The organism is Streptomyces sp. NPDC058195, from assembly GCF_042883525.1.
GTDB lineage: Bacteria > Actinomycetota > Actinomycetes > Streptomycetales > Streptomycetaceae > Streptomyces.
On record NZ_JBHVVM010000029.1, the window covers coordinates 56,080 to 112,454 of the forward strand.

Annotated in this window: 51 protein-coding genes, 2 tRNA genes and 1 riboswitch (2 of these 54 only partly in view); of the genes, 34 read left to right on the plus strand and 19 right to left on the minus strand. The window is 71.1% G+C overall.

Annotated features, from left to right (window positions below):
• From ACFVWY_RS28815 to nudC, 4 genes are all read left to right on the plus strand, one after another.
• On the plus strand, window positions 1–936 hold the 3' end of the coding sequence (locus ACFVWY_RS28815) for a UvrD-helicase domain-containing protein (RefSeq protein ID WP_389877548.1). The gene continues 2,739 nt to the left of window position 1, outside the view; 936 of the gene's 3,675 nt are visible here — the last part of the coding sequence; its start codon lies off the left edge, out of view; it ends in the stop codon at window positions 934–936.
• Between the two features lie 56 nt (window positions 937–992).
• The gene (locus ACFVWY_RS28820) at window positions 993–4,529 is read left to right on the plus strand and encodes a UvrD-helicase domain-containing protein (RefSeq protein WP_389877549.1); all 3,537 of its coding nucleotides are present in this window, start codon (window positions 993–995) and stop codon (window positions 4,527–4,529) included.
• Window positions 4,530–4,695: 166 nt separating this feature from the next.
• A complete protein-coding gene (locus tag ACFVWY_RS28825; RefSeq protein ID WP_389877550.1) occupies window positions 4,696–6,090 on the plus strand; it encodes a dipeptidase in 1,395 nt (464 codons plus the stop codon).
• 43 nt (window positions 6,091–6,133) lie between these two features.
• A complete protein-coding gene (gene nudC, locus ACFVWY_RS28830; RefSeq protein ID WP_389877552.1) occupies window positions 6,134–7,081 on the plus strand; it encodes an NAD(+) diphosphatase in 948 nt (315 codons plus the stop codon).
• Between the two features lie 84 nt (window positions 7,082–7,165).
• Here nudC and ACFVWY_RS28835 read toward each other — a convergent pair whose 3' ends face one another.
• Window positions 7,166–7,420, minus strand: coding sequence for a mycoredoxin (locus ACFVWY_RS28835; RefSeq protein WP_327369739.1), 255 nt, complete (start codon window positions 7,418–7,420; stop codon window positions 7,166–7,168).
• Between the two features lie 306 nt (window positions 7,421–7,726).
• Between ACFVWY_RS28835 and ACFVWY_RS28840 the strand changes: the two genes are divergently transcribed.
• The 5 genes from ACFVWY_RS28840 to ACFVWY_RS28860 all read left to right on the plus strand — a co-directional run bounded on the left by ACFVWY_RS28840 (window position 7,727) and on the right by ACFVWY_RS28860 (window position 11,716).
• Window positions 7,727–9,931, plus strand: coding sequence for an ATP-dependent DNA helicase UvrD2 (locus ACFVWY_RS28840; RefSeq protein WP_389877554.1), 2,205 nt, complete (start codon window positions 7,727–7,729; stop codon window positions 9,929–9,931).
• A 165-nt stretch (window positions 9,932–10,096) separates the two neighbouring features.
• On the plus strand, window positions 10,097–10,432 hold the full coding sequence (locus ACFVWY_RS28845) for a hypothetical protein (protein ID WP_389877556.1): 336 nt from the start codon (window positions 10,097–10,099) through the stop codon (window positions 10,430–10,432).
• Window positions 10,433–10,605: 173 nt separating this feature from the next.
• Window positions 10,606–10,974, plus strand: a complete 369-nt coding sequence (locus ACFVWY_RS28850) for a WhiB family transcriptional regulator (RefSeq protein WP_389877557.1) — start codon at window positions 10,606–10,608, stop codon at window positions 10,972–10,974.
• Complete coding sequence (locus ACFVWY_RS28855; RefSeq protein WP_389877559.1) at window positions 10,971–11,321, plus strand: hypothetical protein; 351 nt, start codon at window positions 10,971–10,973, stop codon at window positions 11,319–11,321. Before ACFVWY_RS28850 ends, ACFVWY_RS28855 begins: the two co-directional genes overlap by 4 nt.
• A 179-nt stretch (window positions 11,322–11,500) precedes the next feature.
• Window positions 11,501–11,716 carry a hypothetical protein gene (locus ACFVWY_RS28860; protein WP_389877561.1) on the plus strand — a complete coding sequence of 72 codons (216 nt, stop codon included), beginning with the start codon at window positions 11,501–11,503 and terminating at the stop codon, window positions 11,714–11,716.
• 41 nt (window positions 11,717–11,757) lie between these two features.
• Here the strand turns inward: ACFVWY_RS28860 and ACFVWY_RS28865 are convergent, their stop codons facing one another.
• Both ACFVWY_RS28865 and ACFVWY_RS28870 read right to left on the minus strand, forming a co-directional pair.
• On the minus strand, window positions 11,758–13,263 hold the full coding sequence (locus tag ACFVWY_RS28865; protein WP_389877562.1) for an ABC1 kinase family protein: 1,506 nt from the start codon (window positions 13,261–13,263) through the stop codon (window positions 11,758–11,760).
• 41 nt (window positions 13,264–13,304) lie between these two features.
• A complete protein-coding gene (locus tag ACFVWY_RS28870; protein ID WP_389877628.1) occupies window positions 13,305–14,450 on the minus strand; it encodes a ThiF family adenylyltransferase in 1,146 nt (381 codons plus the stop codon).
• 252 nt (window positions 14,451–14,702) lie between these two features.
• Here ACFVWY_RS28870 and ACFVWY_RS28875 point away from each other — a divergent pair, with 252 nt between their 5' ends.
• The 4 genes from ACFVWY_RS28875 to ACFVWY_RS28890 all read left to right on the plus strand — a co-directional run bounded on the left by ACFVWY_RS28875 (window position 14,703) and on the right by ACFVWY_RS28890 (window position 18,565).
• Window positions 14,703–15,326: a M48 family metallopeptidase gene (locus ACFVWY_RS28875; RefSeq protein WP_389877564.1), complete on the plus strand. Its 624-nt coding sequence runs from the start codon at window positions 14,703–14,705 to the stop codon at window positions 15,324–15,326.
• A gap of 107 nt (window positions 15,327–15,433) precedes the next feature.
• Window positions 15,434–17,098 (plus strand): TerD family protein, encoded by a 1,665-nt coding sequence (locus tag ACFVWY_RS28880; protein ID WP_389877566.1) that lies wholly within the window; start codon window positions 15,434–15,436, stop codon window positions 17,096–17,098.
• Between the two features lie 11 nt (window positions 17,099–17,109).
• Window positions 17,110–17,790: an AIM24 family protein gene (locus ACFVWY_RS28885; protein ID WP_389877567.1), complete on the plus strand. Its 681-nt coding sequence runs from the start codon at window positions 17,110–17,112 to the stop codon at window positions 17,788–17,790.
• 19 nt (window positions 17,791–17,809) lie between these two features.
• The gene (locus ACFVWY_RS28890) at window positions 17,810–18,565 is read left to right on the plus strand and encodes an AIM24 family protein (protein WP_389877569.1); all 756 of its coding nucleotides are present in this window, start codon (window positions 17,810–17,812) and stop codon (window positions 18,563–18,565) included.
• An 86-nt stretch (window positions 18,566–18,651) separates the two neighbouring features.
• On the opposite strand, the gene ACFVWY_RS28895 is transcribed toward ACFVWY_RS28890, so the two are convergent.
• Window positions 18,652–19,200: an NUDIX hydrolase gene (locus tag ACFVWY_RS28895; protein ID WP_389877571.1), complete on the minus strand. Its 549-nt coding sequence runs from the start codon at window positions 19,198–19,200 to the stop codon at window positions 18,652–18,654.
• Complete coding sequence (locus ACFVWY_RS28900) at window positions 19,197–20,648, minus strand: zinc-dependent metalloprotease (protein WP_389877572.1); 1,452 nt, start codon at window positions 20,646–20,648, stop codon at window positions 19,197–19,199. Before ACFVWY_RS28900 ends, ACFVWY_RS28895 begins: the two co-directional genes overlap by 4 nt.
• A gap of 193 nt (window positions 20,649–20,841) precedes the next feature.
• Here ACFVWY_RS28900 and ACFVWY_RS28905 point away from each other — a divergent pair, with 193 nt between their 5' ends.
• The 4 genes from ACFVWY_RS28905 (at window position 20,842) to ACFVWY_RS28920 (ending at window position 24,105) form a co-directional block, all read left to right on the plus strand.
• Entirely contained in the window at window positions 20,842–21,984 is a 1,143-nt protein-coding gene (locus ACFVWY_RS28905) for an SDR family oxidoreductase (RefSeq protein ID WP_389877574.1), read from the plus strand.
• A 116-nt stretch (window positions 21,985–22,100) separates the two neighbouring features.
• The gene (locus ACFVWY_RS28910) at window positions 22,101–22,559 is read left to right on the plus strand and encodes a molybdenum cofactor biosynthesis protein MoaE (protein ID WP_389877575.1); all 459 of its coding nucleotides are present in this window, start codon (window positions 22,101–22,103) and stop codon (window positions 22,557–22,559) included.
• 128 nt (window positions 22,560–22,687) lie between these two features.
• On the plus strand, window positions 22,688–22,858 hold the full coding sequence (locus ACFVWY_RS28915; protein WP_389877577.1) for a hypothetical protein: 171 nt from the start codon (window positions 22,688–22,690) through the stop codon (window positions 22,856–22,858).
• Window positions 22,859–23,016: 158 nt separating this feature from the next.
• On the plus strand, window positions 23,017–24,105 hold the full coding sequence (locus tag ACFVWY_RS28920; RefSeq protein ID WP_389877578.1) for a PDZ domain-containing protein: 1,089 nt from the start codon (window positions 23,017–23,019) through the stop codon (window positions 24,103–24,105).
• A gap of 27 nt (window positions 24,106–24,132) precedes the next feature.
• Here the strand turns inward: ACFVWY_RS28920 and ACFVWY_RS28925 are convergent, their stop codons facing one another.
• Complete coding sequence (locus tag ACFVWY_RS28925; RefSeq protein WP_389877579.1) at window positions 24,133–24,693, minus strand: PPA1309 family protein; 561 nt, start codon at window positions 24,691–24,693, stop codon at window positions 24,133–24,135.
• A gap of 137 nt (window positions 24,694–24,830) precedes the next feature.
• Between ACFVWY_RS28925 and ACFVWY_RS28930 the strand changes: the two genes are divergently transcribed.
• The 4 genes from ACFVWY_RS28930 to ACFVWY_RS28945 all read left to right on the plus strand — a co-directional run bounded on the left by ACFVWY_RS28930 (window position 24,831) and on the right by ACFVWY_RS28945 (window position 30,363).
• Entirely contained in the window at window positions 24,831–27,785 is a 2,955-nt protein-coding gene (locus ACFVWY_RS28930) for a UPF0182 family protein (RefSeq protein WP_389877629.1), read from the plus strand.
• A gap of 52 nt (window positions 27,786–27,837) precedes the next feature.
• Window positions 27,838–27,911, plus strand: a tRNA-Met gene (locus ACFVWY_RS28935).
• Between the two features lie 213 nt (window positions 27,912–28,124).
• Window positions 28,125–30,179, plus strand: coding sequence for a tetratricopeptide repeat protein (locus tag ACFVWY_RS28940; RefSeq protein ID WP_389877580.1), 2,055 nt, complete (start codon window positions 28,125–28,127; stop codon window positions 30,177–30,179).
• A gap of 110 nt (window positions 30,180–30,289) precedes the next feature.
• Window positions 30,290–30,363 (plus strand) — tRNA-Met (locus ACFVWY_RS28945).
• A 135-nt stretch (window positions 30,364–30,498) separates the two neighbouring features.
• On the opposite strand, the gene ACFVWY_RS28950 is transcribed toward ACFVWY_RS28945, so the two are convergent.
• A complete protein-coding gene (locus ACFVWY_RS28950) occupies window positions 30,499–30,921 on the minus strand; it encodes a Fur family transcriptional regulator (protein WP_389877581.1) in 423 nt (140 codons plus the stop codon).
• Between the two features lie 161 nt (window positions 30,922–31,082).
• On the opposite strand from ACFVWY_RS28950, the gene ACFVWY_RS28955 reads away from it, so the two are divergent.
• Entirely contained in the window at window positions 31,083–32,534 is a 1,452-nt protein-coding gene (locus tag ACFVWY_RS28955; RefSeq protein ID WP_389877582.1) for a catalase, read from the plus strand.
• Window positions 32,535–32,630: 96 nt separating this feature from the next.
• On the opposite strand, the gene ACFVWY_RS28960 is transcribed toward ACFVWY_RS28955, so the two are convergent.
• The 6 genes from ACFVWY_RS28960 to ACFVWY_RS28985 all read right to left on the minus strand — a co-directional run bounded on the left by ACFVWY_RS28960 (window position 32,631) and on the right by ACFVWY_RS28985 (window position 37,619).
• Window positions 32,631–33,044 (minus strand): cyclic nucleotide-binding/CBS domain-containing protein, encoded by a 414-nt coding sequence (locus tag ACFVWY_RS28960; RefSeq protein ID WP_389877584.1) that lies wholly within the window; start codon window positions 33,042–33,044, stop codon window positions 32,631–32,633.
• A 122-nt stretch (window positions 33,045–33,166) separates the two neighbouring features.
• Window positions 33,167–33,967 carry a histidinol-phosphatase gene (gene hisN, locus ACFVWY_RS28965; protein ID WP_389877586.1) on the minus strand — a complete coding sequence of 267 codons (801 nt, stop codon included), beginning with the start codon at window positions 33,965–33,967 and terminating at the stop codon, window positions 33,167–33,169.
• A 54-nt stretch (window positions 33,968–34,021) separates the two neighbouring features.
• A complete protein-coding gene (locus tag ACFVWY_RS28970) occupies window positions 34,022–34,345 on the minus strand; it encodes a DMT family transporter (RefSeq protein ID WP_389877588.1) in 324 nt (107 codons plus the stop codon).
• Window positions 34,346–34,462: 117 nt separating this feature from the next.
• Complete coding sequence (gene rsgA, locus ACFVWY_RS28975; protein ID WP_389877590.1) at window positions 34,463–35,479, minus strand: ribosome small subunit-dependent GTPase A; 1,017 nt, start codon at window positions 35,477–35,479, stop codon at window positions 34,463–34,465.
• Between the two features lie 3 nt (window positions 35,480–35,482).
• Entirely contained in the window at window positions 35,483–36,799 is a 1,317-nt protein-coding gene (gene aroA, locus ACFVWY_RS28980; RefSeq protein WP_389877591.1) for a 3-phosphoshikimate 1-carboxyvinyltransferase, read from the minus strand.
• A gap of 106 nt (window positions 36,800–36,905) precedes the next feature.
• Complete coding sequence (locus ACFVWY_RS28985; protein ID WP_389877592.1) at window positions 36,906–37,619, minus strand: M50 family metallopeptidase; 714 nt, start codon at window positions 37,617–37,619, stop codon at window positions 36,906–36,908.
• A gap of 77 nt (window positions 37,620–37,696) precedes the next feature.
• Here ACFVWY_RS28985 and ACFVWY_RS28990 point away from each other — a divergent pair, with 77 nt between their 5' ends.
• The 9 genes from ACFVWY_RS28990 to ACFVWY_RS29030 all read left to right on the plus strand — a co-directional run bounded on the left by ACFVWY_RS28990 (window position 37,697) and on the right by ACFVWY_RS29030 (window position 46,057).
• Complete coding sequence (locus ACFVWY_RS28990) at window positions 37,697–38,512, plus strand: SOS response-associated peptidase (protein ID WP_389877593.1); 816 nt, start codon at window positions 37,697–37,699, stop codon at window positions 38,510–38,512.
• A gap of 16 nt (window positions 38,513–38,528) precedes the next feature.
• On the plus strand, window positions 38,529–39,200 hold the full coding sequence (locus tag ACFVWY_RS28995; protein ID WP_389877595.1) for an alpha/beta family hydrolase: 672 nt from the start codon (window positions 38,529–38,531) through the stop codon (window positions 39,198–39,200).
• 316 nt (window positions 39,201–39,516) lie between these two features.
• The gene (locus tag ACFVWY_RS29000; RefSeq protein ID WP_366293385.1) at window positions 39,517–40,173 is read left to right on the plus strand and encodes a sigma-70 family RNA polymerase sigma factor; all 657 of its coding nucleotides are present in this window, start codon (window positions 39,517–39,519) and stop codon (window positions 40,171–40,173) included.
• On the plus strand, window positions 40,170–40,490 hold the full coding sequence (gene rsrA, locus ACFVWY_RS29005; protein WP_389877597.1) for a mycothiol system anti-sigma-R factor: 321 nt from the start codon (window positions 40,170–40,172) through the stop codon (window positions 40,488–40,490). The genes ACFVWY_RS29000 and rsrA overlap by 4 nt, the downstream gene beginning before the upstream one ends.
• A 137-nt stretch (window positions 40,491–40,627) precedes the next feature.
• Window positions 40,628–42,058 carry an HD-GYP domain-containing protein gene (locus ACFVWY_RS29010; RefSeq protein WP_389877599.1) on the plus strand — a complete coding sequence of 477 codons (1,431 nt, stop codon included), beginning with the start codon at window positions 40,628–40,630 and terminating at the stop codon, window positions 42,056–42,058.
• Window positions 42,055–43,311 carry an HD-GYP domain-containing protein gene (locus tag ACFVWY_RS29015; RefSeq protein WP_389877600.1) on the plus strand — a complete coding sequence of 419 codons (1,257 nt, stop codon included), beginning with the start codon at window positions 42,055–42,057 and terminating at the stop codon, window positions 43,309–43,311. The genes ACFVWY_RS29010 and ACFVWY_RS29015 overlap by 4 nt, the downstream gene beginning before the upstream one ends.
• Before the next feature lie 91 nt (window positions 43,312–43,402).
• Entirely contained in the window at window positions 43,403–44,395 is a 993-nt protein-coding gene (locus ACFVWY_RS29020; protein WP_389877602.1) for a tetratricopeptide repeat protein, read from the plus strand.
• Between the two features lie 107 nt (window positions 44,396–44,502).
• Window positions 44,503–45,141, plus strand: a complete 639-nt coding sequence (gene def / locus ACFVWY_RS29025; protein ID WP_389877604.1) for a peptide deformylase — start codon at window positions 44,503–44,505, stop codon at window positions 45,139–45,141.
• Window positions 45,142–45,319: 178 nt separating this feature from the next.
• Window positions 45,320–46,057 (plus strand): D-Ala-D-Ala carboxypeptidase family metallohydrolase, encoded by a 738-nt coding sequence (locus ACFVWY_RS29030; protein WP_389877606.1) that lies wholly within the window; start codon window positions 45,320–45,322, stop codon window positions 46,055–46,057.
• Window positions 46,058–46,115: 58 nt separating this feature from the next.
• Here ACFVWY_RS29030 and ACFVWY_RS29035 read toward each other — a convergent pair whose 3' ends face one another.
• Complete coding sequence (locus tag ACFVWY_RS29035) at window positions 46,116–47,090, minus strand: helix-turn-helix domain-containing protein (RefSeq protein WP_389877607.1); 975 nt, start codon at window positions 47,088–47,090, stop codon at window positions 46,116–46,118.
• An 81-nt stretch (window positions 47,091–47,171) separates the two neighbouring features.
• Here ACFVWY_RS29035 and ACFVWY_RS29040 point away from each other — a divergent pair, with 81 nt between their 5' ends.
• The gene (locus ACFVWY_RS29040; protein ID WP_389877609.1) at window positions 47,172–47,345 is read left to right on the plus strand and encodes a hypothetical protein; all 174 of its coding nucleotides are present in this window, start codon (window positions 47,172–47,174) and stop codon (window positions 47,343–47,345) included.
• Between the two features lie 94 nt (window positions 47,346–47,439).
• Here the strand turns inward: ACFVWY_RS29040 and ACFVWY_RS29045 are convergent, their stop codons facing one another.
• The 5 genes from ACFVWY_RS29045 to ACFVWY_RS29065 form a co-directional block, all read right to left on the minus strand.
• The gene (locus tag ACFVWY_RS29045) at window positions 47,440–48,459 is read right to left on the minus strand and encodes a ribonucleotide-diphosphate reductase subunit beta (protein ID WP_389877610.1); all 1,020 of its coding nucleotides are present in this window, start codon (window positions 48,457–48,459) and stop codon (window positions 47,440–47,442) included.
• Complete coding sequence (locus tag ACFVWY_RS29050; RefSeq protein WP_389877611.1) at window positions 48,459–50,870, minus strand: ribonucleoside-diphosphate reductase subunit alpha; 2,412 nt, start codon at window positions 50,868–50,870, stop codon at window positions 48,459–48,461. Before ACFVWY_RS29050 ends, ACFVWY_RS29045 begins: the two co-directional genes overlap by 1 nt.
• A 140-nt stretch (window positions 50,871–51,010) precedes the next feature.
• A riboswitch (cobalamin riboswitch) is annotated at window positions 51,011–51,156 on the minus strand.
• Window positions 51,157–51,306: 150 nt separating this feature from the next.
• The gene (mctP, locus tag ACFVWY_RS29055; RefSeq protein ID WP_389877613.1) at window positions 51,307–52,944 is read right to left on the minus strand and encodes a monocarboxylate uptake permease MctP; all 1,638 of its coding nucleotides are present in this window, start codon (window positions 52,942–52,944) and stop codon (window positions 51,307–51,309) included.
• Complete coding sequence (locus tag ACFVWY_RS29060; protein WP_389877614.1) at window positions 52,941–53,195, minus strand: DUF3311 domain-containing protein; 255 nt, start codon at window positions 53,193–53,195, stop codon at window positions 52,941–52,943. The genes mctP and ACFVWY_RS29060 overlap by 4 nt, the downstream gene beginning before the upstream one ends.
• Window positions 53,196–53,486: 291 nt before the next feature.
• Window positions 53,487–54,251, minus strand: a complete 765-nt coding sequence (locus ACFVWY_RS29065) for a GntR family transcriptional regulator (RefSeq protein ID WP_389877616.1) — start codon at window positions 54,249–54,251, stop codon at window positions 53,487–53,489.
• A 279-nt stretch (window positions 54,252–54,530) separates the two neighbouring features.
• On the opposite strand from ACFVWY_RS29065, the gene ACFVWY_RS29070 reads away from it, so the two are divergent.
• Both ACFVWY_RS29070 and ACFVWY_RS29075 read left to right on the plus strand, forming a co-directional pair.
• On the plus strand, window positions 54,531–55,814 hold the full coding sequence (locus ACFVWY_RS29070) for an extracellular solute-binding protein (RefSeq protein ID WP_389877618.1): 1,284 nt from the start codon (window positions 54,531–54,533) through the stop codon (window positions 55,812–55,814).
• 101 nt (window positions 55,815–55,915) lie between these two features.
• Window positions 55,916–56,375: the beginning of a carbohydrate ABC transporter permease gene (locus tag ACFVWY_RS29075; protein WP_389877620.1), read on the plus strand. The gene runs 533 nt beyond the window's last position; 460 of the gene's 993 nt are visible here — the first part of the coding sequence; it begins with the start codon at window positions 55,916–55,918; its stop codon lies beyond the right edge, outside the window.

The following is a 56,375-nucleotide window of genomic DNA, read 5'->3' on the forward strand; positions in this document are numbered from 1 at the left end:
CGCCGCCTCGCCCGGCTCGCCGCGCTCACCGACGACGACGGCCAGCCGCTCGTCCCGGCCGCCCACCCCTACCGCTGGTGGGGGCTGTACGAACCGACCCGCTCCGCCGTCCCGCTCCGCGACCGGGACCGGCCCGTGGCCCTTTCCGGCAGCGCGCTCGACCAGCTCGCCCACACCTGCGCGCTCCAGTGGTTCCTCGGCCGCGAGGTCAAGGCGGACGCCCCGGCGACGGCCGCCCAGGGCTTCGGCAACGTCGTCCACGTACTGGCCGACGAGGTGGCCTCCGGGCGCACCCCGGCCGACCTCGCCGTCCTGATGGAGCGGCTGGACTCGGTCTGGGACGGGCTCGTCTTCGACGCCCCCTGGAAGTCCGGGCAGGAGAAGGAGCAGGCGCGGGCCGCCCTCGAACGCTTCCTGCGCTGGCACGTCATGGACCGCGCCGGGCGCACCCCCGTCGCCAGCGAGCACGACTTCGACGTGACGCTGGAGGCGGGGGAGTACGAGGTGCGCATCCGGGGCTCCATGGACCGCGTCGAACGGGACGCCGAGGGCCGGGCCTACGTCGTCGACTTCAAGACCGGCAAACAGTCCCCGACCCGGGACGAGGTCGCCCGCCACCCCCAGCTCGCCGTCTACCAGCTGGCCGTCCGGGAGGGCGCGGTCGACGAGGTCTTCGACGGCCGCCGTCCCGAGCCGGGCGGCGCCGAACTCGTACAGCTGCGCCAGCCCGCCCCGAAGAAGGAGGGCGGCGAGACCCTGCCCAAGGTGCAGGCGCAGGAATCCCTCGCCGGGGAGTGGGTACCCGAACTGCTGGCCACCGCCGCGGGCCGGGTCCTGGACGAGCGGTTCACCCCCACGACCGGCCAGCACTGCACGCACTGCGCCTTCCGGGCGTCGTGCAGCGCACAGCCGGAGGGCCGCCACATCCTGGAGTGAGCGCGGGGCGGGACGGAGCGCCCCGGTTGTCGGTGCGTCCGGTTAGCCTTTCTGAGGTGTCCCCGCGTATCACCGATCCCGAGCAGCTCAAGGAGCTTCTGGGGATCCCGTTCACCCCGGAGCAGACGGCCTGCATCACCGCGCCGCCCGCCCCGCAGGTGATCGTGGCCGGAGCCGGTTCGGGGAAGACCACGGTCATGGCGGCCCGTGTGGTGTGGCTGGTGGGCACCGGCCAGGTCGCTCCCGAGCAGGTGCTCGGGCTCACGTTCACCAACAAGGCGGCCGCCGAGCTCGCCGAGCGCGTCCGCAAGGCCCTGGTCGCCGCCGGGGTCACCGACCCGGACGCCATCGACCCGGACAACCCCCCCGGCGAGCCCAGCATCTCCACGTACCACGCCTTCGCCGGACGGCTCCTCACCGAGCACGGGCTGCGCATCGGGCTCGAACCCACCACCCGCCTCCTGGCCGACGCCACCCGCTACCAGCTCGCCGCCCGCGTGCTGCGCGAGGCCCCCGGCCCGTATCCCGCCCTGACCAGGTCGTTCCCCACACTCGTCAGCGACCTGCTGGCCCTCGACGCCGAGCTCGCCGAACACCTCGTACGCCCCGAACAGCTCGCCGCGTACGACACCGGGCTCCTGGACACGCTCGCGTCGGCCCGGCTCAGCAACGCCGAGCTGCGCAGGATCCCCGAGACCGCCGAGGCCCGCCGCGAGCTGCTCCAGCTGACCCGGCGCTACCGCGACGCCAAGAAGAGCCGCGACCTCCTCGACTTCGGCGACCAGATCGCGCTCTCCGCCGAGCTGGCACTCACCCGCCCCGAGGTCGGCACGATCCTGCGCGACGAATTCCGTGTCGTGCTGCTCGACGAGTACCAGGACACCTCCGTCGCCCAGCGCCTGCTGCTCTCCGCCCTCTTCGGCAGCGGCCCCGCGGGCCGGACCGGGCACGCCGTCACCGCCGTCGGCGACCCCTGCCAGGCGATCTACGGCTGGCGCGGTGCCTCCGTCGCCAACCTCGACGACTTCCCGCACCACTTCCCGCACGCCGACGGCACACCCGCCACCCGCCACTCCCTCAGCGAGAACCGCCGCAGCGGCGGCCGCCTCCTGCACCTCGCCAACGGCCTCGCCGCACCGCTGCGCGCCATGCACGAGGGCGTCGAGGCGCTGCGCCCCGCCCCCGGCGCCGAACGCGACGGCACCGTCCGCTGCGCCCTGCTGCCCACCCACGCCGAGGAGATCGACTGGCTCGCCGACTCGATCGCCCACCTCGTACGGACCGGCAAGGCGCCCGGCGAGATCGCCGTCCTGTGCCGCACCGCGGGAGACTTCCCCCAGATCCAGGCCGCCCTGGTGGCCCGCGACATCCCGGTCGAGGTCGTCGGGCTGTCCGGGCTGCTGCACCTGCCCGAGGTCGCCGACCTCGTCGCGGTCTGCGAGGTCCTCCAGGACCCCGGCGCCAACGCCGCTCTGGTCCGCCTGCTCACCGGTCCCCGCTGGCGGATCGGCCCCCGCGACCTGGCACTGCTCGGGCGCCGCGCCCGGCTCCTCGTGCACCGCGCGTCCCACGCCGACGACGAGGACTTCGACCCCGACCGCCGCCTCGCCGAGGCCGTCGAGGGCGTCGACCCGGCCGAGGTGATCTCGCTCGCCGACGCGCTGGACACCTTCCTCGAAGCGGGCGGCGAGGCGGACGACGGCCTTCCGTTCTCCGCCGAGGCGCGGGTCCGGTTCGCCCGGCTCGCCGCCGAGCTGCGCGAGCTGCGCCGCTCGCTGGCCGATCCGCTGATGGACGTGCTGCACCGGGTGCTCGCCGCCACCGGCCTGGAGGTCGAGCTGTCCGCGTCCCCGCAGGCGCTGGCCGCCCGCCGCCGGGAGACCCTCGCCAATTTCCTCGACGTCGCGGCGCGCTTCTCCGCCGTCGAGGGCGACGCCACCCTCCTCGCCTTCCTCGGCTTCCTGCGCACCGCCGTCCAGTACGAGAAGGGCCTGGACAACGCCCTGCCCGGCGGCGAGAACACCGTCAAGGTGCTCACCGCCCACAAGTCCAAGGGCCTGGAATGGGACGTCGTTGCCGTGCCCGGCCTGGTCGGCGGCCAGTTCCCCAGCGGCCAGTCCCGCGACGCCTGGACCGCCCAGGCCCAGGTCCTCCCGCACGCCCTGCGCGGCGACCGGGCGACCCTCCCCGACGTCCGCGCCTGGGACGCCAAGGGCCTCAAGGCGTTCAAGGAGGCGATGAAGGAGCACCAGCACACCGAGGAGCTCCGCCTGGGATACGTCACCTTCACCCGGCCCCGCAGCCTGCTCCTCGGCTCGGGCCACTGGTGGGGTCCGTCCCAGAAGAAACCGCGCGGCCCGTCCGCCTTCCTGCACGCGCTGTACGAGCACTGCGCGGCCGGACACGGCGAGATCGAGGTATGGGCCGACGAACCGGCCGACGAAGCGGAGAACCCCGCGCTCGGCACGGAGACCGCCGACCTGGCGTGGCCGCTGCCCCTGGACGCCGCCGCGCTGACCCGCCGCAGAGCCGCCGCGGACGCGGTGATGGACCATCTGGAGGCCCTGTCCGGGGCGGCGGGTGGGCCGGAGCCGTACGGCGAGGGCCGCGCCCCGGTCCCGTCCCCGGCCGAGGACCGGCCGTACGGCGAGGGTCACGCCCCGCCCCCGGTCCCGGACGCCGAGGCCCCCTTCCCCGACGACGAGGCTCCTTACCCGGACGACGAGGCTCCTTACCCGGACGACGAGCGGTACGCCGACGACTGGGACGCCCTGCCGAAGCGGCCCCCGCCCGCCGCCCGCACCCCGCACGTCCCCGCGGCCCGAACACCCGAGCCCGAGCCCGCACTCGATTCCACGCCCGGTTCCGTGCCCGGTTCCGCCGGGGAGCACCGGCTCACCCCCGAGGAGGTCCGCACCCTCGACTCCTGGGACCGCGACCTCGACGCCCTCGCCGGGGAGCTGCGCCGCGCCCGCGCCACCGTGCGTGACGTGCTCGTACCGGCCTCGCTCTCCGCCACCCAGCTGCTGCGCCTGGCCGACGACCCCGACGGCTTCGCCCAGGAGCTGGCCCGCCCCATGCCGAGGCCGCCCCAGCCGGCCGCCCGCCGGGGCACCCGTTTCCACGCCTGGGTGGAGTCCCGCTTCGAGGAGCTGCCGCTGCCCATGCTCGGCCCCGACGAGCTGCCCGGCGGGGACGGGACCGACGCCGAGATCGCCGACGAACGCGACCTCGCCGCGCTCAAGGAGGCCTTCGAGCGCACCCCGTACGCCCGCCGCACCCCGTACCGCGTCGAGACGCCGTTCCAGATCGCCCTGGCCGGCCGGGTGGTCCGGGGCCGCATCGACGCCGTCTACCGCACCGGGGACACGTACGAGATCGTCGACTGGAAGACCACCCGCGCCCGTACCGCCGACCCCCTCCAGCTCGCCGTCTACCGGCTGGCCTGGGCCGAGCTGCACGGACTGCCGCTCACCGACGTCACCGCCACGTTCCTCTACGTACGCACCGGGGAGATCGCCCGCCCCGACCGCCTCCCGGGCCGGGCCGAGCTGGAACGCATCCTGCTCGACGAGCCGCCCCCGCGCACCTGAACCGGGACCGGCCGACGAGCGTCGGCCCGGCCCGGCCGCCCCGGCCGTCACCGCTCTCCGGCCACCGGGGACGCGGCAGGACGGCAGCCGTGCGGCCCCGCGCGTGCCGGGCCCCGGCCCCGCGCACGGCACGGACCCCACCGGGGGAGGCACTAGGCTCAAGGCCATGAGCGACACCCCGGACAGCGCCGTCCGTACGTACACCGAGCAGCACCGCACAGCCTTCCTCGACGACCTCGCCGCCTGGCTGCGCATCCCGTCCGTATCCGCCCAGCCGGTCCACGACGGGGACGTACGACGCAGTGCCGAGTGGCTGTCCGCCAAGCTCAGGGAGACCGGCTTCCCGGTCGTGGAGATCTGGGAGACGCCCGGCGCCCCCGCGGTCTTCGCCGAGTGGCCCTCCGAGGAACCGGACGCCCCGTCCGTCCTGGTCTACGGCCACCACGACGTACAGCCCGCCGCCCGCGAGGACGGCTGGGACACCGAGCCGTTCGAGCCGGTGATCCGCGACGGCCGGATGTACGGGCGGGGCGCGGCCGACGACAAGGGGCAGGTGTTCTTCCACACCCTCGGTGTCCGGGCCCATCTCGCGGCCACCGGCCGCACCACCCCCGCCGTCAGCCTCAAGCTCCTGATCGAGGGCGAGGAGGAGTCCGGCTCGCCGCACTTCCGCGCCCTGGTCGAGGAACAGGCCGCCCGCCTCGCCGCCGACGCCGTGATCGTCTCCGACACGGGCATGTGGAACGAGACGACCCCCACGGTCTGCACCGGCATGCGCGGCCTCGCCGAGTGCGAGATCGAGCTGTACGGCCCCGGGCAGGACATCCACTCCGGCTCGTTCGGCGGCGCGGTCCCCAACCCGGCGACCGCCGTCGCCCGGCTCGTCGCCGCACTGCACGACACGGACGGCCGGGTCACGATCCCCGGCTTCTACGACGGAGTGGCCGAACTCACCGACACCGAGCGCGCGCTCTTCGCCGAGCTGCCCTTCGACGAAGCGGCCTGGCTGCACACCGCCAAGTCCCGCGCCGCGTCCGGCGAGACCGGTTACTCCACGCTGGAACGCGTCTGGGCCCGCCCCACCGCCGAGGTCAACGGCATCGGCGGCGGCTACCAGGGCGACGGCAGCAAGACGATCATCCCGTCCTCCGCCCTGGTGAAGATCAGCTTCCGGCTGGTCGCGGGCCAGGACCCCGACCACGTCCAGCAGCGGGTCCGGGCCTGGGCCGAGGCCCTGATCCCGGCCGGTGTCGGGCACCGGATCACCTTCGCCCCCGCCACCCGCCCCTGCCTGACCCCGCTGGACCACCCCGCCCTCCAGGCCGTGGCCCGCGCCATGGGACGGGCCTTCGGCCAGAAGATCCTCTTCACCCGCGAAGGAGGCTCGGGGCCCGCCGCCGACCTCCAGGACGTGCTCGGCGCCCCCGTCCTCTTCCTGGGAATCTCCGTACCGTCCGACGGCTGGCACGCCCCCAACGAGAAGGTCGAGATCGACCTCCTCCTCAAGGGCGTGGAGACGGCCGCGTACCTGTGGGGCGAGCTGGCCACCGCACTCCGCTGAATCCTGAACACCCGATTCCATCCCGGGGGAGTAGGAAGCACCTGTGAGCACCTTCGACAACGACGCCGCGGTCCGGCCCATCGGCCTGACCGCGCCCGGCGGCATCGACCGCGCCGCGCACCACCGCCTCGACGAGGCCTGGCTGTCCGCCGCGTGGAGCCACCCGACCACCCGCGTGTTCGTCGTCTCCGGCGGCCAGGTACTGATCGATGACACGGCCGACGGCGGCACGGAAATCGTCATGACCCCGGCCTTCGAGGCCCCGCTCACCGAGACCCACCGCTACTTCCTCGGCACCGACGAGGACGGCGTCAGCTACTTCGCGCTCCAGAAGGACTCCCTGCCCGGCCGCATGGACCAGCCGGCCCGCCCGGCCGGTCTGCGCGAGGCGGGCCTGCTGCTCGGCCCGCGCGACGCCAGCCTGATGGTGCACGCGGTGGCCCTGGAGAACTGGCAGCGCCTGCACCGCTTCTGCTCCCGCTGCGGTGAGCGCACGGTCATCGCGGCGGCCGGCCACATCCGCCGCTGCCCGGCCTGCGGCGCCGAGCACTACCCGCGCACCGACCCCGCGGTGATCATGCTCGTGACGGACGAGCGGGACCGCGCCCTGCTCGGCCGCCAGGTGCACTGGCCCGAGGGCCGTTTCTCGACGCTCGCGGGCTTCGTCGAGCCAGGCGAGTCGATTGAGCAGTCCGTGGCGCGCGAGGTCTTCGAGGAGGCCGGGGTCACGGTCGGCGAGGTCGAGTACATCGCCAGCCAGCCCTGGCCCTTCCCGTCCAGCCTGATGCTCGGCTTCATGGCCCGTGCCACCCACTCCGAGATCAACGTCGACGGCGAGGAGATCGAGGAGGCCCGCTGGTTCTCCCGCGAGGACCTGACCGCCGCCTTCGAGTCCGGTGAGATCGTGCCCCCGTACGGCATCTCCATCGCGGCGCGACTGATCGAGCTCTGGTACGGCAAGCCGCTCCCGAAGCCCGGCAGCCTCGGCTGACCCGCCCACGGGCGGGTACGCCGACGCCCCCTCCGGCCGAGCACGGGCACCGGAAGGGGCGTGGGTACGCCACGGCGGCGCGGATCAGGCGGCGAGCGCCTGCTTCACCTGCGCCAGCGACGGGTTGGTCATGACGGCCTCGGCGCCGGTCGAGCCGACCACCAGGACGGTCGGCACGGTCTGGTTGCCGCCGTTGGCCTTCTCGACGAAGGCCGCGGAGTCCGGGTCCTGCTCGATGTTGATCTCGTTGTACGCGATGCCCTCGCGGTCCATCTGGCTCTTCAGCCGACGGCAGTAGCCGCACCACGTGGTGCTGTACATCGTCACAGTGCCCGGCATGTCTTCGCGCTCCTCTGTCTCTGCGGTCTTCCCGGACCCGCCCGAGGTCTCCCCGGGGCTGTCCGTCCTGTCGTCATCCGTTCTCTCCGTCACATCCGTCACATCCGTCGCGCGGAGAAGAGCGGAGAAGAGCGGACCGTGCGTCACCGCACGGAAGGGGAACGTACACGGGGCGACCACCATTCCCGCGGCCCGTACCGGTACCCCGTGCCTTTCCCCGCACCTGTCCGGAACCAGTACGACGAATACGGTCCGCCTGTGGACAGACCTCCGCGTCCGTCTCTCCCGACCTGGCAGCATGGCGGGGTGACAGCAGCAACGCATTCCTCCCTCTTCCCCCAGGTTCCCGAGTCGGCCGACGCCGTGCTCGACGGCCTGGACCCCGAGCAGCGCGAGGTCGCCACGGCCCTGCACGGCCCGGTGTGTGTGCTGGCCGGAGCCGGTACGGGCAAGACGCGCGCGATCACCCATCGCATCGCGTACGGGGTGCGTGCCGGGATCATCCAGCCGGCCAGCGTGCTGGCCGTCACCTTCACCAACCGGGCCGCCGGCGAGATGCGCGGACGGCTGCGCCAGCTGGGTGCGGGCGGCGTCCAGGCGCGCACGTTCCACTCCGCGGCCCTGCGCCAGCTCCAGTACTTCTGGCCGAAGGCGGTCGGGGGCGAGCTGCCCCGGCTGCTGGAGCGCAAGGTCCAGCTGGTCGCCGAGGCCGCGGCCCGTTGCCGCGTCCGGCTCGACCGCAATGAGCTGCGGGACGTCACCAGCGAGATCGAGTGGGCCAAGGTCACCCAGACCGTTCCCGCCGACTATCCGGCGGTCGTCGTCAAGACCCAGCGTGACGCCCCCCGTGACCCGGCCGAGACCGCCCAGATCTACGCCACGTACGAGGAGCTGAAGCGCGACCGCTCGGTGATCGACTTCGAGGACGTGCTGCTTCTCACGGTCGCCATCCTCCAGGACCGCCACGACATCGCCGACCACGTCCGCCGCCAGTACCAGCACTTCGTCGTCGACGAGTACCAGGACGTCAGCCCGCTCCAGCAGCGACTGCTCGACCTGTGGCTCGGCGACCGCGACAGCCTGTGCGTCGTCGGCGACGCCAGCCAGACGATCTACTCCTTCACCGGCGCCACCCCCGAGCACCTGCTGAACTTCCGGACCCGCCACCCCCACGCGACGGTGGTCAAGCTGGTCCGCGACTACCGCTCCACCCCCCAGGTCGTCCACCTGGCCAACGGACTGCTCGGCCAGGCCCGCGGACGCGCCGCCGAGCACCGGCTCGAACTGGTCTCGCAGCGCGAACCCGGCCCCGAGCCCGCGTACACGGAGTACGCGGACGAGCCCTCGGAGGCCGAGGGCACCGCCCGCCGTATCCGCGACCTGATCGCTTCGGGCGTCCCGGCCGGTGAGATCGCCGTGCTCTACCGGGTCAACTCCCAGTCCGAGGTCTACGAGCAGGCCCTGGCCGACGTGGGCGTGCCCTACCAGCTGAGGGGCGCGGAGCGCTTCTTCGAGCGGGCGGAGGTGCGGGAGGCGGGCGTCGCCCTGCGCGGCGCCGCCCGCGCCGGAGGCAACGACTCCCTGCTCGACGACGCGGAGGGGCTGCCCGCGGAAGTGCGCGCGGTGCTCTCCACGAAGGGCTGGACGTCGGAGCCCCCCGCGGGCTCCGGCGCGGTGCGCGACCGCTGGGAATCCCTGGCCGCCCTGGTCCGCCTCGCCGAGGACTTCGAACGGGCCAGGCCGGGCGCGACCCTCTCCGACCTGGTGGCGGAGCTTGACGAGCGGGCCGCCGCCCAGCACGCCCCCACGGTCCAGGGCGTCACCCTCGCCTCGCTCCACTCGGCGAAGGGCCTGGAGTGGGATGCGGTGTTCCTGGTCGGGCTGACCGAGGGCATGATGCCGATCGCGTACGCCAAGACCGACGAGCAGATCGAGGAGGAGCGCCGCCTGCTCTACGTCGGCGTCACCCGGGCCCGTGTCCACCTGTCGCTGTCCTGGTCGCTCGCCCGCTCGCCCGGCGGCCGCGCCGGACGGCGCCCGAGCCGCTTCCTCAGCGGCCTGCGCCCAGGTTCCGCGCCCCTCGGCACACGCGGCACGCGCGGCACGGGCGGTGGCGGTGGGATCGAGCGGGGCCCGGGGCAGGTCACCGCCAAGCGGGGCCGCCGCGGCCCCGCCCGGTGCCGGGTCTGCGGCAGGACCCTCACCGACGCCGGTGAGATGAAGCTGATGCGCTGCGAGGACTGCCCCTCCGACATGGACGAGGCACTGTACGAGCGGCTGCGCGACTGGCGTGCGGTCAGGGCCCGGGAGATCGGCCAGCCCGCGTACTGCGTGTTCACGGACAAGACACTGATGGCGATCGCGGAGACCGTGCCGGACAGCGCGGGCGAACTGGCGGTGATCGCCGGGGTCGGCGCGCGGAAGCTGGGCCGGTTCGGAACCGCTGTTCTGGCTATTTGCGCAGGTGGGACAGTGGATGAAGCACTCGGGGAGGGCGCCGGCGAGAAGTGAGGAAAACTCGTCGAAAAAATAGTTTGCGCGCGCGCCAGTCATCACCATAGGTTCTTAACCACGGAAACAACGGCTTCTCCGAAGCCTTGGATCTGTGCTGTACTTATCCGAATACGTAGGACCGGCTCGCCGGTCCGCCCGAGACGCCGAGAGGAGGCGATTGAAGTGATCAGCATCGTCAAGACCAACAAAATGACCGATCTTTCGGTCGTCTCCGCCTGCTCGCTCGGCCTCGCCTGCTCTTCCGAGTCCTCGCTCCGTGGCACCGGTCTGTCCGGCATTCCTGCCGTCCGTCCGCTGTCCCCCGCGAGCCTCCCGGTGCAGGAGCGCAATGAGCGACCGGCTCTGGCACCGGCAGCAGCAGTAGCGAAGGGACAGGCCCAGGCCTATGCCTTTGCAGCCGTCGGTGCGGGAGCTGAAGCCGGCGCTAAGACGCAGATGAAGCAGCACCACACGATGTGGGCCTTCCGTGGGCCTGAACCCTGGAGTCATCCAGCCTGATCCACCATCAGGCCGGCGCCTTCAGGGCCGCGGAACCCCACTCGGGATCCGCGGCCCTTTTGTTTTGTCCCAACGGACGAGACAACACGAAGGGGCCTCGGGACACGTACCACCCGGTACCAGCCGCCACCCGGCCAACAGGCCGGAACGACCAGACGAGGACACCACCCACCGTGCAACTCGAAGCGCACGCCCCGTCCGTACCGCCTTCCGACCTGATCCCGCCGCCTGGCCTCACGGAGGACTCCACCTTGATCCCCCTCACCGCGCTCACCGCACTCGACGACGCCATCGAGAACCTCGGCGTGCCCGTCCCGTGCCGCTCCTACGACCCGGAGGTCTTCTTCGCGGAGTCGCCCGCCGACGTCGAGTACGCGAAGTCCCTCTGCCGCACCTGTCCGCTCGTCGAGGCGTGCCTCGCGGGCGCCAAGGAGCGTCGCGAGCCGTGGGGCGTCTGGGGTGGTGAGCTCTTCATCCAGGGTGTTGTCGTCGCCCGGAAGCGGCCGCGTGGCCGTCCGCGCAAGAACCCGGTCGCGGCGTGATCGCCGGACTGGGGGTCACGGCCCCCAAACGCATCGGCACCATTGACCGTCCCCACACCCACGATCCCCGAAATCAGGCAGAAATGTCCGTCCCCGTCCACGAGCCCGTCGGCTCCGCAACACCGAACGTCACGATCATCGGCGCGAACGACTCGCGTCAGAACAGGACCCGCGAAATGCAACTCATCCCAGAAGCCCTGGCCCGTGCTCATATGCATGAGCGCCTGCAGGAGGCCGACTCGCAGCGACAGGCAGTGCGCCTGGTCAACGCGCGCCGGATGCAGCGCCGGGCCGAGCGCGCCTCGATGCGCGCCCGCCGGGCGCTGGCCATGGCGGTCATGCACTGAGCAGGACCACCTGCCGTACCCGCTGCCGGGCAGCCGCTCTCTGCCCGGCAGTGCTCGAACCCGAAAAATCAGTACCCCTTCCGCGGGGCCGGTCCGGACGGACCGGCCCCACGGTCGTGCTGGGCGGCGAGGCCGGACGACGCCGTGCGACATGACGGGGACGGCGTTATCGTCACGAGATGGACGAGGAGCCGCAGCACCGCACTCAGCAGCCCACCCCGGGCGACGCCGTTCTCGTCGTCTGTGCCCTGTGCGGCACCTCCGCCGAGGGCGAGGCCGCACCACCGACCTGGCTGTGCTCCGTGGAGAACGGCAAGCGCCAGTACTTCTGCGAAACGTGCGCCCGCACCCACATCAGGTCGATCGAGGGCCGCCTCGACTCCGCCTGGTGGTGACGGCCGACGGTGCCGCACCCCAACCGCCGTCGGCGCGCCGGTTACGCCCCCAAGGGTGCGTCGCCCGCCAGCTCCCGCGCCCCGGGTTCCTTCCTCTCCAGCTCCGCCCCACCGTCTGCGGTCGGCTCGTCCTCGTCCGCCGCGTCCGCCACCTCCGTCTCCGGCTCGTCCGTGTCCGCCTCGTCCAGCGGCAGGAAGCCCGGCAGCCAGGCATCGAGTTCCTCACGCAGCCGCACCGTCGCGTTCAGCTGGCACAGCACCCCGATCGTGCTCAGCGTCACCCGGTGTATCAGCAGATAGGCGGGCGGCAGGTTCAGCTGCTTGCCCAGCTGGTGGGCGGGGGAGCGGGGATCAGCGATCCGCGCGGCCTGATTGCGCATCCAGCTCCGGGAGAACCTGAACTCCTCCACCTGCGCCGGCTCGATGATCGGCAGGAGGTAGTCCAGGACCGCGTCGGGGTCGAGGTCGATCGTGTCCTTGACGAAGCCCTCCCCACGCAACAGCTCGTACACCGCGTCCGCCTCGCCCTCCAGCGTCAGCCGCAGGGAGTCCCCGATGATGGGGGGCAGCCCGCCCGGAAGCCGGTCCACCGTCCCGAAGTCCAGCACCCCGAGCCGCCACTGCCCGGCCTCACCGGTCGCCTCCGTCCCCTCTCCCTCTTCTCTTTCCTCCGGCGGCAGCAGCCGGAAGTTGCCCGGGTGCGGGTCCGCGTGCAGCAGACCCGTGCGCGCGGGCCCGGAGAAGAGGAACCGAGCCAGCAGCTGACCTGCCCGGTCCCGCTGCTCCGGCGTGCCGTCCGTGATGACGTCGGCGAGCGGAACACCCTCCATCCACTCCGTCACCAACACCTGGTCCGACCGGTGAACCACACCGGGGATCACCACATCGGGGTCGTCCGCGAACTCCTCGGCGTGATCCCGCTGCGAACGGGCCTCCTGCTCGTAGTCCAGTTCCTCCGAGACCCGGTCGCGCAACTCCGTGATCAGCGGCTTGATGTCCATTCCGGGGATCAGCGGGCCGAGCAGACGGGCGAACCTGCTGAGCTGGGTCAGGTCCGAGAGCAGAGCCTCCCCGGCGCCCGGATACTGCACCTTCACCGCGACGTTCCGTCCGTCGTGCCACACCGCCCGGTGCACCTGGCCGATCGAGGCGGCGGCCGACGGCCTGTCGTCGAATTCGAGGAACAACTCCTGCCAGTCCTCCCCGAGCCGCTCCGCCAGTACCGCGTGCACGGTGTCACTGGGCATCGGCGGCGCGGCTTCCTGCAACTTGGTGAGAGCTGCCCGGTACGGCCCGGCGACCTCCTCCGGCAGGGCCGACTCGAAGACGGACAGGGCCTGGCCGAGTTTCATGGCCCCTCCCTTCAGCTCTCCCAGAACGCGGAACAACTGGTCCGCGGTGCGCTGCTGCACCTCCCGGGCGACCAGCTCCGCTGATCTCCCGCCGATCCGCTTGCCCAGGCCCCACGTCGCCCGGCCCGCGAAGCCCAGGGGCAGAGCGGCCAACTTGGCGGTACGGGTGACCGCTTTCCGGGGTAGATCAGACACGAGCCCCTCCAAATCCCAGACCGCCGTACCGCGCGCGGCGGCTACCCGGCCATTGTGTCCTGCCGTGCCTCGCTACCGGAGGAGCGATCCCCCGCAATGTGCCCGGCCGCCCCGCAGGAACATTCGAGGCGCGGTGACCACCGCTCGGGCCGCCAGTCCAGCAGCGGCATCGCCGCTTCCCAGCGGGTTCCCGTACTCGCGGGCAGATCACCGTCCAGGAAGGACAGCGCGTGCGCGGCGGCCAGCCCCGCCACCGCCGTTGCCAGGCTCAGATCACATGCCTGCACCGCCGTTCGCCGTCCGGACCGCCACTGCGACAGCATCCTGGTCCAGTCGGGATCCCGGGCCGCGCGCTCCAGCGCCATGCACTGCGCGCAGGCCGTGCCCCCGGGCAGTACCAACGGCCCGACGATCCCCGTCGACTCCATGACTCCGGCATAGAGATGAGGAGTACCCGACGAGATCCACGGCTCGGCCGACTGCGGATCGGGGACGTACACCGAGAAGCCGTCGCGCGGGGCCACCACGACCAGCGAGAGTCCCGGCTCACCACCACCCGGCGGCCCCGCCGCCTCCGTGGCCCGGGGTGCCGTGCCCGGCGCGGATCTGCGTACCAGCTGCCGGGCGGCGGTGTCCCGGCGCTCCCCGACGGCCGTCGCCGGAAGCCCGCCTGGCGAGACGTCCGACGGCTCGGCGTGCCCTCCGTCCAGCACCTCCACCCGGCCCACCCCGGACCCGGACAGCACCGCCGCGATCGCGGCCCCCACCCGGCCTGCTCCCCGGACCTGCACCCGCATCGCCCGACGGGCCGCCAGCCGCCGCATCCCGCCTCCCGGTTCGGGATGGACGACGGAGAGCGAGGCCAGATCGGGGCGGTGCCTCTCCAGCGCACCGGGCCGACTGCGCAGGACATCGGCCTCCACGCCAGCGGCCCGTACGTCGTCGATCAGGCCCGCGTTCACCAGCCTGCCCACCAGCGTGTCCACCTGAGTGCCGGACAGACCCAACGCGCGGGCCTCCTCGTACAGCAGCGGCAGCCCGCGTGTGCCGTCGAGCAGTTCCATGAAGCTGCCGGTGGTGATGTCCAGCGGGCCGAACTTCACCGCATGGGCATGAGTCACCCCGAGCTGCACGGTGCCCCGGCTGCGCCACGCACGGCGCAGCGCGGGCTTCAGCATCGGATACATCGGATACGTCGGATTCACGGCTGCCCCCGGTCTGCGTGCCTCGATTGTGATCTCTGTGTGGTCCTCGCGTGCGGGCCGAGCTTCGGACCCTGGCGGAACCCGTTGTCAGAATGCAGCCCCGGGCCGAAACGTGCGGAAAGTTATCCACAGGTATGAGGTATTAGTCATTCAAATGGTGCGGGGAGGGAGTGGATCTAGCCCGAACCGTCCGGAGCCAGGACTTCTCCCGCCGGCACCGGGTAACGTCGTGGCGTGCCCGCCGACCCGTCACCCGGAATCGCCGGGGAGACCCCCGCGCACCCTGCCGGAACCCAGCAGCGGGGCGCGGTGGACCGTCCACCCCGCGCCTCGGTGGCGAGCGCGGTCGAGGTCCGCCGGAGCGACCGCCGCCGCAGAACGGTCTCCGCGTACCGGGAGGGCGACCGCACCATCGTGCTCATCCCGGCCCGGATGTCGGAGGCCGAGGAGCGGCGCTGGGTGGGCGTGATGCTCGACAAGCTCGCGGCGCAGGAGAGCAAACGGATCTTCGGCGACAGCGAACTGACCGAGCGCGCCGAGCGGCTGTCCGCCCAGTACTTTCACGGCCGGGCCAGGCCTGTGTCGGTGCGGTGGGTGACCAACCAGAACACCCGGTGGGGCTCCTGCACCCCGGCGGAGGGCAGTATCCGCCTCTCGCACCGATTGCAGGGCATGCCCGAATACGTCGTCGACTACGTACTGCTCCACGAGCTGGCCCACCTGCTCGTTCCCGGGCACGGTCCCAGCTTCTGGCGGCTGCTGGAGGCGTACCCCCGCACCGAGCGGGCACGCGGTTACCTGGAGGGCGTGGTCGCCGCCGACCGGCTGCCGCACCTGCCCGCCGCACGCGATGAGTGACACCTGCCGATTCTGTACCGGGTCTGTACCGGCTTGGCTCGATGTCAGAGTTTGCGGTTAGCCTGGCGCGACGCATTCACCTTCGGGATGGGGGACGGTCGTTACGCATGGCCAGGGAATTCCAACGCGGCCACAAGGCCAGGATCAGCGATCTCACATCAGGGACGGATCTGTACGTAGGTGTGCAGATCGCCGGCCAGGGACTGACCTTCGACATCAGCTGCTTCGGTCTCGACGCCCATGAGCAGCTCTCCGACGACCGCTACTTCATCTTCTTCAATCAGCCCAAATCGCCCGAGGAGTCCATTCAGCTCCTCGGCTCCCAGGCCGGTGACACCGAGTCGTTCCGCGTCACCCTGGACCGCATCCCGGCCAGCATCCACAAGCTGTCGTTCACCGCGACGATCGACGGGGCCGGGCAGATGTCCCAGATCGGCCCCGGCTACATCCGGATCGTCGCGGGCGGCGAAGAGGTCGTCAGGTACGCCTTCACCGGCACGGAGTTCAGTACCGAGCGCGCGGTGATGCTGGGCGACTTCTATCTGAAGGACGTCTGGCGCTTCGCCGCGGTCGGCCAGGGCTTCGACGGCGGTCTCGAAGCGCTGCTGAAGAACTTCGGCGGTGAGGTCGCTGAGGAGGAGCCCGCGGCGCCGCAGCCGCAGGCGGCCCCGTCGTTCGCCCCGCCCGCCCAGGCGTCCGCACCGGCACCGGCCCCGTCCTTCGGTGCTCCCGCCGCCCCTGCTCCGGCGCCTGCTCCGGCCCCCGCCTTCGGTGCTCCGGCCGCCCAGCTTCCCACCGCCCCGCCCCCGGCTCCCGTGGCACCGCAGCAGATGCACGCGGCGCCGACGATGGCGGCGCCGCTGGCACCGCCCGGCGGTCCGGTGCCGCCTCCTGCCCCCGCGCCCTACGGGCAGCCGGGACAGCCGCCCCAGCAGCCGCAGTTCGGGCAGGTCCCCGGCCAGGCACCGCCCGCCGCCCCGTTCGGGCAGCAGCCCCCCGGTCCCTACGGTCAGCCGCCCGCGGCCCCCTACGGCCAGCCGCCTGCCGCCCCGTTCGGGCAGCAGCCTCCCGGCATGCCCCAGGGCGTTCCCCAGGGGGTGCCGCAGGCCGGCGCCGGTCTCCAGGCGGCCCTCCAGCTCTACAAGGAGACGGACAACGGCCAGCGCTGGACCCCGCAGAACCAGCAGCTCATGCGGGTCGACCTCGGCATGGGCGGCACGCCCGTGCTCGCCCGCCAGGGCAGCATGGTGATGTACCAGGGCAAGGTCGACTTCGGCTACAAGGGCGCAGGCTTCGTCGGCCGTATCGTCGGCAACGCCACCGGCCAGGAGATGCAGCTGATGCGCTGCACCGGCCGTGGACAGGTCTTCCTCGCCGAGGAAGGCTCCCACCTGCACCCCATCGAGCTCCAGGGCGACGGGATCTGCATCTCGGCGGAGAACGTCCTCGCCTTCGACGAGAGTCTTCAGTACGAAGTCCGCAGGGTCGAGGGTCACGGCATCCCCGGCGGCGCTCTGTTCACCATGCAGTTCCAGGGCACCGGCACGGTCGTCGTCAAGACCCGCGGCGTCCCCGTCGTGCTGCCCGTCACACCGACCACCTTCGCCGACTGCAACGCCGTCGTGGCCTGGTCCTCCGCGTCCCAGGTGATCATCTCCAGCCAGGTCCGGCTGCGCCGCAACGCGTATCCCGGTCACAGCGGGGAGACCGTGAACCTCCAGTTCCGGGGCGCTCCCGGGAATTTCATCGTTGTCCAGCCCTACGAGGTCTGAGGGAGCCCGTCATGAACCAGCAGCTCGCGGGCTACGCCCCGACCCCCGTGACCGCCCGGATGGAGAACCACGGCCACACGATGCTCAAGGTCGCCATGGCCTCCGGCCAGGACCTCTACGCACGGACCGGCTCGATGGTCGCCTACGAGGGCTTCATCCAGTACGAACCCAACCCGCCCGCTGTCCGGCAGGTCGCCTCCCAGTGGATCACTGGCGAGGGTGCGCCGATCATGAAGTGCTCCGGTGACGGCCTGCTCTACCTCGCCGACTACGGCGCCGATGTGGTCGTCATCAACCTCAACAACGACTCCCTCTCGGTCAACGGAACCAACATCCTCGCCTTCGACGCCCACCTCACCTGGGGCGTCGAGCGGGTCAAGGGCCTCGCCAAGTTCGCCGGACAGGGCCTGTGGAACGTCTGTATCTCCGGCACGGGCTGGGTCGCCATCACATCGCGCGGCACCCCCATCGTCGTCGACTGCGGACGTGGCGAGGACGAGACCTATGTCGACCCGGACGCGCTGGTGGCCTGGTCCCCGAACCTCAAGGTGAAGGGCAAGCGCAGCTTCAAGGCGTCCTCGCTCATCGGGCGGGGCAGCGGCGAGGCGTACCAGATGGCGTTCTCCGGCCAGGGCACCGTCGTCGTCCAGCCGAGCGAGGACAGCACCGACCGTCTGCAGATCCGGAACTGACGGGGGAGGGGAACACACCATGCAGAGTCCGCTTTTCAGCTACACCGAACAGCAGTCCCAGGATCGGTACACGATCCAGAACCCGCAGCTCCTGCGGGTCTCGCTGACCGGCCACGACGACATCCTCGCCCGTAAGGGCGCCATGGTCGCGTACCAGGGCCTGATGGAGTTCGACGGCGAGTACCAGTCGCAGGGGCAGCGCCGCGCCCGCGCGCACACCGGCGAGGGGCTCGAACTGATGCGGTGCTCCGGCCAGGGCACCATCTACTTCGCCAACCTGGCGCAGTACATCCACATCGTGGACGTCGACCACGATGGCATCACCGTGGACAGCGCCTACGTCCTGGCGCTGGACTCCGCGCTGCACACCGAGGTCATCGCGGTGGACAGCCAGTACGGCATCTCGGGCACCGGGAAGTACCAGCTCAGCATCACCGGCACCGGCAAGGTCGCGCTGATGACCTCGGGCCAGCCGCTGATGATGCAGGTCACACCCGACAAGTACGTCAACGCCGACGCCGACGCGATCGTCGCCTGGTCCAGCTCGCTGCGGGTGCAGATGCAGGCCCAGACCCATTCCTCGGGCGTCTGGCGGCGCCGTGGCAACACCGGCGAGGGCTGGGAGCTCAGTTTCCTCGGGCAGGGTTTCGCCCTGGTCCAGCCGAGCGAGGTGCTGCCCCCGCAGAGCCACGACACCGGCCAGGGCATCCGGGCCCAGTACGGCATGGGACAGCAGGGCGCCCACGGCCAGAACCAGAACAACGCCTGGAACTGAGCCACCGGACACCGGCACGCACACCACGGCTGAGGGGCGGTCTTCGCCAAGACCGCCCCTCAGCCATGCCCAGGCCCCCTGTGCCGCTAGCGGCGCTCTGCCAGCGCGGTGCGGGTGCGCTCCAGCAGCCGCACGACGGAGGTGTCGGCCACTGAGGCGACCTCGTCGTACCCGAACCAGCGCAGGTCCAGCGATTCGTCGCTGATCCGCTCCGTCGAGCCGACGGGGGCCAGTGCCGCGTACTGCACGTCCAGATGCCAGTGGCAGGGAGCGGGGATCGGGTGACGGTCCAGCGTGACCGGACCGCTCCCGAGCAGGGTCAGGCCGGGGATGCCGGACTCCTCCGTCGCCTCCCGCAGCGCGGCAGCGGCGAGCGAGGCGTCCTGGGGCTCGCAGTGCCCGCCCATCTGCAGCCACATCCGCAGCTTGCGGTGGAGGGTGAGGAGCACCCGCTCCCGCTCGGGGTCGATGACCAGGGCACTGGCCGTGAGGTGGCCCGCCCCGCAGGACTTCCACATGCCGTCGGGATGCCGTGCCAGGTGGTCGAGGTAGACCTGGCGCAGCCCCGCCTGGGCCGGATCCGCCGGGTGGTCGTACCCCTTCAGTACGAGCACGGCGTCGTCGTGGAGGCTCACCGGCCGGTGTCGTCCTTGCCGCCCTCGCCGTCCTCGGCCTCTCCGGTGCCGGGCGTGCCCCCGCCGCCCGCGCCGGGCTCGCGCGGGTCCTTGGCGGCCTCGCCGAGCATCTTGTCCAGCTCGGAGAAGTCCAGCTGCTCGTGGTGGACGAAGCCGTCCGGGTCGTCCAGGTCCTGGGCGGTCGGCAGCATGTCGGGGTGCTCCCACAGGGCGTCGCGCCCGTCGAGACCGCGCGCGTCGGTGAGGGAGGCCCACAGCCGGGACGCGTCACGCAGCCGCCGCGGGCGCAGCTGCAGGCCGATGAGCGTGGCGAAGGTCTGCTCCGCCGGACCGCCGGAGGCGCGGCGCCTGCGCATCGTTTCGCGCAGCGCGTCCGCCGAGGTCAGACGGGACTTCGCGGCCTCGTGCACCACGGCGTCCACCCAGCCCTCGACCAGCGCGAGAGCCGTCTCCAGACGGGCCAGGGCGGCTTTCTGCTCCGGAGTGTCCTCCGGCTGGAACATGCCCTGCTGAAGGGCGTCCTGGAGCTGCTCGGGCTGCGAGGGGTCGAACTGGCCGACCACGTCCTCCAGCTTGCTGGTGTCGACCTTGATGCCGCGCGCGTAGCCTTCGACGGCGCCGAACAGATGCGAGCGCAGCCACGGGACGTGGGCGAAGAGGCGCTGGTGCGCTGCCTCGCGCAGCGCCAGGTACAGCCGCACCTCGTCCTGCGGCACGCTGAGGTCCTTGCCGAACCGCTCCACGTTCAGCGGCAGCAGCGCCGCCTTGCCCGCCGGGCCCAGCGGCAGGCCGATGTCGGTCGAGCCGACTACCTCGCCCGCCAGCACGCCGACGGCCTGCCCGATCTGCTGGCCGAACATCGCGCCGCCCATCGACCGCATCATGCCGATCAGCGGGCCCGCCATCGCCTGCATCTCCTCGGGCAGCACGTCGCCCATCGCGAGGCCGACACGCTCCGCGACCGGGTCGACCAGCTTCTGCCAGGCGGGCAGGGAGGCTTCGACCCACTCCGCGCGGCTCCACGCCACCGTCGAGACCGAACCAGAGGGCAGGGACGTCACACCGTCCAGCCAGAGATCGGCCAGGCGCAGCGCCTCGTCGACCGCGGAGCGCTCCGACGGGCCCACGCTGGCGTCCTTCGTGCCGTCCGGCGTGCCCTGCGAGACCGTCTGGCGGGCGATCTGCTTGGCCATGTCCCAGTTCACCGGGCCGCCCTCATAGCTCAGCATCTGGCCGAGCTGCTGGAAGGCGGCGCCCAGGTCGTTGGGGTTCATCGAACCGAACATCGCCGCGAACGGGTTCTCCCCGCCCGCGCCCGGCCCGAAGCCGAACGGGTTCGCCGGCCCGCCCGAGCCCTGCCCACCTCCGGTGGGGTCCTTCTCCTTGCCCTCGTCGCCGTTGTCCGGCTCCTCCGGCGGAAGGCCGAATCCGAATGGGGTGTCACTCACGGGGTTTCCTCGGCTCGTAGGGCCGCCGGTTCGAACCGACGGCGGCTGCCCGACATCACCATCCAGCGTAGACACCAAAAGCCCGCGCAGGGCCTCAGTGCTCCGCCTGCTCCCGGCCTGCGGCAGGATGGACGCCACCTGGTACGCACGCGTCATTCGGGTACGTACTGAAGACAACCGCTGGAGATGCCTGGTGAGTTCCCCAGATCCTCAGGTTCGCGCAGCGCGAAACCTGTCCGCTCCCTCGACTGAGAAGAAACCGGAAAAGAGCCGTTCCAGGAACCGTGGCCCCGTGGTCGCGGTCACCGGGGCCGCGAGCGGCGTGGGCGAGCTGCTCACCGCGCGCCTCGCCGCCTCCGAGGAGATCAAGCAGGTCATCGCCATCGACGAGCGCCGTGGCGAGGTCTCGGAGGCGACCTGGCACATCCTCGACGTACGGGATCCCGCCATCGCGGAGAAGCTGCGCGGCGCAGACGTCGTGGTGCACCTCGCGCTCGATCTCGACCTGGAGACCGACCCGGCCGCCCGCACGGCGTACAACGTGCGCGGCACCCAGACCGTGCTGACCGCGGCGGCCGCCGTCGGTGTGCACCGGGTCGTGCTGTGCACCTCGGCGATGGTCTACGGGGCGCTGCCCGACAACGACATCCCGCTTTCCGAGGACGCCGAGCTGCGTGCCACGGCGGAAGCCACCGGCGTCGGCGACCTGCTGGAGATCGAACGGCTCGGCCGCCGCGCGCCCCGCGCCCACCCGGGACTCAACGTGACCGTGGTCCGGCCCACCGTCCTGGTGGGAGGCACGGACACCGCGCTGACCCGCTACTTCGAGTCACCGCGCCTCCTTGTCGTCGCCGGATCCCGTCCGACCTGGCAGTTCTGCCATGTCGAGGACCTGGTCGCAGCCCTGGAGTACGCGGCGCTGGAGAAGATCGACGGGGAGTTCGCGGTCGGCTGCGACGGCTGGCTGGAACAGGAGGAGGTCGAGGAGCTCAGCGGCGTCCGGCGGATGGAGCTGCCCTCCGCGGTGGCCCTGGGTGCCGCCGCCCGGCTGCACCGGATCGGCCTCACGCCGTCCCCGGCCGGTGACCTGGCGTACACGATGCATCCCTGGGTGGTCAGCGTGAGCCGGCTGCACGACGTGGGGTGGCGTCCGAGCTGGACCAACGAGGAGGTGCTCGGCGCGCTGCTGGAGGAGGTCGAGGGCAGGCACACGGTCGCAGGGCGCCGTCTCGGCCGCAAGGACGCCACCGCGGCGGGCGCCGCCGGGGCGACCGTGGCCCTGCTCGGCACCGCCGCGCTGGTCCGCCGCGCCCGCAAGGCCCGCCGTCGTATGTGAGGGCTGCGAGGCCGCGCCGCGCCGGGGTCTTCTGTAGGAGGCTCCAAGGCCAGGAGCGGCCCGCCGGTGGAAACCGCTATTCCGCCCCGGCGCCGCGGTGCGGCACCATGGGCCCCATGGCACCCACCGACCACCCCGGCGAACAGGCGGCGGACGCCCCCGTCCGGCTGCTGGAGATCCGTGACACCCCGCTCTCCCTCGACGAGGTCTTCCGGGCCGTGGGGGACGACGCGGCGGGTGGCACGGCATTCTTCGTCGGCACGGTGCGCAACCACGACGGGGGCCAGGACGTCGGCGGGCTCGGCTATTCGTGTCACCCCTCGGCGCGGGACGAGATGCGCCGGGTGGCCGAGAAGGTCGTCGCGGACTTCCCGGTCCGGGCGCTGGCGGCGGTCCACCGGGTGGGTGACCTCCAGGTGGGCGATCTCGCCGTGATCGTCGCGGTCTCCTGTCCGCACCGTGCCGAGGCGTTCGCGGCCTGCCGCAGGCTCATCGACGACCTCAAGCACGAGGTCCCGATCTGGAAGCACCAGCGCTTCTCCGACGGCACCGAGGAATGGGTCGGCGCCTGCTGACCGCAAGCCCGGAAGTGCGTCCGTCCGGTCCGATTTGCGTAACCCCACCCCTGCCGTAAGCGTTGATTCTCCAGACGGTTAATCTGCTGATCGGTCAGTTGCGGTCGCTCATGGGTAGGGAGGTCGTAATGGCAGCGCTTGCCTGGTTGATGATTCCGCTTTTCGCTGCGCTCGGTTCCGCGATATGGGGAAGCTGGGCCGCCCGGAATCGAACCACCGGCGATGTCTCCGAACTCGCCGGCTATGCCCGGTTCCGTGAGGCGATGGAGAAATCGCATTCCGGTTCCGACGTCGTCTGACGTTTCCGGGCGCGTACGCAGTCGCCAATCCGCGCTGCCGCTTGTCCCGGCCCGGCCCCGGCCGCCGAGACGTCCCCGTGCCGGTCTCCGCCCGGTGCCCCGTCCGTACGGACCGGCCCCGGCGGTGCACTGACAGACCCTTCCCGTACTGTCGTTCCATGCCACGCCGCACCGCGACGATGCTCGCCTCCACGCTGATCCTCATCGCGCTGCTCTGCGCCGGCGTGCTGATCAAAGTGCCGTACTCGGAGATGTCCCCCGGTCCGACCGTGAACACCCTCGGCAAGGTCGGCGGCGAACCCGTCCTGCAGATTTCCGGGCACAAGACATATCCGGCTTCGGGGCATCTCAATATGACGACGGTCAGGGTCACCGGTGCCGACTACGACATGAATCTCGTCGAGGCCATCTACGGCTGGCTGGCGCACGACAGCCTGGTCGTACCGCACGACACCCTGTACCCGGACGGCAAGACCGAGCAGGAGTCGACGCAGGAGAACGCCGAGGAGTTCAGCCAGTCCCAGGAGAGCGCCAAGGTCGCCGCCCTGAACGAGCTGGGCATCCCGGTGACGTCGCGCGTCGTGGTCTCCACGGTCGTCAAGGGCAGCCCCGCGCAGGGCAAGCTGCACGCGGGCGATGTGATCAAGCAGGTGGACGGCGAGCCCGTGAAGCAGCCGGAGGACGTCGCCAAGCTCGTCACGCGCCGCGACCCCGGCGAGAAGGTCACGTTCACGATCATTCCGGCGCGCACGGCTCAGGCGGCGGAGAAGGCCGGCAAGGAGCCCAAGGGCAGCCGGGAGGTCGTCATCACGACGGTGAAGGCCCCCAAGGAGAAGCGCGCGATCGTCGGCATCCAGGCCGGGACGGACCACACCTTCCCGTTCCGGATCGACATCAAGCTGGCCGATGTCGGCGGCCCGAGCGCCGGTCTGATGTTCTCGCTGGGCATCATCGACAAGCTGACGCCCGGCAACCTCACCGGCGGCACGTTCGTCGCGGGCACCGGCACGATGGACGACAAGGGCAAGGTCGGCCCGATCGGCGGCATCACCATGAAGCTGGTCGGCGCGCGCGACGCCGGTGCGAAGTACTTCCTGACGCCGGAGGAGAACTGCGCGGCCGCCGCCTCCGACACCCCGGGCGGGCTCACGCTGGTGAAGGTGAAGACCATCGGCGACGCGAAGAAGTCGCTGGAGAAGATCGAGGCGGGGGACACGGCCGGTCTGCCGAGCTGTTCGGCGGGCTGACCGTGTCCCCCGCGGAGCGGGGACGGGTCAGGACTCGAACGTGGCGGCCAGCGCGTCGGCCAGTCCGGGCACCAGCCCGGCGCCGGTCCGCACCTCGCTCGGGGTGTCCTTCGCACGCAGCCGTACGGCCGACTCGCGGGTGCCGTCCCGGAGGACCGCCACGGTCATCCGCACCTCCTGACGCTCCGGGTGCTTGGCCACCCACTTGGTCAGCTGCGCGTCATTGAGCCCTTCGGGCACGGAGGACTCGGCGGACGGCGGCAGCATCAGCCGCTCCACCGACATCGCGCAGCCCGCCACCGCGTCCGGCCAGGCGATCGTGGCGAGGAACTCGTCCAGGGCGGTGCCCGGCGGCAGCTCGTCCTGTTCGATGGGGGTCAGTGCGGCGGCCGGGGCCTCGGGGCCGTCCAGGCCGAGCTGGGTGGCGAGAGCGGGCTCCTGGCGGCGCAGCCGGGCGGTGTCGACCAGGGCGAAGAGCCGGGCGGGCTGGTCCCAGCCGAGGCCGGAGATGTACTCGTCGATTTCGAGCACGGCCACAGTGAGCGGGCTCGCGGCCATCGGAGGGCCTGAGGGGGAGAGGTTGGACATGGCAATATCCTGCCTCCTTCGCCCCCGGAACCGGGAACTAGGTAAAGCGTCAGTAAGTTGCATAGGTGGGCTCTACGATCGCTGGGCCCGCTTTACAACGACCCGCGAACTTCGAGGTGCGCACCTTGGCTTTCCAGATGCCGGACCGCGGCGGAGGCCCGACCGGGCCACGGATCAGAGTCGGCCGCCCGTCCCGGCGTGCCCGTACCCTGCTCATGACACTGGGCGTCCTGGCGGTTCTCGCCATGGCGTTCGTCATGTTCGCCGGGTTCTGGACGGACTGGTTGTGGTACCGGTCGGTCGATTATTCGTCCGTCTTCACCACCACCTTGTGGACCAAGATCGGGCTGTTCCTCGTCTTCGGACTGCTGATGGCTTTCGCCGTCGGCCTGAACATCTGGCTCGCGCACCGGCTCAGGCCGCCGCTGAGCGCGATGTCCCTGGAGCAGCAGAGCCTGGACCGCTACCGCATGAGCCTGGCCCCGCACAAGAAGTGGGCGCTGCTCGCGATCACCGCGCTCGTCGGCCTGATCGCCGGAGCATCCGCCTCCGGCCAGTGGCGTACCTGGCTGATGTACGTGAACGGGGTGGCGTTCGGGCAGAAGGACCCCCAGTTCCATCTGGACGTGTCCTTCTACGCCTTCGACCTGCCCTGGTACCGCTTCCTGCTCGGCTTCGGCTTCGCGGCCACGGTGCTCTCGCTGATCGCCGCCGCGATGACCCACTACCTGTACGGCGGGCTGCGTGTCACCAGCCCCGGCGCGCGGGCGACCGGCGCGGCCACCGGCCACCTGTCGGTGCTGCTCGGTGTCTTCGTCTCGCTGAAGGCCGTGGCCTACTGGCTCGACCGCTACGGCCTGGCCGTGAAGTCCAGCGACTTCAAGGCCACGGACAACTGGACGGGCCTGCGGTACGTCGACGCCAACGCCTACCTCCCGGCGAAGACCATCCTGTTCTGCATCGCCGCGATCTGCGCCGTGCTGTTCTTCGCGACGCTCTGGCGCCGCACCTGGCAGCTCCCGGTGATCGGCTTCGGCCTGATGGTGCTCTCCGCGATCCTGATCGGCGGGCTGTACCCGGCGATCGTGCAGAAGTTCCAGGTCCAGCCGAACGAGCAGGCCAAGGAAGCCCCGTTCATCCGGAAGAACATCGATGCGACGCGTGACGCGTACGACATCGACCGGGCACAGGTCCAGGACTACTCGGGCAAGAGCACGACGGACGACGACGCCAAGCTGCGGGCGAGTGCGAACGAAGCCGCCAGCTACCGGGTGATGGACCCCAACGTCGTCTCCCCGGCCTTCCAGCAGCTCCAGCAGAAGAGGAACTACTACCAGTTCCCCAAGACGCTGGACGTCGACCGCTACAAGGACGCCGAGGGCAAGGACCAGGACACGGTCATCGGTCTGCGCGAGCTCAACCTCGACGGCATCCCCAAGCGCAACTGGATCAACGACCACTTCACCTACACCCACGGCTACGGTGCCATCGCGGCCCGCGGGACGACGACCGGCAAGAACCCGAAGGGTTCCCCGGACTTCACCGAGTCCGGCCTGCCGACCACCGGCGAGCTCGGTACGTACGAGCAGCGGATCTACTACGGCGAGAAGACCGAGCAGTACTCCATCGTCGGCGGGCCCCAGAAGGAGCTCGACTACGAGGAGGACGGCGAGAAGACCACCAGTTACAAGGGTGACAGCGGGGTCAGTCTCTCCAACGCCTTCAACCGCGCCGCGTACGCCGTCTCGTTCAGCGAGCCGCAGATCCTCTACTCGGGGGCCATCGGCGAGGGCTCGCGGATTCTCTACAACCGCACGCCCAAGGAGCGGGTGGAGGCGGTCGCCCCGTGGCTGACCATCGACGGCGACGCCTACCCGGCCGTGGTGAAGGGCCGCATCCAGTGGGTCGTCGACGCGTACACCACCACCAACGGCTACCCGTACGCCTCGCGTACGACGCTCGGTGACACCACGGCCGACTCGCTGACCACCAACCAGCGCGCGGTGGTCGCCCAGCAGAACCAGGTCAACTACATCCGCAACTCGGTGAAGGCCACCGTCGACGCGTACGACGGCACGGTCAAGCTCTACGAGTGGGACACCAAGGACCCGGTGCTGAAGACCTGGCGCAAGGCGTTCCCGGGGACCGTGGAGTCCCGGGCGGACATCCCGCAGGAACTCGTGGACCACCTGCGCTACCCGCAGGACCTGTTCAAGGTGCAGCGCGAGCTGCTCACCCGGTACCACGTCACCAGCCCCGCGCAGTTCTACAGCGGCAGTGACGCCTGGCAGGTCCCGGACGACCCGACCAACAAGGACTCCGGTGCCGTCCCGCCGTACTACCTGAGCATAAAGATGCCGGACCAGACGGCCCAGAAGTTCTCGCTGACGACGACCTTCACCCCCAAGGGGCGGCCCGACCTCGGGGCGTTCATGGCGGTGGACGCGGACGCGGCCAGCAAGGACTACGGCACGATAAGGCTCCTGAGGGTCACCACCACGGTGAAGGGCCCAGGCCAGGTACAGAGTGAGCTCAACGGCAACGACGACGTCGCCGAGTTCGTGCGGAACCTGAAGGGAACCGACTCCGACATCGAGTACGGCAACCTGCTGACCGTTCCGCTCGAAGGGGGCTTCCTCTACATCGAGCCGGTGTACACGCGCGGTGGCACGCAGAACTACCCGCTGCTGCGCAAGGTGGCCGCTTCGTACGGATCGAAGACCGTCTTCGAGAACAGTCTCGGGGAGGCGCTCAACGCGGTCTTCGGGGTGACGGACTCCGGCACCACCGAGCCGCCGACCGGCACCCGGCCCCCGGGTGACACCACGCAGCCGCCGGCCACCGGCGACGCGGCGCTGAAGCAGGCGATCGCGGACGCGCAGAAGGCCTACGCGGAGGGCGAGGCGGCCCTGAAGAAGCAGGACTGGACCGCCTACGGCAAGGCCCAGGCGGATCTCCAGAACGCGCTTGAGCGTGCGGCGGCCGCCCAGCCCAAGCCGGGCAGCGAGAAGGACGGGTCGAAGAGCACGGACTCCGTGAGCGATTCCGGCAAGAAGAAGGACGAACCGGCCGGAAGCGACAGCGGTGGCTGAGTAACCCGGTAAAAGCTCCACCTCGCGTCGTGGTACGGTTGCAACACAACGACGCGGGGTGGAGCAGCTCGGTAGCTCGCTGGGCTCATAACCCAGAGGTCGCAGGTTCAAATCCTGTCCCCGCTACTGAAAGACCAAGGCCCGGATCCTTTCGAGGATCCGGGCCTTCGTCGTGCCGTGACGACTTTCTTGTGCAGGGTGAGTGAAGTGTGCTTCGCGGGGCACGAGTTGAGACTGAACGTGTTTGACTTATCTCTCTGTGGGCATGTCGACAAAACGCTGAAGTGACCTCACTGGCCGCGCTATACCGGGTGTACGCGGGTTGCAGGTGGTGCGACGATGGTATTTATGGGGGACAGGGCAACTCTGTTGGAGACGGGGCGGTTTGTACAGCGACGCAGCTATCTGACCGGTAGCGCGTCTCATGCGGCTTTTGGTAGTCCCGCCGTGAGGGACAAAGAGACCACCGACGTAGGTGAGACACCCAGGACACCTGGGATCATCAGGGCGACCGAGACCGCCGAGACTGCGGGGTGTGCCGCGACCGCCGAGAACACGGGGAACGAAGAGGCCGGGCGTGCGGAGAGCACCGAGAGCCCGGAGAGCGCCGAGAGCGAGGCACGGCACCGCCGCGCCGCCGACGCCGGAGACCCCGGGTCGATGAGCGTCCTCGGCGCCCTGCTGCTGCGCCGCGGCGACCTGGACGGAGCGGAGCCGTATCTGCGCGGGGCCACCGCCGAGGGGGACCGGGCCGCGGCCAACAATCTGGGCGTCCTTCTCCACCAGCGCGGCTACGTCGACGACGCGGCCGGCTGGTGGCGCGTCGCCGCCGTCGCGGGCTCCGCCGCCGCCGCGCACGCGCTGGGCCGCCACTACCGCGAGCGCGGCGACGAGCCCGGCGCCGAGTACTGGCTGCGGCAGTCCGCCGAGCAGGGCCACGCCCTGGGCGCGTACGCCCTGGCCGACTTGCTGGAGCACCGGGGAGACGTCGGCGCCGAGCGCTGGCTGCGCGCGGCGGCCGAGCAGGGGCACCGAGAGGCCGCGTACCGCCTCGCCCGCCTGCTGGACCGCTGCCCCGACGACGACCCGCACGATGTCTTCGGCCGCCCCCGCTCGGGCTCCGACGGCTTCGGCCGGGGTGCCGGGCGCACGGTGGACCGCCCGTCGAAGGGGACGGTGACCGGGCGCGCGGGCGAGGCCGAGCAATGGTACCGGCAGGCCGCCGCGCGCGGTCACCGCCGGGCCGCCCTGCACCTCGGCGCCATCCTCGAACAGCGCGGTGAGCCCAAGGAGGCTGGCCGCTGGTACCTCATCTCCGCGAAGGCGGGCGAGGCGCGCGCCGCCTGTGCGCTCGGCTTCCTGCTGCGGGACGCGGGCGACGAGGAGAGCGCCGCCGTCTGGTGGCTGCGCGCCGCCCAGGAGGGCGACGGCAACGCCGCCAACGCGCTGGGCGCCCTCCACGCCGCCCGTGGCGAACAGCAGACCGCTGAGCGCTGGTACCGCGCCGCCATGGACGCGGGCGATGTCAACGGCGCCTACAACCTGGGCCTGCTCTGCGCCGCCCAGGACCGCACACCGCAGGCCGAGCAGTGGTACCGCCGCGCCGCGTACGCGGGCCACCGCGAGGCCGCCAACGCGCTGGCCGTGCTCCTGCTCCAGGCGGACGACGCGACCGGCGCCGAGCCCTGGTTCTCCAAGGCGGCCGAGGCGGGCAGCGTGGACGCGGCGTTCAACCTCGGCATCCTCTACTCCGGGCGGGACGAGGACCGCATGGCGCTGGTCTGGTACGAGCGTGCCGCGGCGGCCGGGCACACCGAGGCCGCCCTCCAGGTCGGCATGGCTCTCCTGCACCAGGGCGAGGAGCAGGAGGCCGAGCGGCATCTGCGGTGCGCGGCCGGTGGCGGCAGCGCGGAGGCGGCCTTCCGGCTGGCCGGAGTGCTGGACTCGCGTCAGCCGCCGCACGGCCCGCCCGCCCTCGGCGAACCGATGCCCGAGAAGACCGAGTGCGAGGAGTGGTACGAGCGGGCCGCCGAGCAGGGGCACCGCCGTGCCCAGGTCCGGGTCGGGATGCTCGCGGCGGCCCGCGGCGACATGGACAGCGCCGCCCGCTGGTACCGCGAGGCCGCCGAGGCGGGCAGCCGCAACGGCGCCTTCAACCTCGGGCTGCTGCTGGCCCGCGAGGGCAGCGAACCCGAGGCCGCGCTCTGGTGGAGCCGGGCGGCGAACGACGGCCACGGCCGGGCCGCGCTGCGCCTCGCCCTGCTGGCCGCCCGGCGCGGCGAGCTCACCGAGGGGCAGCGCTGGTGCGCGCGGGCGGTCGAGCTGGGCCCCGCGGAGGTCGCCGAGCGCGCCGCCCGGCTGCGGGAGGCGCTGCACCAGGAGCTGACCGCGTAGCAGGGCCCGGAGGGCGTCCGGCCGAACGGGGCCGGACGCCCTCCGGGCGGTGCGCGCTTCATTGATTTGCGCTGGTCCGGAGCGGTGACGTACAGTTCTAAACACAACGACGCGGGGTGGAGCAGCTCGGTAGCTCGCTGGGCTCATAACCCAGAGGTCGCAGGTTCAAATCCTGTCCCCGCTACTGAAACAGAAGGCCGGATCCTTTACAGGGTCCGGCCTTCTGCATGTGAGTGTGCGGAGTCTTCCGCGGGTGAGTGCACGAGAAGGGCCCCGGCGCGCGGGATCGCGTGCCGGGGCCCTTCTCGTGGCGATGTGGTCAGGCGGTGGTGGCCGCGCAGCTCGGGCAGATGCCCCGGTAGGTCACCTCGACTCCGGAGACCGAGAACCCGAAGCGCTCGTCGCTCGGCAGGTCCGCCATCGGGTCACCGGCCGGGTGCACGTCGCGGATCGTGCCGCAGCGGGCGCAGACCAGGTGGTGGTGGGGCCGGTGCGCGTTCGGGTCGTACCGCTTGGCGCGGCGGTCTGTGGAGACTTCGATGACCTCGCCGAGCGTCACCATCTCGCCCAGCGTGTTGTACACGGTGGCGCGGGAGATCTCGGGCAGCTTCGTCACGGCCCGTGCGTGGACCTCGTCCGCCGTCAGGTGCACATGGTCCCCGTCGAGAACCTCGGCCACGACGCGGCGCTGCGCGGTCATGCGCCATCCGCGGTTCCGAAGTCGTTCCAACAGGTCACTCATAGGGGTAAGCCTAACAGTCGAGGGACCGTGTCCCGAACAGGTGTGAATTTGGACTTTCGCTTGACTTGGACTTTGTCCATTGTAGGATCGGCAGCGGCATACGCCAAGGGACAGGCTGTGCACGACATGACGAATGTGCAGGAACGACGCAGGAGGCGCACGTGACGCAGGGACCGCTCACCACGGAGGCCGGCGCGCCGGTCGCCGACAACCAGAACAGCCAGACCGCGGGCGTCGGCGGTCCGGTCCTGGTGCAGGACCAGTCGCTGCTGGAGAAGCTCGCGCACTTCAACCGCGAGCGCATTCCGGAGCGCATCGTGCACGCCCGGGGCGCCGGTGCGTACGGCACGTTCACGCTGACCCGGGACGTCTCGCAGTGGACGCGGGCGAAGTTCCTCTCGGAGGTCGGCAAGCAGACGGAGACCTTCCTCCGCTTCTCGACCGTGGCGGGCAACCTCGGTGCGGCCGACGCGGTGCGTGACCCCCGTGGCTTCGCGCTGAAGTTCTACACCGAGGAGGGCAACTACGACCTCGTCGGCAACAACACCCCGGTGTTCTTCATCCAGGACGCCATCAAGTTCCCCGACTTCATCCACACCCAGAAGCGCGACCCGTACAGCGGCTCGCAGGAGGCGGACAACGTCTGGGACTTCTGGGGGCTGTCGCCGGAGTCGACGCACCAGGTGACCTGGCTCTTCGGTGACCGGGGCATCCCGGCCTCGTACCGTCACATGAACGGCTACGGCTCGCACACGTACCAGTGGAGCAACGAGGCGGGCGAGGTCTTCTGGGTCAAGTACCACTTCAAGACCGACCAGGGCATCAAGAACCTCACCCAGGCCGAGGCCAACAAGCTCGCCGGTGAGGACCCCGACAGCCACCAGCGCGACCTGCGCGAGGCCATCGAGCGCGGCGAATTCCCGAGCTGGACGGTGCAGGTCCAGATCATGCCGGCGGCCGAGGCGGCCACGTACCGCTTCAACCCGTTCGACCTCACCAAGGTGTGGCCGCACGAGGACTACCCGCCGGTCGAGATCGGGAAGCTTGAGCTCAACCGCAACCCGGAGAACATCTTCGCCGAGGTCGAGCAGTCGATCTTCAGCCCCGCGCACTTCGTGCCGGGCATCGGCCCGTCCCCGGACAAGATGCTCCAGGGCCGCCTGTTCGCGTACGGCGACGCCCACCGCTACCGCGTCGGCATCAACGCCGACCACCTGCCGGTGAACCGCCCGCACGCCACCGAGGCGCGTACGAACAGCCGTGACGGCTTCCTCTACGACGGCCGTCACAAGGGTGCGAAGAACTACGAGCCGAACAGCTTCGGCGGCCCGTTCGAGACCGGCCGTCCGCTGTGGGAGGCCACTCCCGTCAGCGGAGACGTGCACACGCACGCGGCGGCGACCCACGCCGAGGACAACGACTTCGTGCAGGCGGGGAACCTCTACCGGCTGTTCTCCGAGGAGGAGAAGGCGCGGCTGGTGGAGAACCTCGCCGGGTTCATCGCCAAGGTGTCGCGCGACGACATCGCCGAGCGCGCGATCAGCAACTTCCGCCAGGCGGACGGTGACTTCGGCAAGCGTCTGGAGGCCGCGGTCCAGGCCCTGCGCGGCTGATCCGGGCGGCTGCCGTCGACGGTGGGCCGGTCTCCTCCTCGGAGGGGACCGGCCCACCGGCCGTTCTCCCGGCGGCTCCGGGCCGGGTTCGCCGGGTCAGCCGCCGAGGTCCGCGTGATGGCGGCCGGACGGGGCCCAGCAGCGCAGGATGTCGCGGAGCGAGACGATGCCCACGGGGCGGTGGCCGTCCAGCACGATCAAGTGGCGGAAGCCGCCTCGCGTCATGGCCTCCGCGGCCCGCTCCAGGGGCCAGGCGGGCGCGGCGCAGACCACCTCGGTGGTGGTGTGGGCGCTGGCGGGCTCGGCGCCCGGGTCCAGGCCGGAGCCGACCGCGTCGAGGACGTCCCGCTCGGTGAGGATGCCAAGGACGCGTTCCCCGCCGTCCTCGTCCGTGCCGAGGGCGACCACGGCTCCGACGCGGTGCCGCGACATCAGCCGGGCGGCGAGGCGGAGCGTATCGGTGGAGCGGACGGTGAGGACCAGCGTGCTCATGGCGTCACGGACGAGCATGGCGGGCCACCTCCTCGGCGGACGGCCGCGCGGGCGGATGCACCTGCTCAAGGGCCCTGGGAGTCCCAGCGTCGCACCGATACCGGGGCGGAACAACCGCGTCCCGCCCCGGGGCGCGGCGGTCAGTAGCGCTGGTTCAGATAGCCGAGCAGCTCGTGGTGGAGCAGTCCGTTGGACGCCGCCGCGTTGCCGCCGCCCGGACCCGGTACCCCGTCCAGGCTGGTGAACGTCCCGCCCGCCTCCTGGACGACGATGGCGTTGGCGGCCATGTCCCAGAGCGACAGCTCCGGCTCCGCGCAGATGTCCACCGAACCCTCGGCGACCATCATGTACGGCCAGAAGTCCCCGTACCCGCGGGTGCGCCAGCAGGCCCTGGTCAGATCGAGGAACCCGTCGAGGCGCCCCTGCTCCTCCCAGCCGCTCAGCGAGGCGTACGCGAAGGACGCGTCCGCGATCCGCTCCACCCCGGACACCCCGAGCCGGGTGGCGGAGGTCAGGCTGCGGCCGGTGTACGCGCCCGCCCCCTTCGCGGCCCACCAGCGCCGGTTCAGCGCGGGCGCGGACACCACGCCGACGACCGGCTGGAAACCGCCCTCGCCCTCTTCCATCAGCGAGATCAGCGTCGCCCAGACCGGCACGCCGCGTACGTAGTTCTTGGTGCCGTCGATCGGGTCGATGACCCAGCGCCGGGGGCCGGTGCCCTCGATCCCGAACTCCTCGCCCAGGATCGCGTCGCGCGGGCGGGCCCGGTGGAGGTGGCCTCGGATGATCTCCTCGGCGGCCTTGTCGGCCTCGGTCACCGGCGTCATGTCCGGCTTGGTCTCGACCTTGAGGTCGAGCGCCTTGAACCGGTCCATCGTCGCCGCGTCGGCGGCGTCCGCCAGCACATGGGCAAGGCGCAGGTCATCGTGGTAATCGGGCATGCCGTCACAGTATCGACCGCAGGTGAACAGGGCTACACGACCGTGTCGGCGCCGTCAGTGCGAGGAGCCCGAGAGCTGGAGGCCGATCACCCCGAGGACGACCAGGGAGATCGAGACCAGCTTGAGCGTGGAGACCACGTCATCCAGGAAGACCATGCCGTAGATCGCGGTGCCCGCCGCGCCGATGCCGGTCCACACGGCATAGGCGGGCCCCACGTCGAGCTTCTTCAGCGACAGCGTCAGCAGACCGAAGCTGCCGAGCGCGAAGACGGCGAACGCGATGGTCGGCCAGAGCCGGGTGAAGCCGTGCGAGAGCTTCAGACAGACGGCGAAACCGGTTTCCAGGAGCCCTGCGACCACGACCAGCAACCACGCCATCGTCCCTGCCCTCCCGACCGGTGGCCGCCTTGCCACGTCGTGTGATCACGCCGAATGTGATCGCGCTGAGTGTGATGATGAATTTACCTGCTGGAGTGGATCGCAAACGCGATCGGATCAGTCACCCTCGCGCCGTTCCCGGGTGGCCAGCAGTCTGCGCAGCGAGTCCAGCCGGGCCGGATCGGCGTGGCCGTCCGCGACCCAGGCGTCCAGGGCGCATTCCGGTTGGCGGCTGTCGTGGGTGCAGCCGCGCGGGCATTCCCCGGCGCCGGGCTCCAGGTCCGGGAAGGCGTGGATCACCCGGGACGGGTCGATGTGGTTGAGCCCGAAGGAACGCACGCCGGGGGTGTCGATCACCCAGCCCCGGTCGTCGGGCAGCGGCAGCGCCAGGGCCGAGGTGGTGGTGTGCCGGCCGCGGCCGGTGACCGCGTTGACCACACCCGTCGTACGCCGCCGGTCCTTCGGCACCAGGGCGTTGACCAGGGTGGTCTTGCCGACGCCGGAGTGCCCGACGAAGGCGGTGACCCGGTCGTTGAGCTGTTCGCGGACCCGGTCGGCCGCGTCGCCGTTCTCCAGCTCCTCGCGGCTGGTCACCACGTACGGGACGCCCAGCGGGATGTACGCCTCCAGCAGCTTGTCCGGGGAGGCCAGGTCGGACTTGGTGAGCACCAGGAGCGGGGAGAGCCCGCCGTCGTACGCGGCGACCAGACAGCGGTCGATCATCCGCGGGCGGGGTTCCGGATCGGCGAGCGCGGTGACGATGGCCAGCTGGTCGGCGTTGGCGACGACGACCCGCTCGTACGGATCGTCGTCGTCCGCCGTCCGGCGCAGCACCGAGCGGCGCTCACTGATGCGCACGATCCGGGCGAGGGTGTCCTTGTCGCCGGAGAGGTCTCCGACGAGCGAGACCCGGTCGCCCACCACGGCGGCCTTCCGGCCCAGCTCGCGGGCCTTCATCGCGACGATCGTACGGTCGTCGACGAGGCAGGTGAGGCGGCCCCGGTCCACGGTGAGGACCATGCCCTCCTCGGCGTCCTCGTGCTTGGGGCGGGTGTGGGTACGGGGCCGGTTGCCCTTGCGGTTGGGGCGGACCCGGACGTCGTCCTCGTCGGTGTGCTTGCCGTAGCGGCGCATGTCTCAGGCCCCGAGCATTCCGGTCCACATCTGCGGGAAGTCCGGCAGGGTCTTGGCGGTTGTCGCCACGTTCTCGATCTCCACTCCGGGTACGGCCAGGCCGATGACCGACCCGGCGGTCGCCATCCGGTGGTCGTCGTATGTATGGAAGGTACCGCCGCGCAGCGGGCGGGGCCGGATGTGGAGGCCGTCGGCGGTCTCGGTGACATCGCCGCCGAGCTCGTTGATCTCCTTGGTGAGTGCGGCCAGCCGGTCCGTCTCGTGCAGCCGCAGGTGGGCGACTCCGCTCAGGGTGGACGGCGAGTCGGCGAGCGCGGCGACCGCGGCGATGACCGGGGTCAGCTCGCCGACCTCGCCGAGGTCGACGTCGATGCCGTGGACGCGGCCGGAACCGGTGAGGGTGAGGCCGCGCTCGGTCAGCTCGCAGCTGCCGCCCATCGCCGTGAAGATCTCCCGCAGCGCGTCGCCCGGCTGAGTGGTGCGCTCGGGCCAGTCGGGGATGGTGACCCGGCCGCCGGTGACCAGCGCGGCCGCGAGGAAGGGCTGGGCGTTGGAGAGGTCGGGCTCGATGGTCAGGTCACGGCCGAGCAGGGCGGAGTGCGTGACCCGCCAGACGTTCGGCTCGCCGCCCGTCTCCGGCTCGTCGACCTGCGCGCCGACGGCCCGCAGCATGTCGACGGTCATCCGGATGTGCGGCATGGAGGGGAGCCGTCCGCCGGTGTGGCGGACCTCGACGCCCTGGTTGAAGCGCGGTGCCGACAGCAGCAGCGCCGAGACGAACTGCGAGGACGAGGAGGCGTCGATCTCCACCGCGCCCCCGTCCAGCGCCCCGCTGCCGTGCACCGTCATCGGCAGCGAGCCGCGCCCCTCGTCGTCGATCCGGGCGCCGAGCGTCCGCAGCGCCTCGATCACACCGGTCAGCGGGCGCTCGTACGCGCGCGGGTCGCCGTCGAAGCGGACCGGGCCGTCGGCGAGGGCCGCGACCGGCGGAAGGAAGCGCATCACCGTACCGGCGTTGCCGACATCGACCGTGGTGGGGCCGTGCAGTCCGGCCGGGATGACCCGCCAGGCCTCGCCGGTGCCGTCCGGCCCGACACCCTCCTCGATGCCGACGCCCATCGAGCGCAGCGCCTCGGCCATCAGCAGCGTGTCGCGGGAGCGCAGCGGGCGGCGCAGCCAGCCCGGCTCGGCGGCGAGCGCGGCGAGGACGAGCGCGCGGTTGGTGACCGATTTCGATCCGGGGACGGTGACCGTCGCGTCGACGGCCCCGGTCGCGTGCGGGGCGGGCCAGAGGGCAGGGTGCGCGGAACTCTCGGTCATGGTCCTTACCTTAGTGGCTACCCACCATGCCTAATCCTGAACAAAAGCGAAGGGAACGGGCCACGGTCACGGCGTCGTGGCGTCCGTGGAGGACGCCCGTGTCCGTTCAGAGCCCGAGCAGCCAGCGCCCGCCGCCGATCAGCGAGCAGAGCGACACCGCGTGGAAGAGGAAGAGCCAGAGCGCGGCCGGCACGTCCGTCAGCCGCGACAGCTGGTCCGCGTCGGAGTCCGGCGCCCCGCCGTACCGCCGCTTCGACTGGAGCTCGAAAGCCGGGCGCACCCCGCCGAGCAGCAGGAACCAGACCACGGTGTACGCGAAGAACGCCTGCCAGTCCGGCGACGCCAGCCAGGACACCAGCAGGAAGGCGGAGCCGGTGAGGATCACCGTCAGCGCCCCGTACACATTGCGGATCATCACCAGCATCGCCGCGAGCAGCGCGGTGGCCACCCACAGCAGCAGGGTGATCCGGCCCTCGGTCAGCAGCCACGCGCCGCCGAGCCCCAGCAGCGGCGGGGCGGTGTAGCCCGCGGCGGCGGTCAGGACCATCCCGATACCGGTCGGTCTGCCGCGGCTGACGGTCAGCCCGCTGGTGTCCGAGTGCAGCCGGATGCCGGAGAGCTGCCGCCCGGTGAGGAGCGCGATCAGCCCGTGCCCGCCCTCGTGCGCGATGGTGATCGCGTTGCGGGCCAGCCGCCACAGCGGGTTCGGCACGACGGCGATCAGCGCGAGCGTGCCGGTCACCACCACCAGCCACTGCTCGGGGGCCGGCTGGGTGCCGAAGACCCGGTCCCAGAGATTGCCCAGATCGGTGCTGTCCATGACGCGGGCGGCTCCTCGTGGTTCGGCTTGCGGTATCGGCGTCCTGCCGGTGCGACGGTCGTGGCAGTCTGGCACTTATGTGCGGACGGTATGCAGCGAGTCGGCGGCCCGAGGACCTGACCGGACTTTTCCAGGTCGAGAAGTGGGAACCGGCCGAGAGCCTGGCACCCGATTGGAACGTGGCCCCCACCAAGGAGGTCTACGCCGTGCTGGAGCGTCCTTTGAAGGACGCAGAGGACCGGCGTCCGGTTCGCCAGATGCGCGTACTGAAGTGGGGGCTCGTGCCGTCCTGGGCCAAGTCGCCGGAAGGCGCCGCCCGGATGATCAACGCCCGCGCGGAGACCGTCCACGAGAAGCCGTCCTTCCGCCGCCCCTTCGTCTCCCGGCGCTGCGTCCTGCCCGCCGATGGCTACTACGAGTGGGTCACCGGCGCCGACGAGCGGCACCTGGAGGAGAAGGGGAAGCGCAAGCGCCCGCGCAAGCAGCCGTATTTCGTGACACCCGCCGACGGCTCGGTCTTCGCGATGGCCGGACTGTACGAGTTCTGGCGCGACCGGACCCTCCCGGACGACCACCCGCTGGCCTGGTGGGCGACCTGCTCGGTGATCACGACCGAGGCCGAGACCACCCCGCTCGCCGTCGCTCCCGCCGAGGGCCCGGCCACGCTCGCCGACATCCACCCCCGGATGCCGCTGATGCTGACCCCGGACCGCTGGGACGCCTGGCTCGACCCCGCGCGCACCGACGTCGACGAGCTGCGGTCGCTGCTCACGCCGCCGCCCGCCGGGCTGATGCGGGCCTACCCGGTGGCCACCGCCGTCAGCAACGTCCGCAACAACGGGCCCGAACTGCTGGAAGAACTGGCCGCGCCGGAGATGGGCACCCTCTTCTGAGGGCACGGCGGCGAGGATGGGGCACGTGAGCACAGCAGAGACGGGCCACGGAGCCCGGACCACCGACCTGGTCGGCACCGGCGCCGGACCGGCGAGGATCACCTGGCACCCCGCGACCGGCGGCGCCCGCCTGGTGCTGGCCCTCGGGCACGGCGCGGGCGGCGGCATCGAGGCCCGCGACCTCCAGGCCCTGGCCGCCGCGCTCCCCGCCCACGGGGTCACCGTCGCCCTGGTGGAGCAGCCGTGGCGGGTGGCCGGGAAGAAGCTCGCCCCCGCCCCGAAGACCCTGGACACCGGATGGCGGGGGGTGTGGCCCGCGCTGGCCGCCGCCGGGCCGCCGGTCGTCGCGGGCGGGCGGAGCGCCGGGGCCCGGGTGGCCTGCCGTACGGCGGCGGAGCTGGGCGCCCGCGGGGTGCTCGCGCTCGCCTTTCCGCTGCATCCTCCGGGCAAGCCGGAGAAGTCCCGGGCCGGCGAACTCCTCGGCACCGGCGTCCCCGCCTTCGTCGTGCAGGGCGGTCGCGACCCGTTCGGGCGCCCCGCCGAGTTCCCGCCGGGGGAGTACGGGATCGCCGAGGTGCCCGGCGGCGACCACGGCTTCGCCGTACCGAAGAAGACCGGGCCGGGCCAGGAGGCGGCGCTGGAGATCCTGACCGGAGCCGTGACCGGCTGGCTGGCCGCCCTGGCGTGACGAGCCTCTCACCGCGTACCGCTGGGACGGGGGCGTACCCCTGTGGCGTGCCGCGGGAATGCCCGGCGCGGGGCCGCTGTTGTCGGAGTCATCGGTACGCAAACGTCGTTGTGGAGAGGGAGTCCGTCGCATGGGTTCGACCATCTGCCCGCGCCGCTCGAACACCGCTGACCTGGAGTGGACAGTGCTGCACGCGGCCAGGACCACTGCTGAGCGGGGTCCGGGCGGAAATGATCGACAGCCCGTCCAGAAGCAAGGTCGACTATTCTCCGATTCGAGCGGAACCGGTCGCGGATCCGCCACGGCGTTGGAGGAGGTGGGTCCGGTCACTGGGACCGATACAGGGACCGACGACGGCCGCGCACAGGAGACGCCCGCTGAGCGCAACGCGCGCTTCGAACGGGACGCGCTCGGATATCTCGACCAGATGTACTCGGCCGCGCTGCGCATGACGCGCAACCCCGCGGACGCCGAGGACCTGGTCCAGGAGACCTACGCCAAGGCGTACGGCTCCTTCCACCAGTTCCGCGAGGGCACCAACCTCAAGGCGTGGATGTACCGCATTCTCACCAACACCTTCATCAACTCGTACCGCAAGAAGCAGCGCGAGCCGCAGCGCAGCGCCGCCGAGGAGATCGAGGACTGGCAGCTGGCGCGCGCCGAGTCGCACATGTCGACCGGCCTGCGCTCGGCGGAGTCGCAGGCGCTCGACCACCTGCCCGACTCCGACGTGAAGGCCGCGCTCCAGGCGATCCCCGAAGAGTTCCGCATCGCCGTCTACCTCGCGGATGTCGAGGGCTTTGCGTACAAGGAGATCGCGGACATCATGGGGACTCCCATCGGTACGGTGATGTCCCGACTGCACCGGGGCCGCCGCCAGTTGCGCGGCATGCTGGAGGACTACGCCCGTGAGCGCGGGCTCGTCCCGGCCGGTGCCGGAGAGTCGGACGATCGGAAAGGCTCGGGCTCATGAGCTGCGGAGAGCCGCACGAGACGGACTGCTCGGAAGTCCTCGACCATCTCTACGAGTTCCTCGACCACGAGATGCCCGACAGTGACTGCACCAAGTTCGAGGTGCACTTCGAGGAGTGCTCCCCGTGCCTGGAGAAGTACGGCCTGGAGCAGGCCGTCAAGAAGCTGGTGAAGCGGTGCTGCGGTCAGGACGACGTTCCCAGTGACCTGCGGTCCAAGGTGATGGGCCGGATCGACCTGATCCGCTCGGGGCAGGCCGTCCCCGAGCAGGACATCACGGCCGCGGGCAGCGAGCAGCCGACCGCCGCCACGGAGTGACTCCCGGCGGCCGGTCCGTCCCGGCCGCCGCCCCCGCATCACCCGAATGTGCTAATCAGGCTCATTGACGCTCGATCGGTCGCGCACATCGCTAGCGTGGCGCCTCCATTGACGACGTCGGAGGGCGGGCCGAGCGGGTGAGAGCCACACGCGGGGCGGCCCGCGCGTACATCACGGCCGTCGCGGCAGGCGCTCTGTGCTGTGCGGCACCCGCGCTGCCGGGCGGCGCCCGGACTCCCTGGGGCACCGTCGCCCTGCTGGCCGGGCTCTATCTCGCCTGTGAACTCCCCGGGCGCCGCCCCTTCCCCAGCGGCTCCCTGCCGATCCGTGCCGGATCGTTCTTTCCGCTGCTGCTCGCCGCCGCCTTCCTGCTGCCGCCCGCCGCGGCGGCCCTGGTCGCCGTGCCCGGTTCGCTCGTCGGCCGGGTGGAGCGGCCGCCCGCCACCGCGCGGCGCGTCTGGCGGGCCGCGCAGCTCGCCGTCACGGTCTGGGCCGCCGCGACCGTCCACGGACTGCTCGACGGCCGGGCCACGCTCGGCGGCCCCGGCCGGCTCCCCGACCTCCCGTACGCGATCGTGCCTGGCTGCGCGGCCGTGCTCGCCTTCAGTCTCGTACTGGCCGCGCTGGACGGATCGATCCTGGTCGCCGCCGAACGGCTTCCGCCGCGGCGGGCCTGGAACGGGCTGCTGAGCCGCTCGCTGGGCCCGCATCTGGTGCACGGACTGGCCGGGCTGATGATGGCGGTCCTGTGGCACGGTCCGTACGGGCCGCTGTCCGCGCTCATCGTCCTGCTGCCGATGTACATCTCCTGCTGGGTCTTCGCCCAGTACCACCGCGAGCACGCCGCGCACCGCGCCACGATCCGGGCCCTGGTGCAGGCCGTCGACCTCAAGGACACCTACACCCGGGGCCACAGCGAGCGGGTCGGGCGGGCCTCCGTCCTGATCGCCCGCGAACTGGGCATGGACCAGGACCGCACGGAGGTCGTCCGGTTCGCCGGGATCCTGCACGACGTCGGCAAGCTCGGCGTCCCCACCCGGGTGCTCCGCAAGGACGGGCCGCTCACCCCGGAGGAACGGCAGGTGATCGAGCTGCACCCGGAGTACGGGCACGAGATCGTGCGCGGCATCGGCTTCCTCGGCGAGGCGCGGGCCGCCATCCTGCACCACCACGAACGGCTCGACGGCAGTGGCTACCCGTACGGACTGAGCGGGCGCGAGATCCCGGAGTTCGCCCGGGTCGTCGCGGTGGCCGACGCCTTCGACGCGATGACCTCGACCCGCTCCTACCGGCGGGGCAGGCCGGTCCCCGCGGCGCTGGCGGAGCTGAAGCGGTGCGCGGGTACGCAGTTCGACCCGCGGATGGTCCGGGCGCTGGCACGCGGTCTGGAGCGGCACGGCTGGTCGGCGGCGACGACCGCGGGCCCGGAAGAGGGACCTGTGCCGCCGGATGGCTCCGTGCGGTCCGGCGGTCCTGTGTTGCCGGACGGTCCCGCGCGGTCCGGCGGTCCCCGTCCCGGCCGGGTTCCCGCGTCCGGTCCGCAGCCGATCGCGGACCGCCGCGGATGACCCGCGCCGGGGCCACCACGCCCCTCGTGCTGCTCGTCGCCCCCGCCGTCCGCGCCGTCGCGGCGCTGCTCGCCGCCGCAGGGCTCGGCCTCACCCTCTGGGAGGGCGTCCACGACCCCGGGCACGCCCTCGCCTTCGGCGTGCTGATCGCGCTCGGCGAGCTCACCCGGTGGGGCGCGCTGCCCGGGGAGCGCGAGCCCGCACCGCTCGGCGCGGCCGGGGCGCTGGCGTACGCCCTGCTCGGCCGCAGCGGCAGCGCGCCGACCGCGCACGGGGTGCACCAGGTGATCGCCGTGCTCGTCGCGGCCCAGCTGGTGGCCTCGGTGCCCCATGTGGCGCGCGGCACCGGACCCGCCCCCGACCGGGTGGCCCGTCGTGTCCTGACGGTGACCTTCGCCGCCGTCTGCTTCCAGCCGCTGTACCTCGGGGGGCGGCTCGCCGAGGGCCCGTACTACGTCCTGGTCCTGCTCCTGATCCTGGTCCTGACCGCGCTGTGCGACGCCGTGCTCGCCGCTCTGCTGCTGTGCGCCCGCACCGGCCACCCCTACCCGCCGCTCCTCCGTGACGAGCTGCGCGGCCTCGCCGGCATCGGCTCGGCGGTCTGCGCGACCGGGGTGGTGGTGGCCCTCGGCGTGGCGGTCGCCGGGCTGTGGGCGCTGCCGGTGCTGTGCGTACCGCTGCTGCTGACCCAGGTCTCCTTCCGCCGCTTCATCGCCGTACGCACCACCTACCGGCAGACCATCGCCTCGCTCGCCCGGTCCACCGAGATCGCCGGATACACCCCGCCCGGTCACGCCCGCAGGGTCGCGGCGCTCTGCCGGGCCGTCGGCCGCGAGCTGGGGCTCTCCGGGAGCCGGCTGACCATCCTGGAGTACGCCGCCCTGATGCACGACATCGGCCAGCTCTCGCTGGTCGACCCGGTTCCGGACGGGGCCACGGCCACCCTGCCCGCCGCCGAGCAGCGCCGCATCGCGCTGCTCGGCGGCGCGGTGGTCCGGCAGACCGGGGTGGACACGGACGTCGCCGTCGTCGTGGAACGGCAGGCAGACCCCTACCGCGAGCAGCCGTTGTCCGCCAGGATCGTCAGGGTCGTCAACGCATACGACGACCTCTGCGGGGAAAGTCTCATCGGGCCGCTGGGCGCACTCGAACAACTCAGGCTCGGCACGGCCCACGACTACCAGCCCGAAGTCGTGGAATCCCTGGCCAGGGTCCTGGCCCGGGGGGCTCCGGCCCCGGTTCCGCCCGGCTAACCCACGGGTAATGAGCGGGCGTCCGGCCCGGCATGGTTGGATGCGAAGAGAGCGGAAATCAGAGGGTGTCCAGTCGGGACAGGCGGGAATCGTGAGGATCTTCGGGAAGGTACGGCATCGGCCCTCCGCCTCTTGGCGGCAGGCCACGGACCGCGCGTTCACGCTGATCGGCGACGGCCGGTACGAGGACGCGGGCGCGCTGCTGACGCGTGCGGCGGACCTGGAGCCCTGGCTCTCCGAGTCGTGGTTCAACCTGGCGCTGCTGCACAAGTTCCGGCACGACTGGGAGCAGGCGCGGGCCGCCGGCCTGCGGGCCGTCGCGCTGCTCGGCAAGGAATCCGGCGCTCCGGACTGGTGGAACGTCGGGATCGCCGCCACCGCGCTCCAGGACTGGCCGCTGGCCCGCCGGGCGTGGCAGGCGTACGGCCTGAAGGTGCCGGGCACCGGACAGCACGTCTCGGCGGCCAACAGCGAGCCGCTCGGCATGGACCTGGGCAGCGCCGCGGTGCGGCTGTCGCCGGAGGGCGAGGCCGAGGTGGTCTGGGGCCGCAGGCTCGATCCGGCCCGGATGGAGGTGCTCTCCATCCCGCTGCCGTCGTCCGGCCGCCGCTGGGGCGAGGTCGTGCTGCACGACGGGGTGCCGAACGGCGAGCGGGTCACCGCGGCCGGGCCCTCCTACCCGGTCTTCGACGAGATCGAGCTGTGGGCGCCGTCCCCCGTGCCGACCTGGGTGGTGCTGCTGGAAGCGGCCACCGAGGCGGACCGGGACGCGCTGGAGCAGCTGGCCTCCGACGCCGGGTTCGCCGCCGAGGACTGGTCGTCCTCCGTGCGGCTGCTCTGCCGGGCCTGCTCGGAGAGCCGGATGGAGAGCGACGAGGGTGACGGCGAGCACCTCGACCCGCACGACCACAGCGAGCCGGGCCATCCCGGTCCGCTGGGCCACCGCACCTCCGGCGATCTGTGGGTGCCCGAGCGGGAGTGCGGGATAGCCGCACCGGCCGGGCTGGTGCGCGGTCTGCTGGACGGCTGGGTGGCCGACAGCCCGGACAGCCGCGAGTGGCGGGATCTGGAAGAAGTCTGCTGACCGGTGCCCGTAGGCTGTACGGACACCGGTCGCGGTGTACGGGCAGCCGGGCCCCGGGGACTGCCGGACGGCCGGGTTTCAGGTTCTGAGGAAGGCGTACGGCGGAGATGGCGCAGCAGGAGACGGACGAGCAGATCAGCCTCGACGACGAGGGATTCGTCGTGGACACCGAGGACTGTGAGGCGCGTGAGACGGCACACCGCGAGCGTGGCACCTCCCGTCCGATCACGGTCGTGGGCAATCCGGTGCTTCACAAGGAGTGCGCGGACGTCACCGAGTTCGACGACGAGCTGGCCCGGCTGATCGACGACATGTTCGCGAGCCAGCGGAGGGCGGAGGGCGTCGGCCTCGCCGCCAACCAGATCGGTGTCGACCGCAAGGTCTTCGTCTACGACTGCCCGGACGACGAGGGCGTACGGCACGTGGGCGCCGTCTGCAATCCGGTGCTGGAGGAGCTGGCGCCCGAGCGGCGGGTGCTGGACGACTCCAACGAGGGCTGCCTCTCGGTGCCGACCGCGTACGCCGAGCTGGCCCGCCCGGACTACGCGGTGGTCACGGGCCAGGACGCGCGGGGCAACCCGATCAAGGTCCGGGGCACCGGCTTCTTCGCCCGCTGCCTCCAGCACGAGACGGACCACCTGTACGGCTACCTGTACATCGACCGGCTCTCGAAGCGGGACCGCAAGGACGCGCTGCGGCAGATGGCGGAGGGCACGCCCCGCTACGAGACCGTGCCGAACGACTGAGCCGTACGTACGCGGCGGGCTTGCGCGGACGGGTCCGGTCCTTCCCGCCGAGGAAGGCCGGGCCCGTCCGTTCTTCCTTCACCGGGCGGTCAACTGCCTTTTCTTTACGAGAAGTTGACGCGCGTCGACTCCTGGGCCAGTCTTTCCCCCACACCTCTTTCGAGTGGGGAGCCCCCTCATGCTCAGACGCACCGCACGACTCCTGCTCGGCCTTGTCATGACCATGTCGTTCGCGTGGGGCGGAGCCGTGGTGACCGCCGGGACCGCGCAGGCCGACGGCTGTTACACCTGGACCCGCACGCTGGCCCCCGGCGCCACCGGAAACGACGTCGTCCAGCTCCAGATCCGGGTGTCCGGCTACCCCGGCTACAACTCGGTACTCGCCATCGACGGGTCCTACGGGCCCGCCACCACCGCCGCCGTCAAGCGCTTCCAGGCGGCCTACGGCCTCGCCGCCGACGGCATCGCGGGCCCCGCCACGCAGGCCAAGATCTACTCGCTCCAGGACAACGACTGCACCCCGGTGCACTTCACGTACCCCGAGCTGAACACGTGCAACGGCACCTGGGCCGGGGGCAAGGTCGCGGCGGGGACGGCGAGGGCCAACGCGCTCAGCTCCATGTGGAAGCTGGAGGCGCTGCGGCACGCGCTGGGTGACCAGCCCCTCCGGGTCACCAGCGGCTTCCGCTCGACCTCCTGCAACGCGGCGGTCGGGGGCGCGTCCAACAGCCGCCACATGTACGGGGACGCCGTCGACCTCGGCTCCGGGCCGCACGCGCTGTGCACCATCGCCAAGCAGGCCCGCAACCACGGCTTCAACGGGATCCTCGGCCCCGGCTACCCGGACCACAACGACCACATCCACGTGAACCAGGGCCCCTCGCACTACTGGTCGGCGCCCAACTGCGGTATCTGACGCCGGGAGCCCCGCGCTCCGGTCCCCGCGGACCGGTGCGCGGGGCTCTCCCGTGCGGTCAGGCGGCCTCGGGGGCGGCCCCCGGTCCACGGAAGGTGCGGCGGTACATGTTCGGCGTGGTGCCCAGGGAGCGTACGAACTGGTGGCGCAGGGCGGCGGCGGTCCCGAAACCGGCCCGCCCGGCGATGGTGTCCACCGTCTCGTCGGACGTCTCCAGCAGGTGCTGCGCCAGCAGGACGCGCTGGCGCAGCAGCCAGCGGTACGGCGTGGTGCCGGTCTCCTGGTGGAAGCGGCGGGCGAAGGTGCGCGGCGACATGTGGGTCTGCGCGGCCAGCTGCTCGACGGTCATCTCCTCGTCGAGGTGGCGCTCCATCCAGACGAGCGTCTCGCCGACGGTGTCGCAGGAGGTGCGGGGCAGCGGGCGCTCGATGTACTGGGCCTGGCCGCCGTCGCGGTGCGGCGGCACCACCATGCGGCGGGCGATCGCGTTGGCGGTGTCCGGGCCGTAGGTCTGCCGGACCAGGTGCAGACAGGCGTCGATCCCGGCCGCGGTCCCCGCCGAGGTGATGATCTGGCCCTCGTCCACGTACAGCACGTCGGGTTCGACGACGGCCCGGGGGAAGCGGCGGGCCAGCTCCTGGGTGTGGCGCCAGTGGGTGGTGCAGCGGCGCCCGTCCAGCAGCCCGGCCGCGCCGAGGACGTACGCGCCGGAGCAGACGCTCAGCACGCGGGCACCCCGGTCCACCGCGCGGCGCAGCGCTTCGAGGACCGGCTCCGGATACTTCCGGTCCACGTAGTGGCCGCCCGCGGGGACGGCGATGAGGTCGGCTTCCTCCAGACGGTCGAGGCCGTGCGGGGTGCTGACGGTGAAACCGGCGTGGGTGTGCAGCACCGGGCCCTCGGCGGACACCACCGCGAAGTCGTGGACCGGCAGTCCCTCCTTGCTGCGGTTGAGCCCGAACACCTCGCACAGCACACCCAGCTCGAAGGGGTGGACCTCGTTGAGCAGCAGAGCCGCGACGTTCTTCAGCATGACGCCAGTGTGGCAGTAATTCGATGATTCATGACAGTCCTGCCACTGCCGCGCTCGCTCGCGACGGGCGAGAGTGGAGCCATGACCGCAATCCAGAACGTCTTGGGCATATCCGCACTTATCATCCTCTTCCTGGTAATCACCCTGGCCGGACTGGCCCGGGAGCGCCGCATCGACCGCGAGCTCCGCGCCGCGGAGGCGCCGCCCGTCCCCGTACCGAGGCGTCCGTACATCAGAAGCTGGGCCCGCTTCTGATGCCGTGTCCGGGGCCCGCGCCTCCAGGAAGCACGTACGGCAAGGGGCCGGTCCCGCCGCCACGCGGCTGGACCGGCCCCACGTCCGTACCGGCCTAGAAGTCGTCGTCGAAGGCGACCGAGCCCTCCACCGCCACCTGGTAGGCGGAGGGGCGGCGCTCGAAGAAGTTCGTCAGCTCCTGCACGCCCTGCAGCTCCATGAACGAGAACGGGTTCTCCGAACCGTAGACCGCCGGGAAGCCCAGCCGGGTGAGGCGCTGGTCGGCGACGCACTCCAGGTACTGCCGCATCGACTCGGTGTTCATGCCCGGCAGCCCGTCACCGCACAGATCGCGGCCGAACTGGAGCTCCGCCGCCACGGCCTCCTTCAGCATGTCGGTGACCTGCTGCCGGAGCTCGTCGTCGAAGAGCTCGGGCTCCTCCTTGCGGACGGTGTCCACCACCTCGAACGCGAAGTTCATGTGCATCGTCTCGTCCCGGAACACCCAGTTGGTGCCGGTGGCCAGACCGTGCAGCAGACCCCGCGAGCGGAACCAGTAGACGTAGGCGAACGCGCCGTAGAAGAACAGGCCCTCGATGCACGCCGCGAAGCAGATGAGGTTGAGGAGGAAGCGGCGGCGGTCGGCCTTCGTCTCCAGCCGGTCGATCTTCTCGACCGAGTCCATCCACCTGAAGCAGAACTGCGCCTTCTCGCGGATGGAGGGGATCTCCTCGACCGCGTCGAACGCCGCCGCCCGGTCGTCCGGATCGGGCAGATAGGTGTCCAGCAGCGTCAGGTAGAACTGGACGTGCACGGCCTCCTCGAAGAGCTGCCGCGACAGGTACAGGCGCGCCTCGGGGGAGTTGATGTGCTTGTACAGCGTCAGCACCAGGTTGTTGGAGACGATCGAGTCACCCGTGGCGAAGAACGCGACGAGCCGCCCGATCAGGTGCTGCTCGCCCGGCGACAGCTTGGCGAGGTCGGCCACGTCGGAGTGGAGATCCACCTCCTCGACCGTCCAGGTGTTCTTGATCGCGTCCCGGTAGCGCTCGTAGAAGTCCGGGTAGCGCATGGGACGCAGGGTCAGTTCGAAGCCCGGGTCGAGCAGGTTCTTCCCGGCGTTGGTGGAGCTCATTACTGGCAGGCCTCGCAGGACTCGGGGTTTTCGAGGGAGCAGGCGATCGCGTCCGCGTCGGGCGCCGACGCCTGCTGTACGGGAAGGGGAGCGGCGGTCGCGGTCCGGCCGGAGGCCGCGCGGGCGATCCGGGTCGCCGGACGCGAACGCAGGTAGTACGTCGTCTTCAGCCCCTGCTTCCAGGCGTACGCGTACATCGAGGAGAGCTTGCCGATCGTCGGCGTCTCCAGGAACAGGTTCAGCGACTGGCTCTGGTCCAGGAACGGCGTACGGGCCGCCGCCATGTCGATCAGGCCGCGCTGCGGGATCTCCCACGCCGTGCGGTACAGGGCCCGTACGTCCTCGGGGATCCAGGCGAAGCCCTGCACGGAGCCGCTCGCCTCGCGCAGCGCCTCGCGGGTCCGCGCGTCCCACACGCCGAGCTGCTTCAGCTCTTCCACGAGGTACGCGTTGACCTGGAGGAACTCACCGCTGAGCGTCTCGCGCTTGAACAGGTTGGAGACCTGCGGCTCGATGCACTCGTACACCCCGGCGATCGAGGCGATCGTCGCCGTCGGCGCGATGGCCAGCAGCAGCGAGTTGCGCATCCCGGACGCCGCGACCCGGGCGCGCAGCGCCTCCCAGCGCTCCGGCCAGTTCAGCTCGGTGTCGTAGTGGTCGGGGTGCAGCACCCCGCGTGCCGCGCGCGTCCGCTCCCAGGCGGGCAGCGGGCCCGAGCGCTCCGCGAGCGCGCAGGACGCCTCGTAGGCGGCGAGCATGATCCGCTCGGAGATCTTCGTGGAGAGCGCGCGGGCCCCGGGAGAGTCGAACGGCAGCCGCAGCTGGAAGAAGACGTCCTGGAGGCCCATGGCGCCCAGGCCCACCGGGCGCCACTGGGCGTTGGAGCGGCCCGCCTGCTCGGTCGGGTAGAAGTTGATGTCGACGACCCGGTCCAGGAAGGTCACCGCGGTGCGGACGGTGGCGTCCAGCCGCTCCCAGTCGATGCCTCCGTCGGCGACGAACGCGCCGAGGTTGACCGAGCCCAGGTTGCAGACGGCGGTCTCGCCGTCGTCGGTGACCTCCAGGATCTCGGTGCACAGGTTCGAGGAGTGCACGACGCTGCCCGGCTCGGCGGTCTGGTTCGCGGTCCGGTTGGAGGCGTCCTTGAAGGTCATCCAGCCCTGACCGGTCTGGGCGAGGGTGCGCATCATCCGGCCGTACAGTTCGCGGGCCGGCAGCGTCCTGCGGGCCAGCCCCCGGGCCTCCGCCGCCCGGTACGCGGCGTCGAACCGGTCACCCCACAGATCGACCAGCTCGGGGACGTCGACCGGTGAGAACAGCGACCACGCGCCGTCCGCCTCGACCCGGCGCATGAACTCGTCCGGCACCCAGTGCGCCAGGTTGAGGTTGTGCGTGCGCCGCTGGTCCTCGCCCGTGTTGTCGCGCAGCTCCAGGAACTCCTCGATGTCCGCGTGCCAGGTCTCCAGGTAGACGGCGGCGGCGCCCTTGCGGCGGCCCCCCTGGTTGACCGCGGCGACCGAGGCGTCCAGCGTCTTCAGGAACGGCACGATGCCGTTGGAATGCCCGTTGGTGCCGCGGATCAGCGAGCCTCGGGAGCGGATGCGGGAGTACGAGAGGCCGATGCCGCCCGCGTGCTTCGAGAGCCGGGCCACCTGGTGGTAGCGGTCGTAGATCGAGTCCAGCTCGTCCAGCGGCGAGTCCAGCAGATAGCAGGAGGACATCTGCGGGTGCCGGGTGCCGGAGTTGAAGAGGGTGGGCGAGGAGGGCAGGTAGTCGAGCCGGCTCATCAGCCCGTACAGCGCGGTCACCTCGTCCAGGGCGCGCTGCGACTCGTCCTCGGCGAGACCACAGGCCACCCGCAGCATGAAGTGCTGGGGGGTCTCGATGACCTGGCGGGTGTGCGGGTGGCGCAGCAGATAACGGCTGTGCAGGGTCCGCAGCCCGAAGTAGCCGAAGCGGTCGTCCGCGCCGTCGGCGAGCGAGCGCTCCACCAGTGCGTCCAGCGCGTCCGCGTGCCGGGTGACGAAGGCGGCGGTGCGGTCCGCGATCAGGCCCTCGCGGTGCCCCACGGCGAGGGAGGCGGAGAAGGAGACCGCGCCCTGGCCCGCCGCCTCGTCCACGATGGCGAGGGTCAGCAGCCGGGCGCCCAGCCGGGAGTACGCGGGGTCCTCGGAGATCAGGCCCGCCGCCGCCTCGGTGGCCAGCGAACGCAGCTCGGCCTCGTCCGCCCGCGCGCTGCGGCCACGCAGGGCGGCGGCGGCGACCCGGCCGGGGTCGGTGTCGGGCAGATCGGCGGTGAGGGCGGTCAGGGTCCGCAGCAGCGCCGCTCCGGGACCGTCCTGTGCGGCCGCCTCGGACTCGACGGCCGCGGGGGCGGCGACGGAAGCCGGATCGGCTGGCGCGATGGTCACGTGAATGCTCTCCCACGCTCGGCTCGGGGCCGACGGGGGAACGGGGCAGCCCGCAAAGGCGCACCCGGGCCGGGGCGGTACTCTGCGCGGCGTCCACCGGCCCAACCGCGAGGCCCGGACGTCTGAGCATCCGGATCGGTCGAGCCGGATGCGCTGTCGGCAGGTCATCGGACTGACTCGGGGGTGCGCAAAAGCGCACCGGATACACCGTTGCGGGACAGTTCCGGATTCGCACCGGATTCCCCTGCGACGACAGCGAGGACGAGCATACATGTGGGGGCCGCTCGATGAGACAGCCCCCAGATGTTGTGTCGGCCGACCCATGTCCGGGTCATTCCCGGAACGGCGGACGGCCCGCCCCAGCCCCTCGGGAAGGGGCGGGAACGGGCCGTCCTGGGCCCGGGAACGGGCCGTACGGGGCCTGCGGGAGCGGCCGTCAGTGGCCGCCGCCGGGCGCCCCCGCGGTGGCCGCCGGGAGCTCCGCCCGGACGCCCGGGTCGCCCGCGTCGGCCGTGTAGTCGGACGGTGAGGTCTCGTCCGTACCGGCGGGTGCCTTCAGGGCGTTCAGGACGACGGTGAGCACCACCGTCACCACCATGTTCAGCACGAACGCGGTGAGGCCGATGTAGCCGATCTCGCCGATGCCGGGGATCTCCGCCGACGAGCCGCCGAAGTGCTTCTGGGTCGGGGACGCGACGCCGTACGCGGCGACCGTCCCGTACACCATGCCGACCGCCCAGCCCGCGAGCAGCGCCCAGCGGTGGAACCAGCGGGTGAACAGGCCGCCGACCAGGGCGGGCATCGTCTGGAGGATCCAGATCCCGCCGAGCAGCTGGAAGTTGATCGCGACGGTCTTGTCCATGGTGAGGACGAAGGCCAGCGCACCGACCTTGACCAGCAGCGACACCAGCTTGGAGACCTTGGTCTCCTGTGCCGGGGTGGCGTCCGGCTTCAGGAAGTCCTTGTAGATGTTGCGGGTGAAGAGGTTCGCCGCCGCGATCGACATGATCGCGGCGGGCACCAGCGCGCCGATGCCGATGGCCGCGAAGGCGACCCCCGCGAACCAGTCCGGGAACATGGTCTCGAACAGCTGCGGGATGGCCAGCTGGCCGTTGTCCACCTTGATCCCGGCGGCGATCGCCATGAAGCCGAGCAGCGCCAGCAGGCCCAGCATCAGCGAGTACAGCGGCAGGATCGTGGTGTTGCGCCGGATCACGTTGCGGCTGCGGCTGGAGAGCGTCGCCGTGATGGAGTGCGGGTACATGAACAGCGCCAGTGCCGAGCCCAGTGCCAGCGTCGCGTAACCCCACTGGCCCGCCTCGCCCGGTGCGAGCGCGCCGCGCGGTTTGCCGGTGGCCTCGCTGGTCTGCGAGAACGCCTCGCCCGCCTTGGCGAAGATGTCGTCGAAGCCGCCCAGCTTGATCGGGATGTAGATGATCGCCACCGCGATGACCAGGTAGATCAGCCCGTCCTTGACGAACGCGATCAGCGCGGGCGCGCGCAGCCCGGAGGAGTAGGTGTACGCGGCGAGCACCGCGAACGCGATCAGCAGCGGCAGGTCCTTGATGAACCAGTGCGTGGTCTCGCCGCCGCCGACGCCCATCACGTCCAGCACCGCCTGGATGCCGACGAGCTGGAGCGCGATGTACGGCATCGTGGCGAGGATGCCGGTGACGGCGATCGCCAGCGACAGCCCCTTCGAGCCGAAGCGCCCGCGGACGAAGTCCGAGGTGGTGACGTAGCCGTGCTTGTGCGAGACCGACCACAGCCTGGGCAGGAAGGTGAAGATCAGCGGGTACACCAGGATCGTGTACGGCACGGCGAAGAAGCCCGCCGCGCCCGCCGCGTAGATCGCCGCCGGGACGGCGACGAAGGTGTACGCCGTGTACAGGTCGCCGCCGAGCAGGAACCAGGTCACCCAGGTGCCGAACGACCGGCCGCCCAGGCCCCATTCGTCGAGGCTGGCCTCGTTCTCGGCCCTGCGCCAGCGGGCCGCCATGAAGCCCATGACCGTGACGGCCGCGAAGAAGAAGATGAAGACGCCGAGCGCGACGCCGTTCACACCGTCCTTCATGCCTGCCCACCCCCCTTGCGGGCGCGCTGGTCACGCTGCCACAGCTTGTACGCGATCATCGTGAGCGCGGCGGAGACCGGCACCCAGAGCATCTGGTACCAGTAGAAGAACGGGATGCCGATGAAGGTGGGTTCCACCTTCGCGTACGAACTCACCCACAGCATCGCCACGAACGGCGCGACGAGACAGAGGGCGACGACCACTCTGACCGGTGTGATGGTGGGCGGTTTTTCCTCTGGTTCCACTGCCATGCGGCGACTCCGTCCCCTCGCTGATCACCCTTGTAATGCGCAGGAAATCTAGGGGAGGTTCCGGTCACCGTCACCCCCCGTCCGCATTGCGGTCCGGCAACGGTCCGACCGGTTGGTACGTATACACGGAAACGCGGTATACGTGCGAGGGCTGGTCCGTACCAGGGCAGCCGAAAGGCCCCTGTGGAGTGGTGCGTTCCACAGGGGCCCGGGGATGGTGAAGAGGGGCGGGGTGGCCGGAATGCGACCTCGGGGCGTGCCCCGGCCCCGCCCCGGCGGGGACCGGCCGGGTCAGTCGGTGGGCCGCTTGAGGCGTGCCACGAACTTGTACCGGTCACCGCGGTAGACCGAACGCACCCACTCCACCGGTTCGCCCCGCCCGTCCAGCGAGTGCCGGGAGAGCATCAGCATCGGCAGGCCCACGTCGGTGCCGAGCAGGCCGGCCTCGCGCGGGGTGGCCAGTGAGGTCTCGATGGTCTCCTCGGCCTCGGCCAGTCGTACGTCGTAGACCTCGGCCAGCGCGGTGTAGAGCGAGGTGTACTTCACCAGCGAGCGGCGCAGCGCGGGGAAGCGTTTGGCCGAAAGGTGAGTGGTCTCGATCGCCATCGGCTCGCCACTGGCCAGCCGGAGCCGCTCGATCCGCAGCACCCGCCCGCCCGTGGTGATGTCGAGCAGCCCGGCGAGGGTGTCGTCGGCCGTCACGTAGCCGATGTCCAGCAGCTGGGACGTCGGCTCCAGCCCCTGGGCGCGCATGTCCTCGGTGTACGAGGTGAGCTGGAGGGCCTGTGAGACCTTCGGCTTGGCGACGAAGGTGCCCTTGCCCTGGATGCGCTCCAGCCGCCCCTCGACGACCAGCTCCTGGAGCGCCTGGCGCACGGTGGTGCGCGAGGTGTCGAACTCGGCGGCCAGGGTCCGCTCCGGGGGCACGGGGGTGCCCGGCGGCAGGGTGTCCGTCATGTCCAGCAGATGTCGCTTCAGCCGGTAGTACTTCGGGACGCGTGCCGTCCGTGTGGCCGCGCCCGTCTCGTTCTCCGTACTGCCCCCGTCGGCACCCATGATCCGCCTTCCCGACGCTTGCGTTGCTGCCGTCACCGGCTCCTCCGTCTGTCGCGGCTCACATGGTGGCACGGTCCGGTCACGGCTGGTCGCCCTCCCTTAGGTGTCGGTCCTATAACGGACGCGAGTGCACTTCTTATACACCCTTGACACCCCTAAAGGTCTAGGCCAAGCTCCCGGTACTGGTCTAAACCATTAAAGACCAGGTCCAGCCCCAGCAGTACTCGTCGAATGTCTTCGCGGTGGGCGGGGTTGCAGTATCCCTGAGGAGGGTTTGGCGTGAAGCGCAAGCTCATCGCGGCGATCGGCGTCGCGGGCATGATGATCGGCCTCGCCGCGTGTGGGTCGGACGACGGCGCAGACAGTGGCAAGAAGGCCGGTCCGGATGCCTACAAGGGCGAGACCCTGACGGTCTGGACGATGTCCGGCTCGAACCCGCCCGGGTGGACCAAGAAGGTCACCGATGAGTTCGAGAAGAAGACCAAGGCCAAGCTGAAGATCGAAGTCCAGGACTGGAACGGCATTCAGCAGAAGGTCACCACCGCCCTCTCGGAGTCCAACCCGCCGGACGTCCTGGAGATCGGCAACACCCAGACCCCGGCCTACGCCAAGACCGGTGGCCTCGCCGACCTCGGTGACCTCAAGAAGGAGATCGGCTCCGCCTGGGCCGACGGCGTCAACCAGCCCTCCATCTTCGACGGCAAGCAGTACGCCCTGCCGTGGTACGTGGGCAACCGCGTCGTCATGTACAACAAGAAGGTCTTCAAGGACGCCGGTATCACCGAGACGCCGAAGACCCGCGACGAGCTCTTCAAGGCCTTCGAGGCCATTGACAAGAAGGGCGACGCCGAGCCGATCTACCTGCCCGGCCAGAACTGGTACTTCTTCGACGGCCTGCTCGTCGGCAAGGACGTCTCCCCGGTCAAGAAGGAAGGCGACAAGTACGTCTCCAACCTGGCCGACCCCAAGGTCGCCGAGGCCATGGACGTGTACAAGAAGTACCAGTCCTACTCCAAGGCCCCCAAGGACAAGGACGAGGCCACCCCGCAGCAGGCCGAGGTCTTCGCCAAGGGCAAGACCGGCGCCATCATCGCCATGGGCTACGAGGCCGGCACCGCCATCAAGGCCAACCCGAAGCTCAAGGACGACATCGGCTTCTTCACCATCCCCGGTGAGACCGCCGACAAGCCCGAGGGCGTCTTCCTCGGCGGCTCCAACCTCGCCGTGGCCGCGGGCAGCAAGAAGCAGGACCTCGCCAAGGAGTTCCTGAAGATCGCGCTCTCCGAGGAGAACGACGGCGCGCTCATCAAGGAGGCCGGCTGGTCTCCCAAGAACGACGCCATGCAGAAGTACACCGTCGGCCAGCCCGCCGCCGAGGCGGCCGGTCCCGCCGCCGCCAAGTCCGGTGGCACCACGCCGCTGATCCCGGAGTGGGCGCCGGTCGAGAACCCGCCGAACCCCATCAAGACCTACATGACGCTGGTCCTGCAGGGTAAGTCGCCCGCCGACGCCGCCAAGCAGGTCGAGGGCGAGCTCAACAAGCGCCTCAGCCAGCAGCAGTAGTTCGCAGCTAGCGCGTCCCGCGCCGGGGCGGCGGGTCCTGACCCGCCGCCCCGGCCGTACGCATCGTTCCGTGTAGGGCTCTGTTGGAAGAGATGGCGAGCATGGCAGTGCAGACCGATCCCTCGGACGTGGCCAAGACGGCCGCGGTCCGCGGCCGGGACGGGAATCCACCCGTCGGGCAGCACGGGGGGAACAAGCGGAGAGTGGGTATCGGCGCCGCGCCGTACCTGCTGATGGTTCCCGCGCTCGCGGTGACGGCGGTCTTCCTCGGGTATCCCCTGGTGAAGAACGCCATGCTGTCGTTCCAGAACCTCAACATGGGACAGCTGATCCAGCATGTCACCGAGTGGAACGGTTTCCAGAACTACCAGGACATCCTCACCGGTGAGGACTTCTGGAAGGTCACCCTCCGCACGATCGTGTTCACCGGCGTCAACGTCGCGCTGATCATGCTTCTCGGCACCCTGATCGGCCTGCTGCTCGCCCGCCTCGGCAAGAAGATGCGCCTGGCCCTGATGCTCGGGCTGGTGCTCGCCTGGGCCATGCCGATCGTGGCCTCGT

What these genes read in the sequence shown, in the direction of transcription:
- ACFVWY_RS28880 (WP_389877566.1), top strand. Translation starts at nt 15,434, where the DNA reads ATGGCCAGGGAATTCCAACGCGGCCACAAGGCCAGGATCAGCGATCTC.
- mctP (WP_389877613.1), bottom strand. Translation starts at nt 52,944, where the DNA reads ATGAAGGACGGTGTGAACGGCGTCGCGCTCGGCGTCTTCATCTTCTTC.
- ACFVWY_RS29045 (WP_389877610.1), bottom strand. Translation starts at nt 48,459, where the DNA reads ATGAGCTCCACCAACGCCGGGAAGAACCTGCTCGACCCGGGCTTCGAA.
- ACFVWY_RS29030 (WP_389877606.1), top strand. Translation starts at nt 45,320, where the DNA reads ATGCTCAGACGCACCGCACGACTCCTGCTCGGCCTTGTCATGACCATG.
- ACFVWY_RS28995 (WP_389877595.1), top strand. Translation starts at nt 38,529, where the DNA reads ATGGGGCACGTGAGCACAGCAGAGACGGGCCACGGAGCCCGGACCACC.
- rsrA (WP_389877597.1), top strand. Translation starts at nt 40,170, where the DNA reads ATGAGCTGCGGAGAGCCGCACGAGACGGACTGCTCGGAAGTCCTCGAC.
- ACFVWY_RS28915 (WP_389877577.1), top strand. Translation starts at nt 22,688, where the DNA reads ATGGCAGCGCTTGCCTGGTTGATGATTCCGCTTTTCGCTGCGCTCGGT.
- ACFVWY_RS28990 (WP_389877593.1), top strand. Translation starts at nt 37,697, where the DNA reads ATGTGCGGACGGTATGCAGCGAGTCGGCGGCCCGAGGACCTGACCGGA.
- ACFVWY_RS28920 (WP_389877578.1), top strand. Translation starts at nt 23,017, where the DNA reads ATGCCACGCCGCACCGCGACGATGCTCGCCTCCACGCTGATCCTCATC.
- ACFVWY_RS28870 (WP_389877628.1), bottom strand. Translation starts at nt 14,450, where the DNA reads ATGTATCCGATGCTGAAGCCCGCGCTGCGCCGTGCGTGGCGCAGCCGG.
- def (WP_389877604.1), top strand. Translation starts at nt 44,503, where the DNA reads ATGGCGCAGCAGGAGACGGACGAGCAGATCAGCCTCGACGACGAGGGA.
- rsgA (WP_389877590.1), bottom strand. Translation starts at nt 35,479, where the DNA reads ATGCGCCGCTACGGCAAGCACACCGACGAGGACGACGTCCGGGTCCGC.
- ACFVWY_RS28960 (WP_389877584.1), bottom strand. Translation starts at nt 33,044, where the DNA reads ATGCTCGTCCGTGACGCCATGAGCACGCTGGTCCTCACCGTCCGCTCC.
- ACFVWY_RS28885 (WP_389877567.1), top strand. Translation starts at nt 17,110, where the DNA reads ATGAACCAGCAGCTCGCGGGCTACGCCCCGACCCCCGTGACCGCCCGG.
- ACFVWY_RS29035 (WP_389877607.1), bottom strand. Translation starts at nt 47,090, where the DNA reads ATGCTGAAGAACGTCGCGGCTCTGCTGCTCAACGAGGTCCACCCCTTC.
- ACFVWY_RS29065 (WP_389877616.1), bottom strand. Translation starts at nt 54,251, where the DNA reads ATGGGTGCCGACGGGGGCAGTACGGAGAACGAGACGGGCGCGGCCACA.
- ACFVWY_RS28940 (WP_389877580.1), top strand. Translation starts at nt 28,125, where the DNA reads ATGGTATTTATGGGGGACAGGGCAACTCTGTTGGAGACGGGGCGGTTT.
- ACFVWY_RS28860 (WP_389877561.1), top strand. Translation starts at nt 11,501, where the DNA reads ATGGACGAGGAGCCGCAGCACCGCACTCAGCAGCCCACCCCGGGCGAC.
- hisN (WP_389877586.1), bottom strand. Translation starts at nt 33,967, where the DNA reads ATGCCCGATTACCACGATGACCTGCGCCTTGCCCATGTGCTGGCGGAC.
- ACFVWY_RS28950 (WP_389877581.1), bottom strand. Translation starts at nt 30,921, where the DNA reads ATGAGTGACCTGTTGGAACGACTTCGGAACCGCGGATGGCGCATGACC.
- ACFVWY_RS28925 (WP_389877579.1), bottom strand. Translation starts at nt 24,693, where the DNA reads ATGTCCAACCTCTCCCCCTCAGGCCCTCCGATGGCCGCGAGCCCGCTC.
- ACFVWY_RS28930 (WP_389877629.1), top strand. Translation starts at nt 24,831, where the DNA reads ATGCCGGACCGCGGCGGAGGCCCGACCGGGCCACGGATCAGAGTCGGC.
- ACFVWY_RS28835 (WP_327369739.1), bottom strand. Translation starts at nt 7,420, where the DNA reads ATGCCGGGCACTGTGACGATGTACAGCACCACGTGGTGCGGCTACTGC.
- ACFVWY_RS28970 (WP_389877588.1), bottom strand. Translation starts at nt 34,345, where the DNA reads ATGGCGTGGTTGCTGGTCGTGGTCGCAGGGCTCCTGGAAACCGGTTTC.
- ACFVWY_RS29015 (WP_389877600.1), top strand. Translation starts at nt 42,055, where the DNA reads ATGACCCGCGCCGGGGCCACCACGCCCCTCGTGCTGCTCGTCGCCCCC.
- ACFVWY_RS28985 (WP_389877592.1), bottom strand. Translation starts at nt 37,619, where the DNA reads ATGGACAGCACCGATCTGGGCAATCTCTGGGACCGGGTCTTCGGCACC.
- ACFVWY_RS28910 (WP_389877575.1), top strand. Translation starts at nt 22,101, where the DNA reads ATGGCACCCACCGACCACCCCGGCGAACAGGCGGCGGACGCCCCCGTC.
- ACFVWY_RS28890 (WP_389877569.1), top strand. Translation starts at nt 17,810, where the DNA reads ATGCAGAGTCCGCTTTTCAGCTACACCGAACAGCAGTCCCAGGATCGG.
- ACFVWY_RS29040 (WP_389877609.1), top strand. Translation starts at nt 47,172, where the DNA reads ATGACCGCAATCCAGAACGTCTTGGGCATATCCGCACTTATCATCCTC.
- aroA (WP_389877591.1), bottom strand. Translation starts at nt 36,799, where the DNA reads ATGACCGAGAGTTCCGCGCACCCTGCCCTCTGGCCCGCCCCGCACGCG.
- ACFVWY_RS28825 (WP_389877550.1), top strand. Translation starts at nt 4,696, where the DNA reads ATGAGCGACACCCCGGACAGCGCCGTCCGTACGTACACCGAGCAGCAC.
- ACFVWY_RS29060 (WP_389877614.1), bottom strand. Translation starts at nt 53,195, where the DNA reads ATGGCAGTGGAACCAGAGGAAAAACCGCCCACCATCACACCGGTCAGA.